General features: G+C 60.9%; 38 protein-coding genes and 6 pseudogenes. 28 read left to right on the plus strand and 16 right to left on the minus strand.

Going from position 1 to position 40,550, the window contains the following annotated elements:
- The 11 genes and pseudogenes from AC1D1Z_RS17515 to AC1D1Z_RS17565 form a co-directional block, all read left to right on the plus strand.
- Positions 1–569, plus strand: a 569-nt coding sequence (locus tag AC1D1Z_RS17515; RefSeq protein ID WP_477851383.1) for an ABC transporter substrate-binding protein, incomplete at its 5' end; no start/stop codon positions are given.
- Complete coding sequence (locus AC1D1Z_RS17520; RefSeq protein WP_477851385.1) at positions 562–1,329, plus strand: ABC transporter ATP-binding protein; 768 nt, start codon at positions 562–564, stop codon at positions 1,327–1,329. The genes AC1D1Z_RS17515 and AC1D1Z_RS17520, both read left to right, overlap by 8 nt.
- A complete protein-coding gene (locus tag AC1D1Z_RS17525; protein ID WP_018246062.1) occupies positions 1,326–2,054 on the plus strand; it encodes an ABC transporter ATP-binding protein in 729 nt (242 codons plus the stop codon). Before AC1D1Z_RS17520 ends, AC1D1Z_RS17525 begins: the two co-directional genes overlap by 4 nt.
- Positions 2,051–2,965 (plus strand): branched-chain amino acid ABC transporter permease, encoded by a 915-nt coding sequence (locus AC1D1Z_RS17530; protein ID WP_018246063.1) that lies wholly within the window; start codon positions 2,051–2,053, stop codon positions 2,963–2,965. Before AC1D1Z_RS17525 ends, AC1D1Z_RS17530 begins: the two co-directional genes overlap by 4 nt.
- The gene (locus tag AC1D1Z_RS17535) at positions 2,962–3,999 is read left to right on the plus strand and encodes a branched-chain amino acid ABC transporter permease (protein WP_018517497.1); all 1,038 of its coding nucleotides are present in this window, start codon (positions 2,962–2,964) and stop codon (positions 3,997–3,999) included. The genes AC1D1Z_RS17530 and AC1D1Z_RS17535 overlap by 4 nt, the downstream gene beginning before the upstream one ends.
- 39 nt (positions 4,000–4,038) lie before the next feature.
- Positions 4,039–4,824: a coniferyl-alcohol dehydrogenase gene (locus AC1D1Z_RS17540; protein WP_026188728.1), complete on the plus strand. Its 786-nt coding sequence runs from the start codon at positions 4,039–4,041 to the stop codon at positions 4,822–4,824.
- Positions 4,825–4,847: 23 nt separating this feature from the next.
- Positions 4,848–6,293 (plus strand): aldehyde dehydrogenase, encoded by a 1,446-nt coding sequence (locus AC1D1Z_RS17545; RefSeq protein ID WP_018246066.1) that lies wholly within the window; start codon positions 4,848–4,850, stop codon positions 6,291–6,293.
- A gap of 395 nt (positions 6,294–6,688) precedes the next feature.
- Positions 6,689–6,802 (plus strand): annotated as a pseudogene (locus AC1D1Z_RS17550) (DUF488 family protein); the annotation flags it as partial.
- 151 nt (positions 6,803–6,953) lie between these two features.
- Positions 6,954–7,475, plus strand: a complete 522-nt coding sequence (locus AC1D1Z_RS17555) for a DUF4142 domain-containing protein (protein ID WP_026188729.1) — start codon at positions 6,954–6,956, stop codon at positions 7,473–7,475.
- Between the two features lie 8 nt (positions 7,476–7,483).
- A complete protein-coding gene (locus AC1D1Z_RS17560; protein ID WP_018246068.1) occupies positions 7,484–7,810 on the plus strand; it encodes a cupredoxin domain-containing protein in 327 nt (108 codons plus the stop codon).
- 45 nt (positions 7,811–7,855) lie between these two features.
- Positions 7,856–8,569 (plus strand): RNA polymerase sigma factor, encoded by a 714-nt coding sequence (locus tag AC1D1Z_RS17565; protein WP_018246069.1) that lies wholly within the window; start codon positions 7,856–7,858, stop codon positions 8,567–8,569.
- Positions 8,570–8,628: 59 nt separating this feature from the next.
- On the opposite strand, the gene AC1D1Z_RS17570 is transcribed toward AC1D1Z_RS17565, so the two are convergent.
- The 5 genes from AC1D1Z_RS17570 to AC1D1Z_RS17590 form a co-directional block, all read right to left on the minus strand.
- Positions 8,629–9,312, minus strand: coding sequence for a response regulator transcription factor (locus AC1D1Z_RS17570; RefSeq protein ID WP_018246070.1), 684 nt, complete (start codon positions 9,310–9,312; stop codon positions 8,629–8,631).
- A 39-nt stretch (positions 9,313–9,351) separates the two neighbouring features.
- Complete coding sequence (fabG, locus tag AC1D1Z_RS17575) at positions 9,352–10,128, minus strand: 3-oxoacyl-ACP reductase FabG (protein ID WP_477851390.1); 777 nt, start codon at positions 10,126–10,128, stop codon at positions 9,352–9,354.
- The gene (locus AC1D1Z_RS17580; RefSeq protein WP_018246072.1) at positions 10,125–11,834 is read right to left on the minus strand and encodes an acetolactate synthase catalytic subunit; all 1,710 of its coding nucleotides are present in this window, start codon (positions 11,832–11,834) and stop codon (positions 10,125–10,127) included. Before AC1D1Z_RS17580 ends, fabG begins: the two co-directional genes overlap by 4 nt.
- 2 nt (positions 11,835–11,836) lie before the next feature.
- Entirely contained in the window at positions 11,837–13,198 is a 1,362-nt protein-coding gene (locus AC1D1Z_RS17585; protein WP_018246073.1) for an aspartate aminotransferase family protein, read from the minus strand.
- A gap of 105 nt (positions 13,199–13,303) precedes the next feature.
- On the minus strand, positions 13,304–14,002 hold the full coding sequence (locus AC1D1Z_RS17590) for a GntR family transcriptional regulator (RefSeq protein WP_018246074.1): 699 nt from the start codon (positions 14,000–14,002) through the stop codon (positions 13,304–13,306).
- A 237-nt stretch (positions 14,003–14,239) separates the two neighbouring features.
- Between AC1D1Z_RS17590 and AC1D1Z_RS17595 the strand changes: the two genes are divergently transcribed.
- The 4 genes from AC1D1Z_RS17595 to AC1D1Z_RS17610 all read left to right on the plus strand — a co-directional run bounded on the left by AC1D1Z_RS17595 (position 14,240) and on the right by AC1D1Z_RS17610 (position 18,189).
- Positions 14,240–15,349, plus strand: a complete 1,110-nt coding sequence (locus AC1D1Z_RS17595; RefSeq protein ID WP_018246075.1) for an ABC transporter ATP-binding protein — start codon at positions 14,240–14,242, stop codon at positions 15,347–15,349.
- A gap of 1 nt (position 15,350) precedes the next feature.
- Positions 15,351–16,259 carry an ABC transporter permease gene (locus AC1D1Z_RS17600; RefSeq protein ID WP_018246076.1) on the plus strand — a complete coding sequence of 303 codons (909 nt, stop codon included), beginning with the start codon at positions 15,351–15,353 and terminating at the stop codon, positions 16,257–16,259.
- 70 nt (positions 16,260–16,329) lie between these two features.
- The gene (locus AC1D1Z_RS17605; RefSeq protein WP_018246077.1) at positions 16,330–17,100 is read left to right on the plus strand and encodes an ABC transporter permease; all 771 of its coding nucleotides are present in this window, start codon (positions 16,330–16,332) and stop codon (positions 17,098–17,100) included.
- A 33-nt stretch (positions 17,101–17,133) separates the two neighbouring features.
- Positions 17,134–18,189, plus strand: coding sequence for an extracellular solute-binding protein (locus AC1D1Z_RS17610; protein ID WP_018246078.1), 1,056 nt, complete (start codon positions 17,134–17,136; stop codon positions 18,187–18,189).
- Between the two features lie 48 nt (positions 18,190–18,237).
- On the opposite strand, the gene AC1D1Z_RS17615 is transcribed toward AC1D1Z_RS17610, so the two are convergent.
- From AC1D1Z_RS17615 to traA, 3 genes are all read right to left on the minus strand, one after another.
- Positions 18,238–19,479, minus strand: a complete 1,242-nt coding sequence (locus AC1D1Z_RS17615) for an 8-amino-7-oxononanoate synthase family protein (RefSeq protein ID WP_018246079.1) — start codon at positions 19,477–19,479, stop codon at positions 18,238–18,240.
- 123 nt (positions 19,480–19,602) lie between these two features.
- Positions 19,603–20,286 carry a winged helix-turn-helix transcriptional regulator gene (locus AC1D1Z_RS17620; protein ID WP_477851395.1) on the minus strand — a complete coding sequence of 228 codons (684 nt, stop codon included), beginning with the start codon at positions 20,284–20,286 and terminating at the stop codon, positions 19,603–19,605.
- A 1,107-nt stretch (positions 20,287–21,393) separates the two neighbouring features.
- Positions 21,394–26,004: a Ti-type conjugative transfer relaxase TraA gene (gene traA, locus AC1D1Z_RS17625; protein WP_477851397.1), complete on the minus strand. Its 4,611-nt coding sequence runs from the start codon at positions 26,002–26,004 to the stop codon at positions 21,394–21,396.
- 221 nt (positions 26,005–26,225) lie between these two features.
- Here traA and AC1D1Z_RS17630 point away from each other — a divergent pair, with 221 nt between their 5' ends.
- The 3 genes from AC1D1Z_RS17630 to traG are packed head-to-tail and all read left to right on the plus strand — an operon-like array spanning position 26,226 to position 28,646.
- On the plus strand, positions 26,226–26,513 hold the full coding sequence (locus tag AC1D1Z_RS17630; protein ID WP_018245173.1) for a TraC family protein: 288 nt from the start codon (positions 26,226–26,228) through the stop codon (positions 26,511–26,513).
- On the plus strand, positions 26,503–26,742 hold the full coding sequence (locus AC1D1Z_RS17635) for a conjugal transfer protein TraD (RefSeq protein ID WP_018245174.1): 240 nt from the start codon (positions 26,503–26,505) through the stop codon (positions 26,740–26,742). Before AC1D1Z_RS17630 ends, AC1D1Z_RS17635 begins: the two co-directional genes overlap by 11 nt.
- Complete coding sequence (gene traG / locus AC1D1Z_RS17640; RefSeq protein ID WP_018245175.1) at positions 26,733–28,646, plus strand: Ti-type conjugative transfer system protein TraG; 1,914 nt, start codon at positions 26,733–26,735, stop codon at positions 28,644–28,646. The genes AC1D1Z_RS17635 and traG overlap by 10 nt, the downstream gene beginning before the upstream one ends.
- Before the next feature lie 149 nt (positions 28,647–28,795).
- Here the strand turns inward: traG and AC1D1Z_RS17645 are convergent, their stop codons facing one another.
- The 5 genes and pseudogenes from AC1D1Z_RS17645 to AC1D1Z_RS17665 all read right to left on the minus strand — a co-directional run bounded on the left by AC1D1Z_RS17645 (position 28,796) and on the right by AC1D1Z_RS17665 (position 31,099).
- Positions 28,796–29,209 carry a hypothetical protein gene (locus AC1D1Z_RS17645; RefSeq protein ID WP_018245176.1) on the minus strand — a complete coding sequence of 138 codons (414 nt, stop codon included), beginning with the start codon at positions 29,207–29,209 and terminating at the stop codon, positions 28,796–28,798.
- A complete protein-coding gene (locus AC1D1Z_RS17650) occupies positions 29,206–29,475 on the minus strand; it encodes a type II toxin-antitoxin system prevent-host-death family antitoxin (protein ID WP_018245177.1) in 270 nt (89 codons plus the stop codon). Before AC1D1Z_RS17650 ends, AC1D1Z_RS17645 begins: the two co-directional genes overlap by 4 nt.
- A 52-nt stretch (positions 29,476–29,527) precedes the next feature.
- Positions 29,528–30,054 (minus strand): annotated as a pseudogene (locus AC1D1Z_RS17655) (hypothetical protein).
- A 246-nt stretch (positions 30,055–30,300) separates the two neighbouring features.
- Entirely contained in the window at positions 30,301–30,459 is a 159-nt protein-coding gene (locus tag AC1D1Z_RS17660; RefSeq protein WP_018245178.1) for a hypothetical protein, read from the minus strand.
- 316 nt (positions 30,460–30,775) lie between these two features.
- The gene (locus AC1D1Z_RS17665) at positions 30,776–31,099 is read right to left on the minus strand and encodes a DUF736 domain-containing protein (RefSeq protein ID WP_018245179.1); all 324 of its coding nucleotides are present in this window, start codon (positions 31,097–31,099) and stop codon (positions 30,776–30,778) included.
- 635 nt (positions 31,100–31,734) lie between these two features.
- On the opposite strand from AC1D1Z_RS17665, the gene AC1D1Z_RS17670 reads away from it, so the two are divergent.
- The 3 genes from AC1D1Z_RS17670 to AC1D1Z_RS17680 all read left to right on the plus strand — a co-directional run bounded on the left by AC1D1Z_RS17670 (position 31,735) and on the right by AC1D1Z_RS17680 (position 33,233).
- Positions 31,735–32,019 (plus strand): WGR domain-containing protein, encoded by a 285-nt coding sequence (locus AC1D1Z_RS17670; RefSeq protein ID WP_018517764.1) that lies wholly within the window; start codon positions 31,735–31,737, stop codon positions 32,017–32,019.
- 228 nt (positions 32,020–32,247) lie between these two features.
- Positions 32,248–32,730 (plus strand): type II RES/Xre toxin-antitoxin system antitoxin, encoded by a 483-nt coding sequence (gene parS / locus AC1D1Z_RS17675; RefSeq protein WP_018245181.1) that lies wholly within the window; start codon positions 32,248–32,250, stop codon positions 32,728–32,730.
- Positions 32,727–33,233, plus strand: a complete 507-nt coding sequence (locus AC1D1Z_RS17680; protein ID WP_018245182.1) for an RES family NAD+ phosphorylase — start codon at positions 32,727–32,729, stop codon at positions 33,231–33,233. Before parS ends, AC1D1Z_RS17680 begins: the two co-directional genes overlap by 4 nt.
- Before the next feature lie 77 nt (positions 33,234–33,310).
- On the opposite strand, the pseudogene AC1D1Z_RS17685 reads toward AC1D1Z_RS17680, so the two are convergent.
- Positions 33,311–33,517: pseudogene (locus AC1D1Z_RS17685) on the minus strand (hypothetical protein); the annotation flags it as partial.
- Positions 33,518–33,640: 123 nt separating this feature from the next.
- Here AC1D1Z_RS17685 and AC1D1Z_RS17690 point away from each other — a divergent pair.
- Complete coding sequence (locus tag AC1D1Z_RS17690; protein WP_026188652.1) at positions 33,641–34,831, plus strand: DUF1173 domain-containing protein; 1,191 nt, start codon at positions 33,641–33,643, stop codon at positions 34,829–34,831.
- A 177-nt stretch (positions 34,832–35,008) separates the two neighbouring features.
- Here AC1D1Z_RS17690 and AC1D1Z_RS17695 read toward each other — a convergent pair whose 3' ends face one another.
- The gene (locus AC1D1Z_RS17695; RefSeq protein WP_018245186.1) at positions 35,009–35,929 is read right to left on the minus strand and encodes an ArdC family protein; all 921 of its coding nucleotides are present in this window, start codon (positions 35,927–35,929) and stop codon (positions 35,009–35,011) included.
- Positions 35,930–36,134: 205 nt separating this feature from the next.
- Between AC1D1Z_RS17695 and AC1D1Z_RS17700 the strand changes: the two genes are divergently transcribed.
- Together AC1D1Z_RS17700 and AC1D1Z_RS17705 are read left to right on the plus strand one after the other, a co-directional pair.
- Positions 36,135–36,272 (plus strand): hypothetical protein, encoded by a 138-nt coding sequence (locus tag AC1D1Z_RS17700; RefSeq protein WP_155256964.1) that lies wholly within the window; start codon positions 36,135–36,137, stop codon positions 36,270–36,272.
- 131 nt (positions 36,273–36,403) lie between these two features.
- Positions 36,404–36,816: pseudogene (locus AC1D1Z_RS17705) on the plus strand (IS6 family transposase); the annotation flags it as partial.
- Between the two features lie 123 nt (positions 36,817–36,939).
- Here AC1D1Z_RS17705 and AC1D1Z_RS17710 read toward each other — a convergent pair.
- Positions 36,940–37,049: pseudogene (locus AC1D1Z_RS17710) on the minus strand (DUF4105 domain-containing protein); the annotation flags it as partial.
- A 166-nt stretch (positions 37,050–37,215) separates the two neighbouring features.
- On the opposite strand from AC1D1Z_RS17710, the gene AC1D1Z_RS17715 reads away from it, so the two are divergent.
- The 4 genes and pseudogenes from AC1D1Z_RS17715 to AC1D1Z_RS17730 all read left to right on the plus strand — a co-directional run.
- The gene (locus AC1D1Z_RS17715) at positions 37,216–38,400 is read left to right on the plus strand and encodes an MFS transporter (protein ID WP_018245188.1); all 1,185 of its coding nucleotides are present in this window, start codon (positions 37,216–37,218) and stop codon (positions 38,398–38,400) included.
- A 110-nt stretch (positions 38,401–38,510) separates the two neighbouring features.
- A pseudogene (locus tag AC1D1Z_RS17720) lies at positions 38,511–38,713 on the plus strand (IS66 family transposase zinc-finger binding domain-containing protein); the annotation flags it as partial.
- A gap of 384 nt (positions 38,714–39,097) precedes the next feature.
- The gene (locus AC1D1Z_RS17725; protein ID WP_018245189.1) at positions 39,098–39,706 is read left to right on the plus strand and encodes a J domain-containing protein; all 609 of its coding nucleotides are present in this window, start codon (positions 39,098–39,100) and stop codon (positions 39,704–39,706) included.
- A gap of 302 nt (positions 39,707–40,008) precedes the next feature.
- A partial coding sequence (locus AC1D1Z_RS17730) for an MFS transporter (protein ID WP_477851405.1) occupies positions 40,009–40,550 on the plus strand: 542 nt, incomplete at its 3' end.

Here is a 40,550-nt window from a genome sequence, read left to right on the forward strand (position 1 = left end):
TCTTCAATTCGTTCCCGATACCGCCTGACTTCGCCGCCTTCTGGCGCCAGGCTGCGCAGCAGGGCCTTACCCAGCAGATCAAGATCTGCCAGATCGCCAAGACGGGCCTGTTTCCCTCCGACATCGAGGCGCTCGGCGACCTCGGCCTGAACATCGGCAGCGCCGCCTATTGGCACAAGGCCTTCCCCTACAAATCCACGCTGACAGGCGTATCCGGAACCGAACTCGCCGACGGCTATGAGACGGCCAGCGGCAAGCAGTGGACGCAGCAGCTCGGCGCCAGCCTTGCGCTTCTCGACGCCGGCTTCGATGCACTGAAGGCCAGCACGGACGTCAAAAGCAAGGAGGCCGTCGCCGAGGCGATCAGCACGCTGAAGACCACCACGATCGCCGGCAAGGTCGATTTCACCAGCGGCCCCGTCGCCAACGTCTCTCCCGGACCGATCATCGGCACGCAATGGGTGAAAGCGGCGGAGGGCTCGAAATTCGCGCTCGACTACGTCGTCACCGAAAATGCCACCGACCCCAATGTCCCGGTCGGCGCCAAGCTTACCGCTTACAATGGATAACCAAGTGCAGCGACAGGAAGCGCAAAGGCGGCCGGGGGGAGCCTTTCTCTCGGCCAAGGGGATCCACAAGCGGTTCGGCGCGCTTGTGGTGCTGGAGAATCTGGATTTTTCCATGGGCGATGGCGAGGCGGTCGGCATTGTCGGGCCGAACGGCGCGGGCAAGACGACCCTGCTCAACGTGCTCGCCGGCGCCTTCCCGCCGAATGAGGGAAGCATTACCTTCGACGGCGCCAACGTCACGAGCCGGACGGCGGCGGAACGCTGCCGCTCCGGGCTCGTCCGGACCCATCAGATTCCCAAGCCTTTCAGCGGCATGACGACCTTCGAAAATGTCTTCGTCGCCGCATCGCACGGCAGTGCCGCAAGCCGCGACGAGGCCTATGAGCGTGTGGTGGATTCACTTTCCCTTTGCGGCATGCTCGGGGTGGCTAACCGCCCTGCCGACACGCTCGGTCTGCTGGATYGCAAACGCCTGGAGCTTGCTCGTGCGCTTGCCACGCAACCGAGGTTATTGCTGCTCGACGAGATCGGCGGCGGCCTGACCGATGGCGAGGCGAGCGAGCTCGTCGAAACCATCCTCGAATTGCGCCGCCGCGGCATCGGCATCGTCTGGATCGAACATATCGTTCACATCCTCCTGCAGGTGGCGGAGCGACTGATCTGCATGGATGCCGGCAGGATCATCGCCGATGGCGAACCGAAAATGGTCATGAGCAATGCGGAGGTGGTCAAGGCCTATCTCGGAGGAACACCCGCATGAGCCTTCTCTCCATCCGCGACCTCGACGTTCGCCACGGCCTGCTCCAGGCAGTGCGCGGGGTCAGTTTCGATATTGGCAAGGGCGAGGTGCTGGCGCTGGTCGGCGCGAACGGCGCGGGCAAGACGACGCTGCTCAGATCGATCGCCGGCGCCCATCTGCCATCCTCCGGCAGCATCCTTCTTAACGACGAAGATCTGGCCGCCGTCCCGTCCCACAAGCGGATCGCCAAGGGCATCGCTCTGGTGCCGGAAGGCCGGCGCCTGTTTTCACAGATGACGGTGGAGGAAAACCTGCTTCTCGGAAAGACCTCCGGCCGCAAGGGCGATTGGGACATCGATCGTGTCCTCGACGCCTTTCCGAACCTGAAACCCCGCCGTCACGCCAAAACCGGACACCTCTCGGGCGGGGAACAGCAGGCGACCGCCATCGGCCGGGCGCTGATGAGCAATCCCGATATTCTTCTCCTGGACGAGGTCTCGCTCGGACTTTCGCCTCTGGTCGTCGATCGCGTCTATGCCCAGTTGCAGTCACTGCTCACGTCGGGGACGACCATCGTGCTCGTCGAGCAGGATCTCGCCCGCGCCATGAGCGTGGCGAGCCGTGTCATCTGCATGCTGGAAGGACGCATCGTCCTCGACAGGCCGGCGGCGGCCGTCACGCGCGAGCACGTCACCCAGGCCTATTTCGGATTGCACCGGGCAGCCGGCGAAAGGAGCGCATCGTGATCAACACCCTGCTCCAGGGCATCCTGCTCGGCGGCTACTACGCCGTCATCGCCTGCGGACTGTCCTTCATGTTCTCGGTGATGCGGATCATCAATCTTGCGCATGGCAGCCTGGCGGTCGCAGCCGCTTACGGACTGTGGCTGCTCGCCGCCAAATTCGGCATTCCGCCCTTCGCCGGCCTGCTGATCGTGCTGCCGGTCATGGCGGCCGTCGGCTGGCTGTTACAGCGCTTCATCCTGGAACGAAGCGCCCGCGGCGGCACGCTGCTGCCGATCCTGACGACCTTCGGCCTGTCGATCGTCATCGACAACCTGCTGTTCGAGCAGTTCGGCGCCGACACCCGCTCGCTCGCACCGTTCATCGGCAACCTGTCCTATGCATCCTGGCAGCTTCCGGGCCACATCTTCGTCGGCAAGCTTGCCGTCCTGATGATGGTGACGGCGATGCTCATTCTCGGCGGGCTGCAGTTCTTCCTGAGCCGCTTTGCGCTTGGTCGCGCGATCCGCGCCACGGCCGAGGATCCCGATACGGCCGGGCTGGTCGGCATCGATGCCCGCAGGGTAAACGCCGTCGCCACGGCGATCACCATGGTCACGGTCGGGATCGCCGGTGCTTTTCTCGGGATGCGGGCAACCTTCAGCCCCTATGCCGGCGGCCCACAGCTTCTCTTCGCCTTCGAGGCGGCCGTCATTGGAGGAGCGGGATCACTATGGGGGACGCTTGCCGGCGGCATCGTTCTCGGTCTTGCCCAATCGCTCGGCGCGCAATTGCATCCGCAAGGCTTCCTGATCGGCGGCCATGCCGTGTTCCTGCTGGTGCTTTTCGTCAGGCTGTCCCGGTTCGGCATGCCGGTTCTCGATAAATTTGGCGCCTCTCTCAAACTGCGCACCCGTCTCCGGAGCCCGACATGAGCCCCAACGCGACCCTTGCCTCCACCGGAATATCGATAGAGCGCTGGACGAAATCGTCGCGGGTGGCGCTTGGCTGCATGGCCGCGGTGCTCGCCCTGCTGATGTTTGCCCCCGCCGTGCTCGGCGCCGGTGCGATCGACCGGATGACAGCCCTGTTCATCTACGTGATCCTTGCCGCCATGTGGAATGCGCTTGCCGGTTTCGGTGGGCTCGTCTCGGTCGGCCAGCAGGTGTTCTTCGGCCTCGGCGCCTATTTCACCATCCGGCTGGCCGATGCGGGGCTCAATCCCTTCGTCGCGCTGTTTGCCGCCGCGGTCGTGACCGGCGTCCTGTCAATCCCGCTTTCGCTGTTCATGCTGCGCCTGAAGGGCGGCGAGTTCGCGATCGGCATGTGGGTCATAGCCGAACTTGCCCATCTGCTCGTCAATCTCGACCGGCTGATCCAGGGGGAAACGGGAACCTCGCTGATTTCGCTCAATGTCTATGACGGCAACATGCGGCGGGCAACGATCTACTGGCTCGCCTTGATAGCCATGGCCGCCCTGCTCGGCGCTCTCTTCCTCCTGATGCGCAGCCGCGCCGGTGCCGCCATGCAGGCGATCCGCGACAATGAGGAGGCGGCAACCTCGCTCGGCGTGCGCGTGATCGCCACCAATCGGCTGCTCTTCGTGCTCGCCGCCTTCGGCATCGCGGTCGCCGGAGGCCTGTGGCTGGCGACCGCCACCACCTTCCAGCCGAAGACCTATTTCAGCGTCCAATGGACGGCCTACATGATCTTCATGGTGCTGGTCGGCGGGATCGGCAAGTTCGAAGGCGCGATCCTTGGCGCCATCCTGTTCTTCGTGATCGAGACCTTCTTCGGCGCAGCCGGCGTCTGGTACCTGATCGGCCTCGGCGCCACCGCCGTGATTTTCTCGCTCTACCTGCCGCGCGGCCTTTGGGGCGAAATCGAGCGCCGTTTCGATTTTCAACTTCTGCCCGTCGGCTATCGGCTGAAATTGCCCGGTCCGCATAAAATCCAATGGGAAGAATGAGCCGGCTTGCGTCCGGATCTCTTGCGAAAGGTGACGTTCATGCTTTTTGGTAAAACGATCCTGGTGACCGGCGTGGCTTCCGGCATCGGCGCCCGCACGGCGGAACTGGCCGGCCAGATGGGCGCCGAGGTCATTGGCGTCGATGTCCGCGAGCCTGCCAGTGGAAGTGCCGCCTTCATCAAGGGTGATCTGTCCACCGCATCAGGCGTTGCCGACATCGTTGCGCAGCTTCCGGTGCGCCTCGACGCGCTCGCCAATGTCGCCGGCCTTTCCGGCAGCACCGGCGTCGTCTCGACGCTCGCCGTCAATTTCTACGGGCTTCGCGCCCTCTCCGAAACCGTGGCACCCCGCCTGCGCGAAGGCGGCGCCATCGTCAACGTCGCCTCGATCGCCGGCTACGGCTGGCGCGCCAATCTCGAGCGGGCAAAGTCGCTCGCCGGCATAGACGGCTTTCCCGAGGTGGCGGCGATTGTCGCCGAGCACGGCCTCAAGGACGAGGAAGCCTACCCGCTCTCCAAGGAACTGCTGCTGCTCTGGACCATGCGCGCCGCCCATCAGCCGCTGTTCAAAAACCGTGGCATCCGCGTCAATGCCGTCAGCCCCGGGCCGGTGGAAACGCCGATCCTCAAGCAGTTCCGTGCCGTGCTCGGCGACGCCAGGGTCGATAGCGACATCACCCGCGTCGGCCGCGCCGGCACCTCCGCCGATATCGCACCCGCCGTGCTCTTCCTCTGCTCGGATGGTGCGCGCTGGATCAACGGCACCAACATTGCCGTCGACGGCGGCCTCGAAGCTTCCATCAACGCCGAAGTTCTCGGCTTCTAGTTCTTGTCCCCAGGAGATCTCCGATGAATATTTCCCTCCTCATAAATGGCGCCGACCGCGCAGCCTCCGGCGGCCGGACCTTTGATCGCATCGATCCCTTCACCGAGAAGCTCGCAAGCCGCGCCGCAGCGGCAAGCCTGGACGATGTTGCCGCGGCCGTTAATGCCGCCTCCGCTGCCTTTGGCGCCTGGTCGAAGACCGGCCCCGGCCAGCGCCGCGCCATCCTGATGAAGGCTGCCGACATCATGGATTCCAAAGTGGGCGAGTTTACCCAGTTGATGATCGAGGAGACGGGCGCTACCGCGCCCTGGGCCGGTTTCAATGTCATGCTCGCCGCCAACATCCTGCGCGAGGCCGGCGCCATGACGACGCAAATCACCGGCGAAATCATCCCTTCCGACAAACCCGGCACGCTCGCCATGGGCGTTCGCCAGGCCGTCGGCGTCTGCCTGGCAATTGCCCCCTGGAACGCGCCCGTCATCCTCGCCACCCGCGCCATCGCCATGCCGATCGCCTGCGGCAACACCGTCGTCCTCAAGGCATCCGAACAATGCCCCGGCACGCACCGGCTGATTGCCACAGTGCTGACCGAAGCAGGCCTGCCGGCCGGCGTCATCAACGTTCTCACCAACGCGCCGGAAGATGCGCCCGAGATCGTCACCGCGCTGATTGCCCATCCGGCCGTCAGGCGCGTGAACTTCACCGGGTCGACCAAGGTCGGCAAGATCATCGCCGAGACCTGCGGCAAACATCTCACGCCCGCCCTTCTTGAACTGGGCGGCAAGGCGCCGCTTGTTATCCTCGACGACGCCGATATCGACGGTGCCGTCAATGCCGCCATTTTCGGCGCCTTCATGCATCAGGGCCAGATCTGCATGTCGACGGAGCGGATCATCGTCGACGAGACCATCGCCGATCAGTTCGTCGCCAAACTGGCCGCCCGCGCCAGCCAGCTCCCGGCCGGCGATCCGCGTGGCCACGTCGTTCTCGGTTCGCTGATCAGCCTCGACGCCGCGAAAAAAATGGAAGAGCTGATCGCCGATGCGACGGCCAAGGGTGCAAAGCTCGTGGCCGGCGGCAAGCGCTCGGGCACCGTGGTCGAGGCGACGCTGCTCGATCATGTCACGCCCGAGATGCGCGTCTATGCGGAAGAATCCTTCGGCCCGGTCAAGCCGATCATTCGTGTTGCCGGCGAGGAAGAAGCCATCCGCATCGCCAACGACACCGAATACGGCCTGTCCTCCGCCGTCTTCAGCCGGAATGTCCAGCGGGCAATGACGGTTGCAGCGCGGATCGAATCCGGCATCTGCCACATTAACGGCCCGACCGTGCACGACGAGGCGCAAATGCCCTTCGGCGGCGTCAAGGGCAGCGGCTACGGCCGCTTCGGCGGCAAAGCGGCAATCGCCGAATTCACCGACCTGCGCTGGATCACGGTTGAGGACTCCGCCCAGCATTATCCCTTCTGAGCGGCGGGCAAATTCCGCTACGGATGGCAATCAGCTCCCGAGGCATCATCGCGCCACGCCGGCTTCACGTTTGTGGCGCGATCAGACTTAGACCGGCGACATGCGCCGATGCCCCGCGTCGACCTTTCAGATCGAGAAACCGTCCAGGGCGTCAGCAAGCTTCAGCCAAAGATCATGGGGAGGCGAGGGAATTGGCCGCGAATCTTCGTCAGAGATCCGAACTCCGAAGGCACTCCCCTTCGATCGCTATCCACAAAGTGTTATCAGACACACTGTCGAGACCGATGATCTGTGTCTTGCCGTCCAGCTTTCCGCTCGTGAGCAGTCTCACACGAGAACCTTCGAGCACATAGAGGCCGTGCAAGGTTCCTAAATGAGTCCTCCCTTGGAAGCTGCTGGAGGAGCTGAAACGCCAGATCGGACAAGCGGACACGACGCTTCTCTACGCTGCGAAAGACGTGGACCACAATCACGCTATCGTGCTTCAGCGCTTCATCGGCAAAGACTGACGCGTCGGTGACCGACGTCGATGACACACGCCCTTTCCGTGTCCGAAATTTCCGGGAACCTTTTCGACGAACCTGCATCCAATGTTCGCTTCCGAAGGCGCACCACCGTTGCCGCCGGAAGGCATCGGTCACGACACAAGGGAGACAGATCATGTTGAAGCGAATTCTCGGCGCCACTCTGATGGCAGCCTCACTCGGCACGGCTTCGATCGCYGCCGATGCCAAGCCGACCGATCCTCAGATCGCCCACATCGCCTACACAGCGGGACAGATCGATGTCACCGCGGCAGAACAGGCGTTGAAGAAGAGCAAGAATGCCGAAGTCATTGCATTCGCCAAAACCATGGAGCGCGACCACAAGGCCGTCAACGATCAGGCGCTCGCTCTCGTCAAGATGCTGAAGGTGACACCCGAAGACAACCCCGTCAGCCAGTCCTTGTCGACACAAGCAGCTAAGGAACTGACGACGCTGGAGGCGCTCGACGGCGCGGCGTTCGACAAGGCCTATGTCGAAAACGAAGTCGCCTATCACAAGTCGGTCAACGACGCGCTTGCCAACATCTTGATCCCGTCGGCTGGGAATAAAGAGCTCAAGTCGCTGCTGGAAACGGGCCTGACCCTGTTCAAGGAGCACCAGATGCATGCCGAGCATCTGGCTTCGAAGACCAAATAGACATGGCAATGGGCTTGCTGATGAAATCCCTACGGCTCCCGCTGCTCTTTGCACTACTTTGGGCAGGCAACGGGGTTGCCTCGGCGGCGGACTATCAGATCACCATCACCGGCATGAAATTCAGCTCGCCGCCTCCCGAGCTGCATGTGGGCGATGTGATCGTCTGGAGAAACGATGATATATTCCGGCACACGGCAACCGCTCGCGACAAGAGCTTCGATATCGACCTGCCGCCGACATCGGAAGCCCGCATGACGGTCGCCCAAGCGGGAGCGATTGATTTTTATTGTCGTTTTCATCCCGCTATGACGGGCAAGCTGGACGTCCGGCCATAGGCCGGGCTCCAATCGAAAGATGCGCGAGCGGGCGGAGAATTCCCCATGATAGCCATTCCGATTCCGGCCGAGCGACACCGGCAGCAGATGTCGATACTGTCCGACGCCGATCTCGTGCCCTTGGCAAAAGCAGGCGACGAGCCCGCCATCCGCACCATAGTTCAGCGTCACAATCAGCGCCTGTTCCGGACGGCGCGCGCCGTCATCCGTAACGATGCGGAGGCGGAAGATGTCGTCCAGGCCGCTTACATCAAGGCATTCACTAATCTGGCGACGTTCCGGGGCGAGGCGCAACTTTCGACATGGCTGACCCGCATTACGCTCAACGAGGCGCTGGGTCGCGTGCGGGCCCGAAAGAACACCACCGGGCTCGAGGAAATCGATATGCAGACGATGGCGCCAGGTGGCGAAGTGTTACAGTTTCCCTCCTCCCTGTCAGCAACCAATCCGGAAACCGAGCTCGCCAGGAGCCAGGCGCGGCATCTCCTCGAGAATGCGGTCGACGAACTCCCGGATGATTTTCGCGCCGTGTTCGTGCTCCGGGATGTCGAGGGCATGAGCACAGACGAGGCCGCGTCTTACCTCGGCATAAGACCCGAAACCGCCAAGACCCGGCTGCACCGGGCGCGCAAGATGATGCGCCATTCGATCGAAAAGCAGCTCTCCGGCGCATTCTCGGCCCTGTTCCCGTTCGATGGCGCCCGTTGCGCTTTCATGGCCGACCGCGTCATCGCTGCCCTTCGTCACAAGACGTTATGATGTCTCGCAATATCAGCGGGCAGCTTGCCACGCACGCCTGCCATGGTAGTCGCGGGGCGCTAAAACATGCGGAGGTTAATCGTGGTATCGAGCGCGTAACCCGCGCCATAGACAGTGCGAATCCTCAGATTGCGGAGTCCTGCAAACGCTTTTCGCAGCCGGCCAATGTGCACGTCAACGGTCCGGCTTTCTACAGCGTGCGGAACTGGCCAAACGGCCTCGATGAGTTGCTTGCGGGTACTGATCTGCCCTTGCCTTTCGATTAGGAATTTAAGGATTCTCATTTCAATAGGCGCAAGCGCTACAATCTTGCCTGAAACCACGACTGCGTGCGGCCCGAAGACAATCTCGGCGGCGGAAGCGCAATTTGGCAGAGTCGAAACCGCCGGCCGAGGGCTTATGTCGTGCAGAAAGGCGAGAAGCTTTGCAGGCGACAGAGGACGCGTGATGCCTTCGTCGAGGCCCGCCTTGATCAATTGCAGGTGCTGCGTGCGCATATCCTCGCCGATGAGTGCACCCACGGAAAGCCCCGAGCCCTTCAAGAGCGCACACAGGGGCGCAACGTCACTCGGCCAACCTGCACAATCCAGTACGACGGCGGAAAGCTCTATTGATGTGCAGGCGTCCACCACATCGTCGTCACTTGCAGCAAGACGAGCCTCAAAGCCTTCACTACGCAGAATATGCGCGAGGAGCAGATAAAGCTCGGCGTCCTGTGAGCAGACCAGAATGACCGGGGTCATGTCTATCGCCTCTTCTGTCGGTTGACGATGCGGCAAGCCCTAACTCGTTGCGAACTCGCCGCCATTGACATCTATGATGGCTCCGTTGACGAACTGTGCATCCTCCGATGCCAGAAACGCGATCACCGCGGCGACGTCGTCCGGTGCACCGAGCCGCCCCGCCGGAATACGGGCGAGCGCGTCGATGTTGGTCTTGCTTTGCGGGGAGCCTGTGAGTGGCGTCAGGATGCGACCTGGCGCCACGACATTCGATGTTATGCCGTAGGAGCCATATTGAGAGACCAGCACGCGGGATAATCCTGAAAGTGCGGCTTTGGACGTCGCGTAGCTCGCGCCGGCGATCCGCGGTATCGTCCGGCCGGCAAGAGATCCAACGRATATGACCCGTCCAAAACCGCTTTCCTTCATGGCGGGCAGAGCGGCTCGGCAGCACAACATCGTCCCTGTCAGGTTGACGGCGAGCACGTCGTTCCACTCTTCAAGGGTAAGGTCGGCGACGTGAAGAGGGCCGTCAGGACTTTTCGGCGAAATCCCCGCGTTGCAAACGAGGATCCCAGGTGCGCCTAGGACACGGGTGACTTCGCCGAAAAAGGAATTGATCGCCGCCGGTTCGCGGAGATCGACCTTTCTCGTAAGCGAGCGCTCTGGCCCGAAAGCCTCGGCAAGCGCAGAGCCCGCGGCCATGACGCTTGCTTCACCATGGCTGAAGACCGCAACCCGATGACCGGCCCTGAGAAGTCGAAACGCAGTGGCAAGACCGATCCCAGTCGTGCCACCGCTGATGACCGCAACATGCGAACTGCCACCAGGGCTCATGCCGCTTGATCCATTCCAGTAAACAGCGAAAGGGGCGGATGGGCGGCGGCCTCTGTTATTACCTCAATCAGCAAGGGCCCGTCTCCAGAGAGACCGCGCTCAAGGTATTGAGAAAGGTTGGCGGGATCCGAGATGCGTACTGCTGGGCAGCCGCAAGCTTCCGCAATTCGCCGATGATCGACGTCCGCGAAACTGCAGGCAGTCGTGAAGCTGCCGAACTTGACAGTTTCCGCATCACGTTGGAAGCCAAGGATACCGTTGTTCAACACGATGATGAGTACCGGAAGCTTGCTCCGCACCATGGTCTCCAACTCCGCCCAGCTATGCGCGAAACCGCCGTCCCCGACGATGACAACGACCGGCTTGTCGGGCTTTGCCACTTTCGCGCCGAGCGCAAGTGGCAGGCCCCAYCCAAGTCCGGCAAGGCCCCGCGGCGATAGGAAGCGCATGCCGGCCGAAAGGGCTCGGAGCTGGCCCGCGACCCACATCGAGGAATAGCTCGCATCGGCAACAACGGTCGTCTCTGCCGTCAATACTTGTTGCAGGTCGGACATGACTCGCTCGGGACGGATCGGACTGTTCTCCGAACGGGCAATAGATCGTCGCTCCATGTCAAACGCGCGCCAGAAACCCGCAATCCGAGCCGTCAACTTGTCGCGCTGCGATGCGCGGTAAGAGAGATCGCGTCGGGCAAGCGCGCGGCGAAGCGCGCTGATAGTTTCGGCCGCATCGCCTGCTAATCTGACCGCTTCGTAGGTACGTCCGATTTCGGTGGGATCGACATCGATGTGGATGACTGACGCGGACCGGGGAATTTGGCGCCAACTGTCAGTGCCATTCTGATTGGTTCGCGTCCCCACCAGAATGACGAGATCGGCTTCTTCGACGAGGGCAAGCGCGTGCTGTCCAAGCGATCTCGGCCCGACGAGAGCACCGAGAACGCCAGCTGACAGCGGGTGGTATTCGTCGACCGCGCCTTTTCCCATATTGGTCGTCAGGACGGCAAGCGAGGCTTCGTCCTGTAGCGCCGAAAGCTCGCCGGCGGCATGGCTTGCATGGACGCCTCCTCCGGCGATGACGATGGGCGCCTGGGCTGCGGCGATCATCGAGGCTGCGTGCTCGATGTCGCTATCGCGTGGACGCAACCGATCGAGTGGCCAGTGGCCAAGCACAGCCTCACGACGAAACAGCGAAGGGGAGATCTGCTCACGCAAGAGGTCGGCGGGGAGCAGGAGAGCTGCCGGTCCCGGCCGGCCCGAGGCGGCTGCCGTGAAAGCAGCATCGACATAGTCGTCGATCCGCTCAGCAACGAGCACCTTGCGCACCCACTTCGTGCATGATTGGAACAGGGTGAGATGATCGAGTTCCTGGAATGCATTGCGATCAGCCTGATCTCGTTCCACATCCTGAACGAGAGCAACGACCGGAACGCTAGCCTTCAGCGCTTCGGCCAGCGGCGGAACGAGAAGCGTTGCCGCAGGTCCGTTCTGCGCTGCTACAACGCCGACCTTGCCTGACAGCCGCGCATACCCGTCGGCCATGGTCCCGCCCATGTTTTCCTGACGGTAGGCGATTTGACGTATGCCGATTGCTTCGGCCGCAAGGATAACCGCCGAAGGCAGACTCTGAGCAAAGATATGGGTGACGTCGTGCCTCTTCAGGGAAAGAGCGATCCGCTCGGCGACGGTTAGATGATCAGTTGCCATGGTCACATGCCTGCTTCGGTTGAAGTTGCTTCGAGGATTGAAAGGAAGTCTGCGAAGGCTGAGACGACCGCATCACCGTCCGCAGTTGTCATTGCCGTCGAAAGGCACGCCGCAGCGCCATTGGGAAGCAGGATGCCGCAACTGAGGAAATGCCTGGAGAGCCGCCCCATCAACTCGGCCTCTTCCGGGGCGAGATACGCCTCGCGGAAGTCCGTTGGCTGCTTTCCTTTCGGATGGATACGAAACAAGGATGCCGCCCCCGTCACGCTGAAGGCTGCCCCGTGGCGCGCGATTTCCTTTCGAAGTCCAGCCCGGATTCTATCGCCAAGGCTCTCGAGTGCAGCGAAAGCGCCATCCGTCATCGCCTCCATGGCAACCCGGCCCGCAACCATCGATACGGGATTTGCCGAAAACGTGCCGCCTTGCGGCAGCAGCGGCTTGCCGCTGTCGCTTGCGAACACCCGCATCACGTCCTTGCGCCCGCCGATCGCCCCGACGGGAAAACCTCCGCCGATGATTTTGCCGGCGGCGACCAAATCGGGGTGGAGACCATAGCGGGCCGACGCCCCAACATATGACTGCCGCAGATTAAGGACCTCATCGGCCACGATGAGAATCCCGTATTGCTTCGCGATCGCCTCGACAGCGGCAAAAAAGCTTGGCTCAGGCGCTATCAGCCCGGCGCGGCTTGGCATCGGGTCGATCAAGATACAAGCCAGTGAAGGGGCAGCCGAAGCAATTCGGCGCTCTAGATCCGCGATGTCATTGAAGCGGATAACCGTTACCTCGTCCCTTACCGAACGGGGCATTCCGCGATAGGCCGGTACGGCCTGAGACACCGAGGGATCGTTCCATATAGCCGGCGACACCGCCTGCCCCGTTTCCGCCCAGTCGTAAGCGCCGTGATAGGCGCCTTCAATCCGTGCGATGCCGGGCCGGCAAGTGAAGGCGCGAGCGGCCTTGATCGCAAACATCACAGCCTCGGTCCCGCTGCTGACAAAGCGAATATGTTCGATAGCCGGAATGCGCTCGATCAACAGCTCGGCCAGCGTGATTTCGTGCTCGGTCGGGTTAGAGAAACATGTGCCGCGATGAAGAAGATCTGCAACCGCGTCGGCAACTGGAAGAAAACCATGGCCGTGAATCAGCGTCGTGAAATTATTGTTTAGGTCGAGTAGGCGATTGCCGTCGACGTCGATGAGATAGGCCCCCTCCCCGCGCGAAATGTAGAGCGGGCTGGGCTCATGATCGACGGTGACGCGCGTGATCCCGGTTGGAAACACGCGGCGACCCTTTTTGAAGAAATGTTCGGACCTCGACCGGGGAAATCCCCGGCCGTCGCGCAAGATATAAGGGTGAAACATTCGATCTTCTCCGGCAAATGGGTCACGGCGCGACCCTTCATAATTTTGTTATTACAAAAATCATGAACCCGAAGAAGTTGCAACAAAAAAAATCCGGCCACGATGTTATTGCCGCTTGAGACGCTCCTGCGCTGCTTTCTTGAGGCGCCGATAGCCGTCTCGAATGTCGTTTTCCATTGCCGCTCGGACGGCGGAGGGATCTTTATCCACCAGAGCCTCAATCGCGGCCAGGTGGTTGTGGACACCGTATTTCGCTTCCGCAAACTCAGGATAGAGGTCGTGGAACGAGGCGCCGATCCTTAACCATAGGGCCTCGATGGTCGAAAGAAGGTGCGGCATCTCGCACAGTCGATAGATGGTAAAGTGGAATTCTTTATTGTCGTGAAGAGCATCGCCGTAGCGCTTTTCCTCGAGCGAAAGTGTGATTTTTTCCTGTATTACCAATAGCTTGTCAAGCACATCATTGGTCGCACGAAGTGCGCCTTTTTCGGTCGCTAATCCTTCGAGGGCAAGCCGCATCTGCGTGACTTCGTAAAGCGCCGAAAGATCGAGATGCGGGACGATGACGGTTTTAGGACCCACCATGACGAGCGCACCCTCAAAGACCAGGCGGTTAATCGCCTCGCGCGCCGGCGTCGCACCAACCTTCAGCATTTCGGCAACCGAACGGATCGGCAACTTGTGACCGGGCTTGTATACGCCCCGCGTAAGTTGCTCCTTGATGGATGAATAGGCGAAGTCGCTGAGACGCCCGGAGTGCAATTCCGACGCCGGCGATTCCTCTTCAGTTGTATTCTCGTTCAAAATTAACTCCCCACGAGTTGACTTCTTCACATTTTTGTTGCAACAAAAATGCATTGTGTAAAAATTGATCACGCAATGTGACAGCATAACGGGATCGTGAATATTAGCAACGCCTTGGCCCCGTGCGGCCATGCCTGAACAGATGCCGGCCTTGTCGGCACGACACTCACACCACCTGGCGCCGCGCGGGCGGAGTCGGGAGGGATCAATGCATCTTAAAGCAAAGGAGATATCAGTTTGATTGGTGCGCCTGTTTTTATCGATCGCATAGGAAAGGCCTACGGCAGCCAGACTGCCGTAGGCGCAGTGACCTTGGACATTTCAGCAGGCGAATTCCTGTCGATCCTCGGTCCATCCGGATCGGGCAAGACGACGCTTCTGACAATGATCGCCGGTTTCGAAAGTCCGTCTGCCGGACGCATTATCATTGGTGGGCGCGATGTCACCGCCGTATCGCCCGATCGCCGCAATATCGGGATGGTCTTCCAGCGTTATGCTTTATTCCCGCATCTGACCGTCGCCGAAAACATCGGCTTTCCCCTGAGGATGCGCGGCATCCGCAAGGACCTCAGGGCAGAACGCGTTAGCCGGGCGCTCGACCTCGTCCAACTCCCGGACTATGCCAAGCGCTATCCCCACGAACTTTCCGGCGGCCAGCAGCAGCGGGTTGCAGTCGCGCGAGCAATGGTGTTCGAACCGCCTGTTCTCTTGATGGACGAGCCACTCGGGGCACTGGACAAGAAGCTGCGCGAATCCATGCAGATCGAGATCAAGCAGCTTCAGCGGCGCCTCGGTGCAACGGTCATCTACGTGACGCACGATCAGGAGGAGGCGTTGACGATGTCCGACCGGATCGCTGTCATGGCAAAGGGGCAACTCGTGCAGCTTGGAAGCCCGGCGGATCTTTACTGTAATCCGGAGAGTGCCTTTGTCGCCGACTTCATCGGCAAGATGAATTTCCTAACGGGAGAATTCCTGGGCAAGACCGCTGGTCGTCACACCATCAGACTGGGTGACGACGTGGTTATTGATACGCCCGGTGCCGCCCATAATTTCGAGGGTTCGGCAAAGATAGGTGATCGCGTTCGGCTCGCGCTGCGCCCTGAGCGCCTCGGCCTTGCAGCGCGGGGCGCAGGAGGACAGAACGCCCTCCCCGGTCGGATCGAAACGTCGGTCTTTGCCGGCTCCTTCGACCTTCATCTCGTTCGCACTGATTTCGGAAGCGGCGAGATCATTCAGGTGCAGATCCCTGCTGATGGAAAGAGGGAGCCCTTCGCAATGGGGGCACTCGTGGACGTCGTCGCCGAACGCGACGGCCTCCGGCTCTTTACGGTTGAGGAGGGATGAAATGACCACGACCGTCGATAATCCACGCGTTGTACCAACCCGTCCAGCGAGCTGGTTTTTCTCACGCTCGGCGCGCCAGTATTCGCATGCGCTGACGTTCCTGCTTATTGCGCCGTTGATGCTGTTACTGGCCGGAGGCTTCATCTATCCGATTGGACGGCTCGTCTCTTTGAGCTTAATGGCGCCGGGATTCACGCTGGAGCATTACGAGCGGATCGTCACCGAGCCACTCTACATGGAAGTCCTGCTTCGGACGTTGCAGACGGGCGCCATCGTAACAGTGACGAGCTTGCTGCTTGGATTTCCGGTTAGCTTTCTCATGGCGCATGCCAAAGGCAGGATGGCGATGCTCGTATCGGCCGCGGTGTTGGTCCCACTATGGACCTCAGTGCTGGTGCGATCCTATGCCTGGATCGTGCTGCTGCAGCGAAACGGCATCGTTAACGGTCTGCTGATCGAGAGCGGCCTCATTGGCAGTCCGTTGAAGCTAATCTACACCGAAGGCGCGGTGATCCTTGCGATGACGCATGTTCTCATGCCCTTCATGATCCTGCCGGTCTACAACGTTCTTCGCACTATTCCTGCAGAGTACACTCAAGCCGCCCGCAATCTCGGCGCCGGCCCGATTAGCGCGTTCTGGCGCGTGACCTTGCCGCTCAGCTTGCCTGGAATCTTTGCCGGATGCGTCATGTGCTTCATCCTGGCGATCGGTTTTTATATCACGCCGGCACTCGTCGGCGGGCCTGGAGCATTGATGATGGCAACGCTGATCGGCCAGCAAACCACCGTTCTGCTTGACTGGCCATTTGCCGCAGCGCTCGCGACCGTCCTTCTGACCACGACGCTGATCTTTGTCCTTGTGTTCCGCAAGGCGCTTTCCGTCAGCAAAGGAATGAACAGTGTCAATTGAGCCCGCAGTCACCGCCTCATTCGCCCCCTCTCCCGTCAACAGCACCCATCGGCCTTACGGCAAAGCGGCATTGCGGCTCCTTGGGGGCTTCCTGATCGGGGAAATCCTGTTCTTCCTGGTTCTGCCGACGTTGCTCGTCATCCCGATTTCGCTGAACGACAGCAGCTATATCGAGTTCCCGCCGAGGGGCCTGACGCTTCGCTGGTATATCGACTTTCTATCCGATCCGGACTGGCGCGCAGCAACGATCTTCAGTCTGCAGATTGCGCTGGCGACGACGGTCGCTTCGACGGTTATCGGTACATTGGCCGCCATCGGGCTCGTTCGCGGTAATCTGCCGGGAAAGACGCTTCTGCGGGCATTGTCGTTGGGGCCAATGATCGTTCCCCATGTTGTCTTTGGCGTTGCCCTTTATCTGGTTTTTTCCCCGCTCAGTCTGACCGGCAATTTCGCTGGTTTCCTGATCGCGCACACCGTACTTGCTGTTCCCTACGTGATCATCACCGTGTCGGCAGCACTCGAGCGCTTCGACACGTCACTCGAGCTTGCCGCACTGAATTGCGGGGCAAGCCGGAGCCGCGCCTTTATCAGCGTTGTGCTTCCTAACATCGCCCCGGCGGTGGCTGCGGCTTCGGTCTTTGCGTTTCTGGCGTCGTTCGATGAGGCAACAGTCGCCTTCTTCATTTCCGATACGGGCGGAAAAACGATCAGCCGCAAGATGTTCGAGGACATCGATTTCAATCTCACCCCGGTCATAGCGGCGGTTTCGACGCTGCTCGTCGCGGTATCGCTGCTGCTCATGGGGACCATTCATCTCCTTACCGGCCGCGGGGAGGATTAACATGATCACATCAATCGGAGAGAGGAAGAACCGATGAAAAAGCGAACGAAGATCAAGCCACTGCTTGCGGCTTGCCTCATGCTTGCCGGTGCGGGGGCGGCGCAAGCCGAGGAGCAGGTCATCATTGCGACCACAGGCGGCGCCTACGATGCCGCGCTTCGAAAATTCTGGTTCGAGCCGTTTACCGAAAAGACCGGCATCAAAGTTGTTTCCGTCGCGGCAACGAATGCCGAGATGCGGGCGAAAGCGGCGGCCATGGTCAAGACCGGCAACGTGACCTGGGACCTTTATCCGGACGGCGAGATCCAGGCGAGCGCTGAAGCGCATCGGCTTACATCTGAAGACCTGACCGACTTTTGCAAGTCTTTCCAGAGCCGGCCAGATCTGGTCGAGGATGCCTGCGTCAGCGCTGGGGCCAGGCTTTTTTCAACCGCAACGCTGATGGCCTACGACCCGACTGCCTTCAAGGATGGGAATCCGTTGAGCTGGGCCGATATGTGGAACCAGACAAAATTTCCTGGGGGTCGCTCGTTTCCAAATTTCGACGATCCGTGGAGGGTAATGGCTGCCGCGCTCCTCGCCGATGGTGTTCCGCGCGACAAACTCTTTCCGCTCGACGTTGATCGCGCCCTTAACAAGCTCGACGAGATCCGCCCGGCGATATCGCTCTGGTGGAAGACCGGTGACCAGAGCGTTCAGGGCTTTCGCAACGGCGACTACAGAATCGGGCAGATCTGGCTGACGCGCGCAAATACACTGAAGGCGGAAGGACGCCAGATCGCCTGGTCCAAACAGGCCTCGTTCCTCGTCGGCGATCGCTTGACGATTATCAAGGATGCGCCGAACCGCGCAAACGCGTTGAAGTTGATCGGCTACTGGCTTGATCATCCGGAGGCGCAGGCCGGGGTGTGCAACGAACTCCTTTGCACGCCGCCGAGCCGCAAGGCGATCGATTTGATGTCGCCGGCTGCACGCGCGGCACTGCCGAGCGACGAGGACATCCGGGATTACATCGTCATCCCGGACGCCAAATGGATCAACGACAATGCTGCGATGATGCTCGAGCGTTGGAATGCCTGGATCCGATAACGATCCCCCTTTGGCGGTGGTTCCGCCCGAAGGGGCGGAGACAGATCTTTATCCCTTGAGAGCACGATTGACGGCAGCTGCGACGTCGCGCAATTCGGATGCCGTGTGGCCGGCAGTCGGACATATTCGCAGCCCCGCCCTTCCCTTGGCCACAGTCGGGAAGAAAATGGCCGACGTGTAGTAACCAGAATCAAGTACAAGTCTGGCAGCGCCGATTGCCGCAAGCTCGTCACCGACGACGACGGTCCTGATCGGGAGTCGGGACCCTGCCTGTGCGGTCGGCACCAGCTCGTCGAAAAGAGAGATGTGTTCTGCGAGCGTCCTTTGCCGCACACCAAGTTCCGGTGTGCGGTGAATCGACTGAGAGGCCAGAGCTGCACCGATCGCCGCAACATTGATGGAGGCCGAGAAGGCATGCGCGAGAGCAAAGCGCCGGAAGATCTCTTCCTGGAACGCCGTTGCGAGCATCAGCATGCCGCCCGACGCTCCGAAGCCCTTCCCGAGCGAGGCGGCGATGATCGTCCGTTCACCGAGACCTTCTGGCATCTGTGAACGGGCAAACCCCTCGCCTCTTTCCCCGAAAATCGATATACCGTGAGCATCATCGATGTAAAGGAAGAGGCCGTATCGCTCCTGAAGCTCCCGCAACTCCTTGATCGGGGCACAGCCACCCATGGAATAGACACCGTCGCAAACATAGGCGACCGCCTCGTTCTGGCGGCAAATTTCTTCGAGCGCCTGAAGATCGTTGTGGCCTATAGTGCGCACCTCGCATTCTTCAGCAACGACGGGCTTGTTGAAGGCGAGCGTTGCATGCGCGAGACGGTCGAATACCATGACTGGTTTTTTGCCGCCCGTCAGAACGCCGGACGCAATCAGCGGAAGCGCGCTTAAGTTGGCGGCAAGCACTGTTGTGTAGGTGATAGCCCTCGCGCCGAAGAGATCAGAAAGAGCATCCTCGAGGTCTCCGAGGACTGCAAAATTGAGCCGCGTCCGGGCGCAGGACCAGTGTAGTGTTCCGTAGCGCCGAACTGTCTCTATTGCGCCTTCGATGATTGAGGGGTGATTGTCGAGCCCGAGATACGAGCAGCGGACGAAGTCGACGACGCGCTTCAATCGGCGATCCGAAACCGGCAGCTCCACCGCTCGACCGTCAGACGGATGGACATAGAGGGCCATCAAGCCGTTGAGCTGGGCGGCGGCAAAGTGGGGACTCGCGTGGCTGATCAGGCCCGCGGTGTTTCTGTGGGATGTTTTCGCCGATCCGGCGCCCGAAGCTGCCTCTTGCATGTTGTGCTCCCAAATGTTCAACGGACTTCAAGCTATGCGCGTGATCGTCGTTTATGCAACGAAGGCGACAGCAAGTTTTCGGGAAGTTTCGATGAACATGTGAACGTGGGGAAGTCACATACTTTACGCAACGTCGATTGCATATCCTTCCTTTGGCACGGTGCGGATCAAATCGCGGCCAAGCGCCCGCCTCAATGCACGCCGGAGCCGGCCGATATGAACATCGACTGTCCGAGGCTCGACGAAAGCTGATTTCGGCCAAGCGACCGCGATCAGTTCCGCGCGGCTTAGAACACGCCCCGCGTCACCCATAAGAGCGCTCAGCAGACGAAACTCGATCGGGCTGAGATTAACCGGCATACCCCTTACCAAGACACGCCGGCCGCTGACGTCCAGCTTCAGATCGTCATATATTGGAACGAAGCGGCCAGACGCTTCGTCGGAGGAATTGCCTATTTCACCGTGGAGATAAGACAGCAGCCGTTCCGGAGGCATCGGCCTTGTGAAGCTCTCATCGACGTCGGCTTTCAGGATGTCGAGATAAGCGGCCTTTTCGGCGACGAGTGCGATGAGTGTGAGTTCGTCGGCAAGCCCCTTTTCTCCCAGGCTCGACGCGATATCAGCCAGAATTTGTGAACCCGGCTGGCAGTCGACGATGATAGCTGCAGCGCCGCGCTCCTCGGCGATCGCCACGGCCTCGTTTGGAATATCGACCAGCACCGTCCTGTATCCGGCCCCCCTCAAGATGTATGACAGCATCAAATAATAGTCGGCATCCCGGGATACGATCGCCAGAAGTGSGCTCATCGGCTCGCACCGCCAGCTGTTGACCCCACCATTTCTACGTTTGCTACGACAAAACTCTCACCGGATTGCCTCATTCTAAGTGACACCTCAAGCCTGATTCGTAAAATATCGCGAAAATCGCTCTCATTGCGGGTGTTTTTATAGCTTGCCTTTCGGTTTTGTTACAACATAATGTTGAGCATGAGAAGCACTTCGCACTGAAGCGCGTATTTGCCAGGGACGGCACGTGATCGTGGCCCACTCGGTGGGATCGACGTCCGGCATAATTTGATGGCCTGTTTCCGGACGGTAACGGGGCTTTTTAATGCGCGAAATGTTCGAAAGGTTCTCAGCCGGCTGCGCCGCAACCGCACCGGATTTTTGGAGTGATGCAGATGTTGGGGACATAAGTACTGCTGTCCGTTCGCTTTACGGACAACATGCGAAAACCGCGGCAGCCTGGTGTGCCATAAGCGCTCGCTCCGACGGTCGCTCAGGCGATTTCAAGTTTTGGGTCCGAGTTTTCCAGCAGTTGGGGAAATTCGAAAACAAATGCGAGGGCCATCGGCTTTGATGTCGCACGCATGTTTACTCCGACAGCATTCCGACACTACGAATCTGTCCGGCCTTATAGGTCGGACAGATTCGCGGTGATCATGCCAGCCGCTCGGTTGAACGCAGATTTCGGGAGCGGGACGTGTAGGGGCAGACAGGGTGTCCCCACAGCGAAGGGTTCATGATCAACACGCAGAGCAGGGGGACTAGTTTTATCTGAATACGATGGCTACAAAAGTCCTGTCATGAAAGACGCCTGCCGCATCCTGCACCAGGAGTTTCAGACGCGTTGAAGGGCAGCTCGGCTGAGTTCGAGGAAATGGGGCGCATCCTCAAAGTCAGCTTATTTGAGTCATGCACCCGCGATCGACACGCTGCTTGAAGCCGTTCGCTGCCTCCGCCAAGTAATTGGGTTGACAGAATACTCCATGAGCCGAGGGATGGCCCACAGCTGACGGGCGAGCGAGCGACCGCGCGCCTGGTTCTTGATCTCGATCGCGATATAGGCGCGGGCGATCGCATTGCAGCGATTTCCTGCCGTCCATAATCTCTCCCGCAGCTCATTCATTGGTCTCAGAGACTAATGCCACGACTGACAGCCCGCTGGTGCCGTTCCGAGATGATCTGTTCGCTGCTTTCCATGCGCACCGTCCGCTGCAGGACCTTCAACCTGTCCTGCATCGCCTCGAAAGCATTGCGCTGCGCTGGTGGCACACGATTGATGAGATCCTTTTCGCCGCGAATGATGGCATTGCGACCAAAGCGCTCGTCGAGTGCCCGGCTGACGGCGGCGAACTCCCGGCGAATGCTGGGATCGAGAGGGGCAGCGGAAGCCGTCAGCTTGCGGTCGTTGTTCTTCGCCTCGGCAGTCAGTCGCATCAGCACGTCTTCCGCCGCCGTCGACAGAGCAGGAATGGCAACCGCCATGCGCCGTCGCTCTTCGGCGATAGCCTGGCGTTCGGCATCGAGCACAYTGACGTAGGCCGGACCGAGCGATCGCAAACGGGCGGCGGCTTCAGGCACGGCCTGCACCGCCTCTTTCCGCTCCCGGCCGGCGGCCAGCATCCGGTCCATCAGGCGATCGGAACCGCGCAATGCGCCATAGGCGGCCGGATCGTTGGTCACCGCGGCCGCGATGCGCTCGCCAGCAAAGCCTTTCTGAAGCAGCTCTTCGATCTTGCCGACGGCGCCGACCGGATCGCGCCAGATCGCGCTTGCCACCGCCGCCAGCGCTGCTCGCTGCTGGCGATAGAGAGGATCTGAGAGCACACGCGAGCGCGCCTCCTCGTCGATCCCGGTCCTGAACTCGGTGACGGCGGCAAGCATGGGGACATTCTCCATCCCTTGATCGGCACTGGCGCCGGCAACAATCTTCGAACGATCCCGGCGCTCGGCGAGATGCTGCTCGTCGGCAAAGCGCTTCACGGCCTCGAACAGCCGGGTCAGCTTCTCGCCTCTGCTACTGGCGAGGTCCTCTGGCATACGCTCGACCATGTTGCGTTCGCCAACCGCGTCGGCCTTCGAGGTAAACGCGCTCCAGCCGAAGCGGGCGGTCAGCGCCTCGCTGACCGCCTTGACCTCCTGGACGATCGAGCGATCTTCGGCGGCAAGCGCAAAGGCGGCCTTGTAGGCGTCGTCACCACCTTGCCTGCGCACCGCCTCGATCTCGGTAAGACGTGCCATCGCCTTTTCGGAGAGCGCCGGGATCGGCAATRCCATATGGGCGCGGCGTTGCTGCTCGTGGCTTTCGAAGCGTTCGGCATTCCGGCGGAACTGGGTGGCATGGGCGCGGACGAGCGGCAGCAAGTCCGTCAAGGCAGTGATCGCGGCATTTCGTTCGTCGCGTGCCGCACGACCGTCGACGATCAGCTCGGAACCCCGCAGGCGGCCGAGCCGCTCGGGTGCTTTGGCAAGATCATCGGCAAGCCTGCGCGGATCGACGCTTGTATCCGATGAAAGCGCGTTCAAGGCGACAAGGGCTGCATCCGGGTCACGATAGATCTTCTCCAACAGCGGCCGGAGGATGGCTTCCCGTTCCTTCCAGGCAGGAGACGAAAGCTGTGCCAGCTGCGCATCTTCCTCGGCACTCCTGGCAAAGCCCGTGGTGGGCGGGATCAGATATCGGCCGCGAGCAACATCCGCCTCCAAGACGGTTTGGGGTTCAGCCCGTTCCTCGTTGTAGGCGATGCGCCGTTCCCGCTCGATCGTGRAGCCGAGCGCAACGCTTGCCCGCTCCCACAGCTTCGCCAGCTGCTCGCGCCTCTCGGCAATCCCGGCCCACCGCCGGGAAAGGCTTTCTTCCGCCCCGGCTGCGGCAAGCGAAAGGTGATCGAGACCACGGCGGCGCGCGAAGTCGTCGGCATGGGCGCGATAACCGGCCTCGCTTTCAAAATCGAGCGTCGTCGTCTTGGCGCCGGAACGCGACAGGCGCTCTACCAGCTGCTTGAACACATCCGGTCGATGGCTTTCCCGCTCGATCCGTTGCTGACGCGCTTCGGCGGTTTCGATCCGCTTGGCGGTCCAGACGTTGCGGTCGACCTCTCTTTCCTCGAACCGCTTCTGGCCGGTTTGTTCGTCGACGATGGCAACCTTGATCGTCACCCGCTCGACGCCGTCCTTGCGCAGCGTGACGGTATCGCCTTCTGAGACGCCACCTTCCTCGAGCGCCTTCGGCAGGCTGACGCCCCATAGACGATGGAGGGTGCCGTCATCTGCTCTGACATCGGCATAGGGACTGTCGTCGGCATCCTCGTCATTCGGCCGGAACTTGGCTTGTCCTGTTTCCACGAGCGCGCCGGTGACGCCGGCGGCATGATCGACATGCGGCTTTCGTCCCCATTCCGGCTTTGCTTCAAAATCGTCCTTCGCCGCATAGAGATCGACGCGGTCTCTGTGTCTCGTCATCGACACATAGGTCAGGTGCTGGTCCATCATGCCGGTGGCGAGCACGAAGCTTCGCTCGACCGTGGCGCCTTGAGACTTGTGAATGGTCGCGGCGTAGCCATGATCGACATTGCGATAGCTGCTCTCGCTGATGACGACATCACGGCCACTGTCGAGACGGACCGAAAGCACTGCGTCGCCACGTTTGTCGCCGGTGGAAACGACCGTGCCGAGCATGCCGTTCTTCACATGTTGCGGGCCGAGACGCATTGCGCGCGCTTCAACGAAGCGGGCATTCTCCAGGAAGATGATGCGGTCGCCGGCAGCAAATTCCCGCGCGCCGCGCTCGGTCCGGAAAGCGCGGTCCTCACCAAGCGCGCCCTCTCCCACCATCACCGATCGCAGCGCCTCGTTCAGACGCTTGACGTCCTCGTTGGTGTGGGCGAGCACCAGCAGTTCGTCACCACGAAGACGACCGTCATTGCCTGCCGTGGTTGAGTTCTGGATTGCCTGTTTGCGCGCTTGGCTCCAATCGGCGACGATCCGATCGATCGTTTCCGCCCGTGTCCCTGCCTCGATCAGATGCCCCTGCTGGGCATAGGCATCGAGGCCCTTCCCGGTCTCGCCGCGCGCAAAAAGCCGCGACGCCTCGCGCGCCCATGGCTGGCGCTGGCGGCGCACGCCAGCAAGTTCGGCAAAACCGATCCGCTCAGTGATCGCCCGGAATGCCGCGCCCGCCTGGATCGGCTGCAGCTGCATCGCGTCACCAACCAGCACGACCTTCACCTCGGCTTGCTCGGCGATGTCAAGCAGGCGGGCCATCTGCTGCGACGACACCATGCCGGCCTCGTCGATGACAAGCACATTGCCACGTTCGAGCAATTCGCGTCCGCTGGCCCAGGCGAGTTCCCAGGCGGCGAGTGTCCGCGACCTGATGCCGGAACTGTCTTCCAGCCCTTCGGCGGCTTTGCCCGCAAGGGCAGCACCGATCACCCGGCGACCATCGCTCTCCCAGGCAACGCGGGCGGCGGCAAGCAAGGTCGACTTGCCGGCGCCGGCAAGACCGACCACGGCGGCGATACCTTTGTCCCGGGTGATATGGTGGATGGCATCCGCCTGTTCCGGATCGAGCCGGAAGGAGTTTTCCGGATCCTGCGTTTCGACCTGCCTGATCGCGGCTGCAACCACCCGATCGGAAACGGCAAAACCACGGCGCTCCGCCAAAACCCGCGCCGACCGCCCCATGTCATATTCGATGCGCAGCATCTCCCGCGTGGTGAAGACGGCAGGTTCGCTCGCCTTTCCCGTTTCGGCATCGATCTGCTGCGGCTTCAGCATGATGAGATCGTCCGATGCCATCAGTCGCGCGCGGATATTGGCGAAGTCCGCGGGATCGTCGACAGTGCGATGCAGCGCCTTGGCGATATCGCGCTCATCGAAGGTGGAGCGTTCATTGCTCAACTGCTTCAGCAGGAGCGCAGGATCGGCAAGCAGCCGGTCGGCCATCTCCTGGCGACGGGCAAGGTCGGCCGGAGCAAAATACATCTCCGCGTCCCTGCGGGAGAGGGCTGCCTTCTCCGGTCCGAGGTGCTTCTGCGCGATGCCATCAAGGCCCTGTTCGGCATAGGAGCGGCCATCGAGCCGGATCTCGTGACCGGCAAGCGCCAGGTGCCGGCTGGCCGTCTCCGCCCAGGCGATCTTCCACGCCTGCAAGGTTTCCTTGTCGCCAGCCCAGAGTTTGTAGACGACCTTGCCATTCGGGCGATCCGGCGTGACGACCCGCAGCGGCTTTCCGTCCTCGCCACAGACAGGAACCTTCTTTGGCCCGAACCCCTCCTCCGCCAGCGGCCTGAGCGTCGTCATCAGATGGATATGCGGGTTGCCGTCCTTGTCGTGATAGACCCAATCGGCGACCATCCCTTTCGCAGTCAGATTGTCGCGCACGAACTCCCGCACCAGCGCGATGTTCTCAGCCCGCGTCAGCTCTTCCGGCAACGCGATGATCAACTCGCGCGCCAGCTGCGCGTCGGCGCGTTTCTCGAAAGCATCGACGGCATTCCACAGCGCTTCGCTCGCCTTGGCGACGGATTGACCAGAAATCGCCGACCGCAGCCAGGCCGGTATTTGGTCCGGAAGAGCCAGCTCCTCATGCACCAGTTCGGAAGCTCCGCCGCGATAGCTGAACGATGTGCCGGCCTGTTCGTCCATCATCCGGGCGCGATGGCGATAGGCGGCGGCCGAGACGACGCTGCGTCCCGCGCCCCTGCCGATCACCTGTGCTCTGACGAACATGATCGCCACTGTCGTCTCCACCTCGCCCGAGCACGTCGCGACAGCGACGTATATTGCGCCCTCAAACCAATCGGAACGCAGGGCCGATGCCGCTTTTCCGGAAGACGGCCATCGGCCGAAATTCCGGCTGCGACGTTTTGGGGCTGGTCGAAAATAGCCTATTTAACTATCGTTTTGTAGTTAGTATAATCGGTCTTCGGAGGCTATTTTCGGGAAAGGGAGATTCACCAATGGCCGTAAAATCATCAATTTCTGATCTCGATGCGCAGATGGAGAAGTTGCGAGAACGTCGGCGAATTCTGATAGTTAAATCGGCGGAGCGGTTTGCCCGCGCGGCGACGAAGTCCGGGCTGGCGGAAATGGAGATCGCCGACGAGGAGGTCGAGCGGATCTTCGAAGAGATCGCCGCTCGATTTCGCAAAGAGGAGAAGAAAGGCACTAGTGCTGCATCTCCTCAAACGCGTCGACCAGCAGTTGATGGCACTGGATCGACGTCGGAGGTTTTACATGACGGCTGACCGCAAGAAGGAAGCACGCGAGAAACTCCTGCTTGGCGGCATCGTCGTGAAGGCTGGTCTGTCGACGGCCGACCGGGCTTTTCTTCTGGGTGGCCTCATCGAACTGGCAAGAGTGATAGCGGGATCGGCCGAACATAGGCGGTTGCGCGATATCGGCAAAGAGGCGTTCAGGCGCCCTTCGCTCAGTCCGTCCACACCGCGCGTCGAGGAGACCGCCGGATGGCGCTGAAGGGTCGATTGCATCCGAGCCTGCTGCTGGTCTTCGTGCCGATCGCCGTAACAGCGATCAGCGTCTACATCATCGGCTGGCGATGGCCGGCACTGGCCCACGGCCTCTCCGGCAAGATCGAATATTGGTTCCTGCAAGCGGCACCCGTGCCGGCGCTCCTGTTTGGGCCGCTCGCAGGACTTTTGACCGTCTGGGCGTTGCCGCTGCATCGCCGGCGGCCAATCGCCGTGGCCAGCCTCTTGTGCTTTCTCGTCGTCGCCGGTTTTTACGCGTTGCGCGAATATGGACGCCTCGTGCCATCGGTGGAGCGCGGCATCGTCACCTGGGACCAGGCGCTTTCCTATCTGGATCTTGTTGCCGTCATCGGCGCCCTGGCGGGCTTCATGACTGTGGCGGTTGCCGCCCGGATCTCCGTCGTCGTGCCCGAGGCAGTCAAACGGGCAAGGGGCGGAACCTTTGGCGATGCCGATTGGCTTTCAATGTCGGCGGCAGCAAGGCTCTTTCCGCCCGACGGCGAGATCGTTGTCGGCGAGCGTTACCGCGTCGACAAGGAAACCGTCCACCAAGTGCCCTTCGATCCGAAGGATCGCAGCACGTGGGGACAGGGCGGCAAGGCGCCACTCCTGACCTACAGCCAAGATTTCGATTCCACCCATATGCTCTTCTTTGCCGGATCGGGCGGATACAAGACGACCAGCAACGTCCTGCCGACCGCACTGCGTTATTCCGGCCCTTTGATCTGCCTCGATCCTTCCACCGAGGTTGCGCCGATGGTGGTTGAGCATCGCACCCGCATTCTCGGGCGCGATGTCATGGTGCTCGATCCGACCAACCCAATCATGAGCTTCAATGTCCTCGACGGCATCGAGCATTCGATGCGAAAAGAGGAGGATATCGTCGGCATCGCCCACATGCTTCTGTCCGAAAGCCTGCGTTTTGAATCTTCAACTGGCTCCTACTTCCAGAACCAGGCGCACAATCTCCTGACCGGACTGCTCGCCCATGTCATGCTGTCGCCGGAATATGCCGGCCGGCGAAACTTGCGCAGCCTGCGCCAGATCGTTTCCGAGCCTGAACCTTCCGTGCTCGCTATGCTGCGCGACATTCAGGAGCACTCGGAATCTGCCTTCATCCGTGAAACGCTTGGTGTCTTCACCAACATGACCGAACAGACCTTCTCCGGTGTCTATTCGACGGCGTCGAAGGATACGCAATGGCTCTCATTGGATAGTTACGCCGCGCTTGTCTGCGGCAACGCCTTCAGGTCGAGCGATATCGTATCGGCCAAAACGGACGTGTTCCTCAATATCCCGGCGTCGATCCTGCGCTCCTACCCCGGCATCGGGCGTGTCATCATCGGCTCTCTGATCAACGCCATGGTTCAAGCCGATGGCGGCTTCAGCCGTCGGGCGCTCTTCATGCTCGATGAGGTCGACCTGCTCGGCTACATGCGCGTGCTGGAAGAGGCACGCGATCGCGGCCGCAAGTATGGCATCAGCATGATGCTGCTCTATCAATCGGTCGGCCAGTTGGAACGGCACTTCGGGAAGGATGGCGCGACGTCATGGATCGATGGCTGCGCCTTCGCCTCCTATGCGGCGATCAAGGCCCTCGATACGGCGCGCAATGTTTCTGCCCAATGCGGGGAGATGACCGTCGAGGTTCAGGGGCGGTCGCGCAACATCGGCTGGGACACGAAAGGCGGCGGCACGCGCAAATCCGAGAGCGTCAATTTCCAGCGMCGGCCGCTGATCATGCCGCACGAGATCACCCAGTCGATGCGCAAGGACGAGCAGATCATCATCGTTCAAGGCCATAGCCCGATCCGCTGCGGCCGGGCGATCTATTTCCGGCGGAAGGATATGGACGAGCAAGCAAAGGCCAATCGCTTCGTGCGGAGTTGACGAGCTTACACGTTCAGCGCCGCCGCCCGAGTTGCGTTGGGCGGRTGCGAGACCCTTGATTCCATCATGGCGGCAATCGATCTTCTCGGGATTATCGTTCTGTGCACCGAGTTCGTACGCAAACGTTAATTCGAGTTTTCAGGGCCTGCTCAACGGAATCGGCTGACCTCCGTGGCCGACTTGCGGCGACGGATGAATTCACGCAGCAGCGGCAGGAAGAAGGCTTTGCTGAAGCGGCCGGTTGGCGGCTCAGGCTCCAGATAGTATGAGTTTCCGACGATGTCGGTATTGAACTCATCGAAGATAATCCAGAGCCTGCGATCAGCATCGAGGCCAGCGCGGCGCTTTTCGATAGCCGGCACTTCCACGGCAAACCGCGACGCCTCCGGCTGCTTGGTGGTAACGGGAAAGAAGAGAACCAGATCACCATCGGGCCGCGGCATTCTCACGCCGACGGCTACCGGCCGCTCCTTGCGTCCTTCCGTCTCTCCACGCCCAGCCTCTCTCGCCCACAGATAAGGATAGCGTATGACGCTTGCGGTCTGGATCAACTCGTAGTTCATGAGCGGCCTGCCTCGTCCTCGCCTGCGTATGCCTCGACGGCGTTTTCGAACTCGGCAACCAGTTCATCAGGCATCGTTTCGATGGTCCCCACGGTACGCCGGTCCGACTGCTTCATCAGCCGTTGGTAGTCTTCGATATTGAGGAGGACCAGTCGGGGCTTATTCCGCTGGGTGATGGTCACTGGATGGCGTAGAGCCTCGGCGATGATGTCGCCAGACTTACGGGAGAGGTCGCTGGTTGAATAGGAACCGCTTGACTTAGGCATATGGGTTTCCTTTGGGTCTCTTAGTTGCTGTATTTGTTGCAACATACAGCATTTACAACAATGTTGCAAATTTGCTGATTTGACGAGTTGCGGCCTTGCCTAGGAGGGAATTGCGGCGTCCAGCAGTGCGCACCGCATGAACGGGGATGCCAGTTCCCAGGGTGATGTCCTAAATAATCGACCGAATTCTTCGTCGGTCAACCTAACCAACGTCGGAAGCCGGATCTCGACTCCACCCTCATCCGCCGTCAAAACGTTGATCCAGTCGCCGCCGTTGATGCGGTACTCATGTGTGTCGAAATCAATTTCTAGCTCGTCCAGCAAATTGATGGTGAAACGCCCGAAAATCTCGTTCTCGCCCTGCATCTGATATTCGGCGAATTCATCCTCTCCGGTGAGAAACCTTCGTTCCAATGCCATCACCATCAGGATCCGAGCGATTGCAGCTTCGAGCCCTTCAATCAGGCGATCATGAAGTTYTTGAGAGAAACCGCTGTTGTAGCCGAAGCGGTTTGCGACGACGACAAGCCCAAAACCGGCAAGCTTGGCGTAGGGCATGAGGTTCTGATCGGTTGTCATAATGTGATCTCCTTCTTGATGACGGAGATCGGCCACTCCCTGGCAAAGAGGGGGGAGACAGTGCCGTCCTTGACGCCGGATTTGCTAGAGTAAAATCGGACGTCAGAGAGAGAAGAGACCCGCGACCCCAAAGGGGTTGCGACCCTTCCGGCGTCAGCCGGCGGGGATCTCGAGGGGAACCCTCACAGGCGGACGGGCCGGTCGATCCGGGCTGGCTGCCTCGGTGTACAGTGAGAAAGAGCCGCCTTACGGCAACTCCTCTCCGGTCTGTTTTGCAAGTTCGGCGCGCGCGGCTTCCAGCTCCGCCTCGATGCGGCGACGCTCCTCAGCGGTCGGCGCTTCCCTGGCTTCAAGGCGCAGTTCCTCGATGGTGCATTCGATGTTGAAGGCGTTTTCGTTCGTCATCGTCATCTCCTTGTTGACGTGAAAGATGACGCCGGCGGTCGTGAGGATCGGGTCGGGTCAAGGTTCGCGTCAGCGACCGGCGGAGCCGGCGCGCGGAGGTGCCAATTTTTCCGCAGCGGAGGGAACCGCAGTGAAGGCAAAATTGGAGGGGCAGCGCGACCTTGAGGCGGCACGGTCCTCATGGCAGACTTGGCGAACTGAGCAGACAATCCACGTTTCGTTTGGCACCGAATACAGGCGGTGGGCAAAGCCGACCGCCTCAGGAGCCGCCACTGCGAAAGCCGGCCCCGATCGCTCGAGGCCGGCTGCTGGTCGTTCAGTTCGGGTTGTTCCAGAGGATAACCTTGCGGTTCGGCTCGCCGCCGGGGGCTTGTGCGAGATTGCCGAAGATTACGCCGATCTCCGGGGCCTCCAGCTTGACCGAGAGGTATTCCTCGCCGGTCAGGCGAGCGATGCGGTTCCAGCCCGCGCCGATCTCGAAGCCGGTCTTACGGTGGATGATGCGGTAGTCGGGTGCTTCATCGTTCGCCTTGCTGGCGTTCGGGACGATGGCGATCGGGGCGTTGACCCGGATGGTGGCGAAGATGCCTTCGAGGGTGCCGTCGCTCTTTGCGGTGAGGGTTGCGATCGTGGTGGCCATGGTACTGTCTCCTTCGGTTGCTCGGGACCATTCCCGATGGCGCCCGAAGAAGGGGCCGAGCCGTWGGCGTCACCGGAGCGCCAGCGCAGGGGAACCCCTTGCGGGTTGACGCTGATGGCGGCCGGTCCCTTAGAAAGGCGGCATGGAGAAAGGGAATGGTCTCACGCAACCGAAGGGCGGGACAAACCATCACGTCAGCCCGGGTCGCGGCTCTACAAGAGGGCTAGGAGCTCTTAGAGTGCCTCGCCGCCATTCTGCGTAAAGCTCTCATCCCGCTCCTAATCACCGCAAGCGAGAGGCGCGCGCCAACTGCCCAATGGTACGTTGCCAGTCGGTGAGATCGGCGCGGGCTGGAACCGCAGCGCTTCCTGCAGGCCGCAGGGCATGCCGGGTGGAGTTGTTAGCTCGAGGGGTCGAACACGTGATCCTTCGTCGACTTGCCCTGGTCCCGGTTGACGCATCCGACAGTATTCCATCGGGAGATCCAACCGTCAGCGCCCGGCCACACCGAGCGACTAGGGCCGGCTTCGTCGAGCGTTCTGCGCCGTCCCAAACGCGCCGACACATCACAAAACGGAATCCATCGGCTGCAAAGGATTCAAAACTCTCGTTGGACAGGATCGGTCCCCACGGGAATGATCCCCGGCATGAGCCGAATGTCGTTCCACCTCTACTGCCAGCGCATTGATGCCAGCCGCGACATGGCGCGCTATTACATGCTCGCGATCCAGCCTACCTTGTTCGGCGAAACCGCGGTCGTGCGCAGCTGGGGACGGATCGGCAGACGCGGCGGCGAGAGGACCGACGTGTTCGAGACCGAACGGGAAGCCATCGCGCATTTTCTCGAACTTGCGCGCCGGAAGCGTCGGAAGGGCTATAGGCCGGACCGAGGCTGCGATGCCATCGGGAATCTGATCTGATCGCGCGATGCATATCCGCGCGTTCGCGTCTTAGAGCAGCGCGGTAGCCGCCCGCGCAAAGGATCGTCACGCCTTCAGGCGCGAACACTGCACCGCAGGCTTCGTGAAGCTGGCTCGCCGGCGCAATAGAGCCCGGTCCGGCGAAAACGCCGGATGCGCCCCTCGGCCCTTGAAATTGATGGCGACACATGACATGTAAGGAACGACAGATGACGCAGGAGAAAGATCATGGCCATCGCCGCAAAAGCACCTTCCTCCGGAGCAGGCGGTGAACTGCAAAAAATTGAAGCACTGCTCGGCGGCTCGCGCATTCTGTCGCGTCGCCTGACCAATGCGCTCGACGCGCATGAGTTGCTTCTGCATGGTCTGCCTGCCTCGGCGCTGGATTACCTTGTCGGCAATCTCGTTGTCATCGCCAAGAATGAGTCCCTCGAAAAGGCGGTGGGCATGAGCTTGCGCACCTGGCAGCGGCGGAAGGACACGCCTTCCAAGCCGCTCAGCCAGGAACAGAGCGGCCGCGCTTGGAAGTTTGCTGAGATCCTCGCAAAGGCAACGGATATCTTCGGATCGCAGGCAGAAGCCGAACAATGGCTGGAGCGTCCCGCGGTCGCGCTTGATCAGCGCCGCCCGATCGATCTTCTCGGGACGCCCGCCGGCGTCGAGCTTGTCGAGGATCATCTCGACCGCCTGGAATACGGCGTCTATGCATGACTCTTTTGCCAATCGCGCTCGGCGGGACCGAACTGGTCGCGTGGCGGCTCGATCAGGTTGTCCATGCGCCGACATGGGATAGCGGGGAAGGCGCCTATCGGGTTGGCGGCCGCTGGAACAGCAAGGGGATTCACGCGGTCTACTGCTCGCTCGATCCCGCGACGGCGATCCTTGAAGTTGCGGTCCACAAGGGGTTCCGGGCGCTCGACACCGTGGCACATGTGATGACGGCAGCTGTCATTGCCGATGCCGGCGATGTCCATGTTGTCGATCCGGGAAGCGTGCCCAATCCCAGCTGGCTGCGCCTGGGCATTCCCGGCGCGGGACAACAAGCCTTCGGAAACGATCTGCTTCGACAGCATCGTTTCGTCGCGATCCCGAGCGCGGTCTCGCCGCATAGCTGGAACCTGATTTTTCTGGCAGGCGGCGCGGCGGGCGCCTATGCGCTGAAGTTCCAGGATGCTTTTGCTCTCGATACACGATTGCATCCACCCACGATATGAACGAGCCCGATTGCGTCGCCGCAACCTGCGACGCGATCTCATTACCATCCGGCTTTCCCCCGCACGAAGGAAAGCGCTCACTTGCCATCCTCCGCGGCTTGCCAGACCGGGAGTCCGAGCCGGCGGGCCTTGTCGGCGCGATTACCTGTGATGCCGGAGCCGGGAAAGATGATAACGCCGGTCGGCATGACCGAGAGCATCTCGTCATTACGACGAAAAGGAGCGGCCTTGGCGTGCTTCGGCCCAGCAGGCGGCGACGCGCTCAGGCCCTTCGGCGAGCCACCCTTGCGCTTCTAGGCGCGCAGCCTCATCTCCAATATACTGACTTTTTTAAGGTAGTATGAAACTGGAGTCCGTGCTACATTTTCGCACCCGGCTCGGCTCAGCAAAAAGTGATTGAGGGCGATGTGCGAAAGTTTCTGATCGGCGAACAGGCGTTCGATGAAGACGCTCCGGAGCTTCGGGCTCGCCTCGAACAGGCTTACACGCACAACGTCCGGCCACTTTGCCAATGCAAAGACCCGCCGCTCCCTATGTACATCGCGCGCGTCGACGCTCTCCATGTCATCAAGCGCATGCCGCTTTCGGGGCATCGTCATCACCCCGCCTGCCCTTCCTATGAGCCGCCCTACGAGCTATCGGGCCTTGGATCCTTGATCGGCAGCGCGATCCATATCGACGCAAATGGGAAAGCCGCCCTGAGGCTCGATTTTCCTCTGACAAAGAAAAGTGTACGAAACACGCCAGCGCTCTCAACGCACGCGTCTGAAGCCGCGCTCCGCAACGAGACGAAGAAGCTCTCGTTGCGCGCCGTCCTGCATTATCTCTGGGAGGCAGGGGAACTTACGGAATGGCGCGCGTCGTGGACCGGCAAGCGCGGTTGGAGCCGGGTGCGGGCAAGTCTTCTCAACGCCGCCTTGCAGATGACCGCGCAAGGGGACCCGTTAAGTGACATCCTGTTCGTGCCTGAAGTGTTTCATCAGGAGGACCGCGAGGGAATAGCGGCGCGGCGGGCGGCTGCGCTTGCTGGTGCCCACGCCTCCCGCCCGGGGCCCCGGAAGCTGATGGTGACCGTGGCGGAGGTCAAGGGGTTCGCCGCAGCCCGCGTTAGCCGGAAAATCGTCGTCCGCCACCTCCCCTTCCCCTTCATAATCGAGGAGGGTACGTGGAAGCGGTTGGGTGCCAGATACGAGACGGATCTCGAGCTCTGGCGATCGAGCGAAGACTTCCATCTTATCATGATTGCGACCTTCGGGATATCAGACACCGGGATCGCATCCATCGAGGAGATCGCCATGATGGTGGTCAACGAGAACTGGATTCCGTTCGAGAGCGTCCATGAGCAACATCTCCTGGAACGGCTTTCAAGGCTGAAGCGAAAGAGCGTGAAAGGCTTGCGTTTCAATCTCTCCCGCGAGCAACCGGTCGTTTCTGTAACCCTGCCGGAACAACGCCCGGCTCCCGTTGCAATGTTCATCGTGCCTCCCGGCGCCAGCGAAGATTTCGAGAATGCGCTGGCTGAGATGATCGACGCAATACCGGAAATCACACCCTGGATCTGGCACGTCACGGAGGGGGAGATGCCGAGGCTCCCCTGAAGCGAAAAGTCTTGATTTGCCTATGCTGACGAGGGGATTTGATCATCAGGCATATGCTCCACACCGACGGCACGGAGGATCGACGGTCTAGTGCCCTAGGCAGAGGGCCCCGCACCGCGCTCGCGAGGCTTTCGGCGCTACAGTGGTCCCCGTCTGCATGGTTGAGGAAGAGACGGCTCACGCCGCCGCCTCCTCGTCGAACTCCGGCTGCAAGGAATGCAGGTAGTCGACGGCCCGCTGCGCATGCGCTGCCGCGGAAAAGATGGCGCGCTTGTCGTTGCCAAGAACCTTAAGCCAGCCATCGAGATAGCTTGCGTGGTCGGGGCGTGGTTCGAGCTCGGGGACGATGCCAAGATCGGCGCAGAGAAACGAGCTGCCGAGTTCGGCAATCAGTTCTTCGCGGGCGCGTTCGCTCCTGTCTTTTGCGTAGCGGCTGAGATCACGATCAAGCCGTCGCGGTGCCCCGGTCCAGTGCGTCATCTCGTGACTGAGGACGGCGACATAGGCGGCATCGTCCCGGAAGGCATCCAAGCATGGCATCTGGATGTAATCACGAATGGCAGCATAATAGGCAGCCGATCCGCCATGCCGGATGAGTGCGCCGGTATTGGCAAAGAAGCGGCCGGCATCGCCGATCCGGCGCATCGGATCCTGGACAGGTGCGATCTCATGAAAGCGGTAAGGAAGACCGGCGATCTGATCGGCGTTGAACACGGTGTAGGTCTTGAGAAATGGAATGTCCTGTTCGATCTCCGTGCCTGTCTCGGTCGTCTCGGTGCGGATGAACGAACTGGCAAAGACTATGGTTGTGCCGGTTTCGCCCTTGCGGACGGCGCCGCCGAGTTCGATTGCCTGGCGAAACGTCATCCAGCGTGATGAGGCAAAGCCGCGGGCGATGGTTTCGGACCAGAGGAGCAGGACATTGATCCCGGTATAGGGTTGGCCATTGTGGCGCAGTGGCCGGCTGACCTCACTTGCCGCCTGTCCCGTCGTCCAGGGCCTGGTCCATGGCCGCACACCCTGTTCGAGATCGGCGATGATCCTGGTGGTGATGCGGCTGTAGATATCGGATCGTTGATTGGATGGTTGCCTGCTCATGTCTGAACCTCCGTTTCGAGGTCGCGGCCATCGCGACCTGCTACGGCGGTCCGAAAGCCGGGCGGCAAGTGCTGCCTGCACCCGCAGGGCCGCAACGCAGTGGAGGACGGCAAAGCCGTTGCCGGCGGCGCGAGCCTGGCAGGACCAGAGCCGGGGCAGGACGCGATGACTGCAATCTTAGTAGGAGGTTTTGACGGAGGCGGAAGTGGCAGATCAGCGAGTCGGCATCATGTCGCTCATATCGCCGATGAACCGCAGCGCAGATCGCTTGCTGGCCGGCCGCGCCAATGACCGGGCGATATCGGCGATGTCATCGCGCGAGGCAGTCGGCATTAGCTGCTAGGAAGCCGCCGTGACCGGGGTCCGCGCCTGTGCCAGTGGTCTGGACTTTCATCTTAGCGACGAGGCATTCTGCGCACTGTTTTCGCCCGCGGCGGCCGGTCGGCTACCAGTCATTCAAGATCAAGGTCGGTCATCCCGCCCTCAGGCGAGGGGCCGATCGGAATCGTGGCCCGCGCTGTTTGGCTCTACTTCCGCTTCAATCTGAGCCTGCGCGATGTCGAGGAAATGATGCTCGATTGCGGGATCGTCGTTTCGCATGAGACCATTCGCCGATGGTGCCGAAAGAACGGCCATTATGGGCGCCGCACACGCCATAAGGCGTCGACTGAAGACGATGTCTGGTATCTCGATGAAGTCGTGGTGCGCGTCAATGGCCAGAAATGCTGTGGAGAGCGTTTGATCAGGATGGATATGTGCTCGATGAGATCGTGCGGTCGCGCCGCAACACCAAGGCGGCCAAGCGCCTGCTGGCGCGACGCCTGAAGAAGCAGGGCATGCTGCCAAAGCGTATGATCACCAACAAATTGCGCTCCTACGGGGCGGCCCTATGACCTTACGAAGTAAGCAACGCACTTAGCGTCGATGTTCCTCCCCTTGAACCAACGCGAACACACAGTCGCTATCGGGACCAGGGATCAATCACTTTCAACCCTGTGGCCGCGAGGGCCGTTTGCGTCGGAGACGTACTCGCGCAGAACAAGCCTCTCAGCCGCCGGCGAAGCCCTCAGGCGGTAGATCTGGACGTCCTCACCGCAAAATTGGAGCGGAGACCGATCACAACGGCACGCGGACCTCACCGCGGCTAGGCAAATCGCGCCGGTCTCTAATCACCTTCTCCGAGGCGTTCCGTGAGAAACAAGTTTCGATCTTTGGCCCTGTGAGATAGACATCACAAATCCAAAAGCGCGCGTTCGGCTTCGAGCGTCGATACCCGGAGTTGCATCATGAAAATCGCGCCGCAGCAGCGGATCTATGTCTGCTTTTTTCTCTTCGCCGTATCACTTGGGGCGCTGCTGTCGAGGATGCCGGATTTGCAGGTGGCGCTTGGCGTCGACAAGTCAGAGCTTGGGTTGACGTTGATAGGGGCTGCGATCGGCGCCTTGATTTCGTTGACATTGTCTTCGCCCTTGATCGCCCGGCTCGGCGCGCGGACGACGGCATTCATTACCGTTCTCGGCACGTCTGCGTTGCTGTCGCTGGTGCCGTGGATCGGTGCGGCTCCGGTCGTGTTCTGTGTGCTCTTCGTCGAGGGGCTGCTTGCCGGGGCGCTGGAGATCAATCTCAACGTCGAGATCGACCGCATTGAAGCGCAGCTGGGACGCGGCGTGATGAACAGGGCGCATGGTTTCTGGAGCCTCGGCTTCTTCGTCACGGCGCTTGTCTCTTCGGTGGTCCGCCAAGCCGGTATTTCGATGCAGCTCCATCTCGCCATGACCTTTGCCGCGGTGCTTGTGCTCGGCATGTGGGCGATTTCCGGCATGCGCAATGCGCCGGCGCGGATCGCGTTGAACGAAGGCAAGGTGCCGCTGGTAGCGCTTCCCACCTGGGGCCTCATGCCGCTCTGCGTAATCGGCATCGCGGCCTTTCTCGTCGAAGGTGCCGGGATCGACTGGTCGGCGATCTACATGCGCGACGTGTTTTCAGCCGAGCCCTTCATCGGCGGACTGGGATTGACACTCTTTACCTTTTGCATGGCGCTGGCGCGCCTGTTCGTCGATCCATTGGTCGATCGGTTTGGCGCGCGGGCCGTCGCCACGATGCTGCTTGTTCTTTCGGCGATCGGCATCTGCGCCGTCTGGGGCGCGCCGCATGCCTATGTCGCGCTGACGGGCTTTGCCCTGATGGGCGCAGGCTGCAGCGCGGTCTATCCTCTCGCCGTCTCGGCGGCGGCCCAGCGCACAGATCGCGCGGCCCATCTCAACGTCGCTGCCCTTGGCCAGATGACCTTCGTCGTCTTCTTCCTGGCGCCGCCGCTGCTCGGTTTCATTGCCGAACATGCGGGCATCAGGACATCCTATCTCGTCTGCCTTCCGTTGATCATCTACGCGCTCTTTTCGGTCAAGGTGCTTGCTACGCGCCGGGCTGCCTGCGACGTCAGCGTTGCGAGCGTTCGGAGGGTCAACGGGTGACGGATCGAGCTGCCGGTTTCGGCGGCTCGATTGGTTCAGCGAAAAGCATAGGCGAGCACGCCGTAGCGGCGTGCTCGGTGCTCCCTTGACATGTATACGTTTGATGTCCGTCCGAGCGGCTGGATGTCATCCCGGCGCAGTTCCGCGTGATCGTCACCCGTCGCCCCTATACGCCTGCCGTGTCTGGATCGATGGTGTTGTTCAGGCTCAGGCTCCTGCAGGATTGATCCAGGCTGGATTGCCGACGGAGACGACCATCGCACATGTCCTAGTGTCCAAGCACGCCGACCCGCTCTATCGGCGAGCCCAGATCAAGGGGCAGCCAAGGCATCGATCTCAACCTCTTGATTAGCAAGGTGCTGCCAAATGACCTGTATGGCATCGCCCAGCTACCACCGTGAAGATGTGGATCGCGCTCCGAACCTCGTCATGTCTCGAGCTGCTAGGCGCCAACTCAATGAGACTTCGCAGGTAGTGGAAAAGGGCGAAAATCGAGACGCTCATCGCGCTTCAGACATTGAGGGGGTTGGGACGAGGATGGAGTGCGCGAGGCAACTGAGCGCCGGTGACGGGCAAGGCGTAAAGAGCCGGAGCAGGAACCACCTGTCCCGACTATCGGCGCGCCTCCATCGTCATCTTTCTGAAATCTCGTGGATGGTTTGCTTGCCGCCTCGATGAGACCGCCATATAACGCGCGATGACGTTTGATTCGAAGATTTTCGTCGGCCTGAGGCCAACGAGCAAAAAATCGGCTCCGCTCCGCGAGCCTTACCAGTCGAAATGCCAGTGGGACGGTTGCGAAAGCGGCGGCACCAATCGTGCGCCCGTCGGGCGAGATGCGGAAGGATTATACCTGGTGTTCTGCGCGCAACATGCGAGGGAATACAATAAGGGATATAATTTCGCGAGCAATCTGTCTGATCCAGTGACCGCCCGCTATCAGAGGGAAGCAGCAAACGGCAGCCGTAAGACGTGGGGGACCCGCGTTGATCAGGCGACAGAGATGCCGCTTCCTTCGACCGTTCGCTCCGGTACGGCAAAAACCCTTAACGCTCGCAAGATTGCTGCTCAACATCAAACAACGAAAGCTGATCTTCAGCGACGTAAGCTCAAGGTATTGGAAGCAAAAGCCTTCGAAACGCTCGGCCTTTCGCAGGACGCGACGTCTGAGGAGATTAGACGACGCTACAAGCAGATGCTGAAGATGCACCATCCAGATGCTAACCGAGGAGATCGAAACTCCGAAGATGAACTCCGGGCGGCAATCGACGCCCATAAGATTCTCAAGTTGAACGGGTTCTGCTAGGCGGGAGGTCTCGTCGCGGCCAGATGGGAGGGCCTGCCGAAGCATGTTGCGACTGCCTTGATGGCCGCTCGAACATTAGCCTCTGCGATTTGCAAGCCAGGCTGGATGGCCGCCTTGCACCAGACGCGGTCACGACCATGCCCGGGCGCGCGCAAGACTATTGGCGCGCTCAATGCCGGGGCACCCGAAGCGCGGCAATATCGGCAACAGGCGTCGCAGACCCGACAGTCCACCGGCTGCCCATGCTAGATGATCATCGCGTCGAGCGGGGGGAACGCGGTTGCCAACAAAGGCCGATCATCATGACTAGCGTGCGAATCCCGAGTAACGTTCTCGTCGCCGTCATGATCGCCTGCGTCGGCACGTGTTACGGCTTCGGCCTCAGCCTGTTTCCCCAGATCATCCCCGACATGCGGAAAGATCTTGCCTTCGACTATGCGTTCGTCGGCACTGTCACCGGCCTAGTCCAGTTTTCCACGGTGGCATTTGCCGTGCTCGGCACCTGGCTCGTCCATCGCATCGGTGCAGCGCGGACGGTGGTGGCGTCCGTGTCGCTCTGCGGGCTTTGCCTGTCGGGCATCCCCATCATCGACAATCTCTATGTTGTTGCCGGGCTGCTGATGGTCGCCGGCGCAACGGGCGCATCGACCTTCGTGCCGATGATTAATCTCGCCTCGCGGGTGGTGGGAGCTGAACAGCGCGGCTTTGCCATGAGCCTGATCTCCAGCGCGCCGGCCTTTGGCGTCCTCATCAACAGCGCACTCGTGGCCGCATACGCCGGAAGCGGCCACTGGCAGATGGTCTGGTACCTCACGGGCGCGGCCACGATTACACTGGCCATTGT

This window comes from Rhizobium sp. P1_E1 (assembly GCF_056406015.1).

Bases quoted from the DNA above. Each gene is read 5' to 3' on its own strand.
- AC1D1Z_RS17525 (WP_018246062.1), top strand. From the start codon at position 1,326: ATGAGCCTTCTCTCCATCCGCGACCTCGACGTTCGCCACGGCCTGCTC.
- AC1D1Z_RS17535 (WP_018517497.1), top strand. From the start codon at position 2,962: ATGAGCCCCAACGCGACCCTTGCCTCCACCGGAATATCGATAGAGCGC.
- AC1D1Z_RS17540 (WP_026188728.1), top strand. From the start codon at position 4,039: ATGCTTTTTGGTAAAACGATCCTGGTGACCGGCGTGGCTTCCGGCATC.
- AC1D1Z_RS17545 (WP_018246066.1), top strand. From the start codon at position 4,848: ATGAATATTTCCCTCCTCATAAATGGCGCCGACCGCGCAGCCTCCGGC.
- AC1D1Z_RS17560 (WP_018246068.1), top strand. From the start codon at position 7,484: ATGGGCTTGCTGATGAAATCCCTACGGCTCCCGCTGCTCTTTGCACTA.
- AC1D1Z_RS17565 (WP_018246069.1), top strand. From the start codon at position 7,856: ATGATAGCCATTCCGATTCCGGCCGAGCGACACCGGCAGCAGATGTCG.
- AC1D1Z_RS17570 (WP_018246070.1), bottom strand. From the start codon at position 9,312: ATGACCCCGGTCATTCTGGTCTGCTCACAGGACGCCGAGCTTTATCTG.
- AC1D1Z_RS17585 (WP_018246073.1), bottom strand. From the start codon at position 13,198: ATGTTTCACCCTTATATCTTGCGCGACGGCCGGGGATTTCCCCGGTCG.
- AC1D1Z_RS17600 (WP_018246076.1), top strand. From the start codon at position 15,351: ATGACCACGACCGTCGATAATCCACGCGTTGTACCAACCCGTCCAGCG.
- AC1D1Z_RS17610 (WP_018246078.1), top strand. From the start codon at position 17,134: ATGAAAAAGCGAACGAAGATCAAGCCACTGCTTGCGGCTTGCCTCATG.
- AC1D1Z_RS17615 (WP_018246079.1), bottom strand. From the start codon at position 19,479: ATGCAAGAGGCAGCTTCGGGCGCCGGATCGGCGAAAACATCCCACAGA.
- AC1D1Z_RS17630 (WP_018245173.1), top strand. From the start codon at position 26,226: ATGGCCGTAAAATCATCAATTTCTGATCTCGATGCGCAGATGGAGAAG.
- AC1D1Z_RS17635 (WP_018245174.1), top strand. From the start codon at position 26,503: ATGACGGCTGACCGCAAGAAGGAAGCACGCGAGAAACTCCTGCTTGGC.
- AC1D1Z_RS17645 (WP_018245176.1), bottom strand. From the start codon at position 29,209: ATGAACTACGAGTTGATCCAGACCGCAAGCGTCATACGCTATCCTTAT.
- AC1D1Z_RS17650 (WP_018245177.1), bottom strand. From the start codon at position 29,475: ATGCCTAAGTCAAGCGGTTCCTATTCAACCAGCGACCTCTCCCGTAAG.
- AC1D1Z_RS17660 (WP_018245178.1), bottom strand. From the start codon at position 30,459: ATGACGAACGAAAACGCCTTCAACATCGAATGCACCATCGAGGAACTG.
- AC1D1Z_RS17665 (WP_018245179.1), bottom strand. From the start codon at position 31,099: ATGGCCACCACGATCGCAACCCTCACCGCAAAGAGCGACGGCACCCTC.
- AC1D1Z_RS17670 (WP_018517764.1), top strand. From the start codon at position 31,735: ATGATCCCCGGCATGAGCCGAATGTCGTTCCACCTCTACTGCCAGCGC.
- parS (WP_018245181.1), top strand. From the start codon at position 32,248: ATGGCCATCGCCGCAAAAGCACCTTCCTCCGGAGCAGGCGGTGAACTG.
- AC1D1Z_RS17680 (WP_018245182.1), top strand. From the start codon at position 32,727: ATGACTCTTTTGCCAATCGCGCTCGGCGGGACCGAACTGGTCGCGTGG.
- AC1D1Z_RS17695 (WP_018245186.1), bottom strand. From the start codon at position 35,929: ATGAGCAGGCAACCATCCAATCAACGATCCGATATCTACAGCCGCATC.
- AC1D1Z_RS17715 (WP_018245188.1), top strand. From the start codon at position 37,216: ATGAAAATCGCGCCGCAGCAGCGGATCTATGTCTGCTTTTTTCTCTTC.
- AC1D1Z_RS17725 (WP_018245189.1), top strand. From the start codon at position 39,098: ATGACGTTTGATTCGAAGATTTTCGTCGGCCTGAGGCCAACGAGCAAA.